This window comes from Acetobacter thailandicus, from assembly GCF_011516655.1.
In the GTDB taxonomy this organism is placed as follows: Bacteria; Pseudomonadota; Alphaproteobacteria; order Acetobacterales; family Acetobacteraceae; genus Acetobacter; species Acetobacter thailandicus.
Window position 1 is genome coordinate 1 of sequence record NZ_WOSV01000003.1, and the last position, 57,671, is coordinate 57,671.

Genomic DNA, 57,671 nt, shown 5'->3' on the forward strand with positions numbered 1-57,671 from the left:
TAAAAAGCGTCACCTGATCGAAAACATGTTCGCAAAGCTCAAAGACTGGCGACGGGTGGCAACACGATACGACCGCTGCGCTCATACCTTCATGTCCGCAATCCATATCGCTGCAAGCTTCATCTTCTATCTCAAAGAATGAGTCCTGAGCCTAGCGTGGTGGGGGTATCAGCCATACTTCATACTCTCCAACTTGCGCGTATATATTATCAAGTTAAGATAAAACTATCACATGATGGAAAAGCGAAAGATATAGCCTTTTAACTTATTAAAATTAAAATAATATAGTAAATTTTATGTAATAATTAAAGTAAAAAATTTAATTTCAATAATATATAGTGTGTTATTTAATTATAATAATATAGGATAATGATAGTTTTTACATTGTGTGTAATATATAAAAATGGCCATCTCAAAAAAAATGAGTGGCCATTTTTAAAATCAATATTTTTCTTTTAATTTTTTTAATTATTAGATCAGGGATCATGCTTAAGCAAAATGGGAGAAGATTTATCTTTCCCTAAATCCTCTGATTTATTCTCCTGAGAAGAAATCATTTCAGGCACCAGCTTAATTGAACAATCGCTTTCCCGCTCCTGCAAATGCCCTTCATGTTTGTGACGTAAAGCTTCAATATTCTCCAGTACGATCGGATATTCTTCAATCAGACGACGAAAACGAGATGCCGGGATAGCCATAAAATGTCCAAACTGCACAGCTCTGATGCTGGCAGGCACCCGCTCATTACGATAAACCTCTAAAGCACCAATAAGATCACCGGCACTATAATAAATATCACGTTCAGCGACATGAGCTTCGGCGAGACCTGCACTCACAAAATAAACCGTACGCACTTTACGGTCACGCTTACTGATCAGCTCATGAGGCGCAACAAACCGCAGTGACGTTGTCGTTGCGAGGTCATGCAACTCTGCCCCGGGAAGGCCTTTAAAAATGGCCGCACTTTTAAGGCGGCTTTCAATTCCGCTCTTAAGGTTAAAGCTCAGAGGTTTTTGCAGGCGACTACGGCGACGCTCAAGCTCTGTCACCAGTTCACGGTTCAGCTCCTCACTAATCAGGGATTCTGCGAGCAAAGAATCATACTCTTCCCCTTCAAGACGCAGAGTGATCTGCCTGAAAATTCTGCTTTCCAGCGCCTCTGAATAACCATGATAATGAAGGCGCAAAGTCTCCACCGCTTCATCAAGCATTTTGCGCTGACGTTGTAAAACCTCAGCCACAATTTCACCAACACGCGGCCCCAGAGTGGGCTCCATGCGCTCTTTCATAAAACGGGTCAGAGAAACAGATACAAAATGCGCGACCATAAGCATTTCAAAACGTTTGGCCATACATAACATTAAGGGGCGGTCGAGATGCAGCCTCTGATGAATTATCTGAGCCAGTTTAAACCGCACAGATGGGCTGAGTCTGCGACGCAAAACCCGCACATAGCCAGCACGCCCTTCAAGACGCGCACCATCAATAGCCGCTTCACTACTACGCAGAAGGGTTTCCATCACACGACGTGAAAGTCCCTGAATACGAAACAGATCCAGCAATAAGGACCGCTCCTGACTGGCTATAGTAATAAGCGCAAGGTTTACGCGCTGAATGTCAGATAAAGCTGTATCAAACTCATTCACCAGCTGCTCTTCATGCGCGCGGCGGTCAATCTGCTGTAATACAGGACGGGTTGAATCTTCTGAAAAACCAAGCTCCTGCCCCATTCTGGCAGCACGATCGCACACACGATCAAGGCCGATACTCAAAATCTGATGGCGCAAAGCTTCATCAATAGGAGACAGCTTATCCAGCTTGAGAAACAGAACCAGGGAACGAAGCGTTGTACCATTAAGCAAAAGAGTGATCAGCACAAAACCTGTCGCGATAATACCAATAAAATGGGCAACCGGAGCAGAGACGTGCTCATTTTCAGTAACCGCCAGTGCGAGGGCCAGCGTGATAGCACCACGCAGACCGCCCCACACCATTGTTATTTTAAAGGGTACGGGCACCGGAGGAGAAAGCTTGGTCATCGCCAGCACAGGGAGCAAACCAAACACCACAGCACCACGCGCAGCAAGGCCCGCAACGCTGGCAATCAGCACCAGCACACAATCCCACCAGGTAATTCCAACCAGCAGGTGCGGCACAAACATTGATGCCAGCACAAACACCAGTGAACCTGCCCAGAAAACAAGCTGCTGCCAGAGCTGGTTCATAAACAGCCAGGTCTGCGGCCTGAAGGTCGAAGGGCCATACATTGACAGTGTCAGGCCCGCCGCAGCGGTTGCCACGACACCTGAAACGCCAAGCATTTCGTCAGAGACAATGTAAGCCATATAAGGCAGAGCAACTGTCAGAGTAATTTCTGCCGCTGAAGACCCCCCTAAAATCGTAATCATCATCAGCGTCAGCTGGCCAAAGATAATACCAACGATCAGGGCCCCGACAAACGAGACGAGAAAAGAAACAACAGCCTCACCAGGATGAATGGAATGATGAAGCGTAATAGATGGCAACAGGATAGAAAAAATAGAAATAGCAGCCGCGTCATTCAGCAGGGCTTCCCCCTCAACCAGGCGGGTCAGACGTGTTGCGGCACCAATATCACGAAAAATACCTGCAACGGCTGAAGGGTCTGTGGTTGCAACGATAGATCCCAGGAGCAGACAAACAACCAGCGGCATGTCAGCAAACGGCTTAAGCGCAAACCCGATCGTCGCCGTTGAGACAACAACAGCCACAACAGCCAGCAAAAGCACTGTACCCGTTTCGTGCGCCAGACGCCGCACATCGATCGCCAGAGCCCCCTGAAACACCAGCATGGGCAGGAATATCAACAAAAAGGCTTCACTGTTAATGGGAAAGTCCAGCATCATTTCAGCCAGACCACTCAATGCTGCGAGGTGCGAATTACGCAAAATAAAATCAGCAACACTGCCGATAATAATACCAACAATAGCCAGCAATACTGTTTCAGATAATTCAAGCTTACGCGCAATTGGCTGAACAGCACTTACAACAACAAACAATACTCCAATAGCAAGCAGTACCGCAGCAAGACCAGTGACTGCCATTCTATTCCTGTCCTTTCCGTCAAAAACTATTTTTTATATTCACTACATGCCAGTTACGACATTAAAATGAAATATGGAATTTTGGTAATTTCATACTTTTTTAATTATCGTCTCAAAGAGTTGGTAAGATAAAAAATAACTATACACGATTATGCAACCATCATTCCCCGTAACGCAGCTATGTCACATCCTGTAACAAAATCACGTGACGGCAGATAACATACAGTCTGGCATTGCAGGATCATATTCCTTAAATAACATCATACAAACAAGAGCCCGGCGATCAACACAATATCAGCGGTTATCGTCTTTATTTTCTCTCTCTGGTAGTGTGCCTTCATGAAAATATTTCCTGCCCTGGCAGCTCTCACCTTCTCCATCACTCTGACAGCCTGCAGCAGCTTTCAGTCTGACAATGCATACCACCCGCACTCCCATCACGGGCGACGCACCCCGACCTGGTACCAGCCACCGGATTATGCACGCCCGTCAAACCCGACAGCTGTTACCCCTGCACCCACTCAGGCAGGTCAGAAATCATAGGGGATATATGATGGTGAATAGCGATACGTTACTGCGCGCGCCAGGAACTACACTGCGCTCAGTGACATCCCTGTTCATCTTCATTTTATTCTGCGCTGTCACGACAGCAACCAGCAGTCGGGCAGAAATTCTCTCTGATACCCCTCGGCCATACGATATCGCACACAGAGGCGGAACACTGCGATTAGCTGCCGCCGCATCAGGGGGAACGCTCGACCCTCAGATTAATTACAGCAGCCAGTACATTAATTTATTTGCTAACGTGTATGACGGGTTAACAACTTTCAAAAAAGCACAAGGACCTGATGGTAATATAGTCGTGCCTGATCTGGCAGAAAATACGCCTGTCGTACAGGATAACGGACGGACCTATATCTTTACACTCCGCCCCGGCCTTTTTTTCTCAGACGGAAAACCAGTTACAACAGCTGACGTTAAAGCATCCTTTCAACGTATTTTTAAAGTCGGGTCACCATCAGCCGGCTCTTTTTACTCAGCCATAGCCGGCGCCGATCTGTGCCTGAAAACACCAGCGACCTGTACACTCAGCGCAGGCATTACGGATGATCCTCTTCATCGCACCATTACCTTTCACCTGACGGGCCCTGACAACGAATTCCTCCAGAAACTGGCTTTTACACACGCTGTCATTCTGCCTGCCGATGCCCCTGACCATGATACCGGCAACACACCCCTGCCCTCAACCGGGCCTTACCGTATCACTGCGTACGATCCCAATAAGAGCCTTAAGCTTGAACGTAATCCATACTTCAGACAATGGAGTGCTGAGGCTCAGCCAGAAGCCTACCCTGATGCGATAGAATATAGCTTTGGCATTCCTGATGAGACTGCCGTAACGGCAGTGCAGAATGGCCAGTATGACTGGATGGCAGAGAGCATCCCTATGGATCGCCTGGGTGAACTTGGCAGCCATTATGCACAGAACACCCATGTCATGCCGCATGCCGCCATGTATTTTCTGGCCATGAACGTCAATATCCCGCCATTTAACAGCCTCAAAGCACGTCAGGCAGTAAATTATGCCGTTAACCGTAAAGCAATGGTCATTTTTTACGGGGGGCCGGGTATAGCCAGACCCATCTGCGGTATGGTGCCATCCGCACTGCCCGGTGCAACTGATTTTTGTTTTTACAGCAAAGCGGCTTCACCGGATGCACCTGTAACGGAGTGGAAAAGCCCCGACCTGGAAAAAGCACAACAGTTAGTCAGAGAGAGCGGTACCTACGGAGAAGCCGTCACGCTCATTACTGCCGATACCAGTGTTGAGATGGCAATGGGTGCCTGGATACGCGATATGCTGCAACATATTGGATACAAAGCAACCCTTCGCCCGCTTAACAGAGCCGTGGCCTCAGGCTACATGCAAAATTCAGCAAATCATGTGCAAATTGCCCTCAAAGACTGGGCGACTGACTATCCTTCTCCCTCCAATTTTCTTGATACCCTGCTGGGATGTGAAAATTTTCATCCAAACTCAGACAGCTCAATCAATATCCCCGGCTTTTGTAACCCTGACATTCAGCGACTGATCGACCAGGTCAAAACAGATTTAAACCTCACAGCAGAGGAAACTGAAACATTATGGCGCACAATCGACCGCATGGTTATGGCTCAAAGTCCCGTTTCTCCTCTTATTGAAAAAAAAACCGTTCTTATCACCTCACCAAGACTAAAGAATTTTTTTTATACACCTGTTAATCAGCTTTTATTTTCACAGGTCTGGCTACATTGAAATAAAAATACCATTTTAATTTTGTTGAGTATTTTCACTTCTTCCTGCCATGCGCTCTCTTTTGAAATTTTCAGTTTATCCACAGAATCTGTGGATGAAGTTCTGGACAATTTAAGGATAATCCCCTGAGCATCGTGAATAACTGTACGAACACTATGCAGATAAAGGAGAAAATATGCCGCGCGTCATGATCAGCCCGGAACAGCGCAAAAACCTGTCTGAAGGAAAAGAGGCCGCACCGACACTCCAGCATGCTCTGCAAATTGATTTTTCTGTACTTCTCAACACCCTGACAGACAACCGTGCCAGGCCTTTACCCGACAAAGCCGGCTTTATAGAAAAAATGCACTTATGTGCTGCCGCTCTGAATAATGATGGCGGCATACCCCTGCTAAACAGACTGAGCCACCACGTCAGCGACACTGTGCGTGGCTTTGCTGTTTTCGGGCTGATCAGTCATTATAAAAACGATACGCCCGAAACGCTCCTTGAAATTGTTCGCCCTTTTGCCGCAGACCCGCATTTTGCTGTGCGTGAATGGGCATGGATCGCGGCCCGCCCCTGCCTTGCAGCCTCACTCACTCAGTCGATTAAAGCACTGACCCCATGGACTGCGGATAACGACCTTAATATTCGCCGTTTTGCTGTTGAGGTGCTACGCCCCAGGGGCGTATGGTGCCAGCATATTCGCCCACTGCGAGAAAACCCTGAACAGGGGCTGCCTCTGCTTGAGCCCATGCGTTCTGAAACCACACGCTATGCCCAGGATTCAGTAGCAAACTGGCTAAATGACGCCGCAAAAGATCAGCCTGAGTGGGTAACGGCTCTCTGCCGGAAATGGACAGAAGAAGCCCCGGAGAATAAAGCCACCCGTCGCATTGTCAGGCGCGCCTTACGCTCCCTGGGCCCTGAAAAAGAAAAAAGCAGCACCTCAGGAGAAAAATAATCCCCCTGAGGTGCTGCCCTGTTTCAGCAGTGAAAATTTAAAGTCTCAGCGCAGAACTGCACCTGTGACTTTAGAAACCGCAGCGACAACACGTTCACTGACAGCTTCAATTTCTGCATCTGTCAGACTTTTATCGACAGGCTGCAATACAATTTCGATCCCGACTGAACGATGACCCTCGGGCACATGCGGTCCCTCATAAAGGTCAAACAGATTGACTGCGACAATCAGATTACGCTCGGCGTTACGCACTGCTTTAAGCAGGTTTTCGCATGGCACATCCCTGCTCACCACAAAGGCGAAATCACGATGAACCGGCTGAAACGCTGACAGCTTTGGTGCAGATTTTTTACGCACTTTAGGCTCTGGCAGGCGATCCATAAACACTTCAAAGGCGACAACCGGCACATCAATGCCTGCAGCCTGCAGTATGGAAGGATGCAGCTCACCAAAGCAAGCCAGTACTGTTTTAGGCCCCTGGCACAGCAAACCGGAACGCCCCGGATGATACCATGAAGGTGCATCTGCAACTGTACTAAGCGCATCAGGTGAAACACCAAGCTGTGTCAGAACATCAAGCGCATCGGCTTTTACATCCCACAAAGAGACAGCCTGACTTTCATGCCCCGGGTAACGTGGGGCATGTCCGCCACGCACACCAGCAACAACCATCTGCTGCCCCTCAGCAGAGAATGCCGGACCTGCCTCAAAAAGACCGATATCTGAACGACCACGTGCGCTGTTACGCTGCAAGGCTGCAACCAGATTAACCAGCGGGGTCGGGCGCATCTGATCAAGGTCAGATGCAATCGGGTTCAGCAGGCGCAGAGCTTCAGGCGCACCACCAAAACGCAAAGCCTCCTCATGGGATACAAACGAGAACCCAACCGTTTCAACCAGACCACGGACTGCGAGGATACGACCTGCACGGGCCAGGCGGGTTTGTTTTGGTGTTAACGCTGTCGCTGGCACAACACTCAGGGCCGGCAAAGGAACTGCGGGAATACTATCAAGCCCTTTGAGACGCAATATCTCTTCAATCAGGTCGCTCTCAGCTTCAATCTGAGCAACACCCTGAGCAGCCGCTGTAGCGAGTGCTGCATCAAGCTCCTGCCCCTGCGACAGGACCGGCTGCTGAGCAATGTCATTACGCCATGATGGTACACTGACGCGTACCTCTGTCTCATTGCGTTCCTGCACCTCGAAGCCCAGCTTTTCAAGCAGAGCAACACTCTCATCTGCCGCGACATCAAGACCACCAAGGTCACGCACCCGTGCAAAACGTAATGTTGCCTCACGCTGCCAGGCCGGAGCCTCACCCGCTGAGACAACCTCACTGGCCTCTCCGCCACACAGATCCATGATCATACGGGTTGCAGCTTCAAGTGCGGCAACCGGGAATGCAGGGTCAATACCACGCTCAAACCGGTAGCTTGAATCTGAGGAAACACCGGCTCTGCGTGCACTTAAAGCGATACGGACCGGGTCAAATAAAGCGCATTCGATAAATACATCAGTTGTTTCATCACTGACGCCCGACGCTTCTCCCCCCATAATGCCAGCCAGCGACTGCACACCGTTAATATCGGTGATAACACAGTCATCCGGTGTCACAATATAGTCCTGCCCGTCCAGCGCACGGAATGTCTCACCCGCACCCTGACAGACTTTAAGGCGGCCACCGGCAACTTTATTCACGTCAAACACATGAAGCGGGCGACCAAGGTCAAAGCAGAAATAGTTGGTAATATCGACCAGCGCAGAGACCGGACGCAGCCCGATACTTTCAAGCTTACGCTTCAGCCATTCAGGACTTGGACCGTTTTTAACATTTTTAACAGTACGCCCCAGAACGAGCGGACAGGCTGGCAGATTGGTATTTTCCCATACAACAGGTGAGGTAAATGTACCTTCCACAGCTGATGCCAGCCATGGGCGAAGTTTACCAAGACCTGCAGCGGCGAGGTCGCGTGCAACACCCCGCACACCCAGAGCATCACCCCGGTTGGGTGTAATGGCAATATCAATCACCACATCATCGAGCCCGGCAAAATCGGCATAAGACTGACCTGGCAGCGTGTCATCCGGCAGCTCGGCAATGCCGTCACTTTCTTCACCCAGACCCAGCTCACGCAGAGAGCACAGCATGCCCCCACTCGCCTGACCACGGATTTTGCCTGCCTTAATAGTGATATCAAGACCAGGAACATAAGTACCAGGTGGTGCAAAAATAACCGGCAGACCAGCGCGGGCATTAGGCGCACCACACACAACCTGCACATTTTCAAACCCTGGACCGGCATCGACACAACAGACCTGCAAACGGTCAGCATCGGGGTGACGCTCTGCCTCAAGAATGCGCGCTGTCAGAAAGGGTGCAACCGCTGCGCCACGATTTTCAACACTCTCAACCTCAAGGCCAATCTGGTTCAGTCTGGCACAAATTTCGGCAAGCGTGGCAGAAGTATCAAGATGGTCATACAACCAGGATAGCGTAAATTTCATAACTCACACGCCCTCATGCAGTAAGGCTGGCGCAAGCGGGTCTGAGCCATAATGACGCAGCCAGCGAATATCACTCTCATAAAATGAGCGCAGATCAGGAATACCGTTTTTCAGCATAGCCAGGCGTTCAATACCCATGCCGAAAGCAAAGCCCTGCCACTCACGCGGGTCAAGGCCACAGTTTGCCAGCACGCGGGCATGCACCATGCCCGACCCCAGCACCTCAAGCCAGTCTTCACCGCCGCCAATTTCACCTGTGCGACGTGACCAGCCGATATCGACTTCCATCGAAGGCTCAGTAAACGGAAAATAAGAAGAGCGAAAGCGCACAGGCAGATCAGGTTTACCAAAGAAAACCCGCAAAAATTCGATCAGGCAGCCTTTCAGGTGCCCCAGTGTAATATCTTTACCGATCACAAGCCCTTCGCACTGATGAAACATAGGCGAATGAGTCGCATCATGGTCAGCACGATACGTCCGCCCAGGGCAGATAACCCGCAGCGGAGGCTGCTGTTTTAACATTGTGCGGATCTGCACACCTGAGGTCTGCGTACGTAAAACATGCGTCACATCCAGCTCAGGTGACGGTGCAATATAAAACGTATCGTGATCAGTACGAGCCGGGTGATGATCGGGCGTATTCAGAGCGGAGAAGTTATGCCAGTCGGTTTCAATATCCGGCCCTTCTGCAACGCTAAAGCCCATTGCACCAAAAATAGCGGTCATCTCTTCAACCGCACGGGAAATGGGATGAATCGCACCACGCGGTGACGCTGGTGGCGGCTGAGAAACATCAACCCGCTCAGCAATCAGACGGGCTTCGAGTGCTGCAGCCTCAAGCTCCTGTCCGCGTGCTTCAACTGCACGGCTAAGCTCATCACGCAGGCGGTTAAGGGCAGCACCCCGGGCTTTACGTTCTTCAGGCTGCATCTTCCCCAACGCCTTGAGCAGGGTCGTCAGGCGCCCTGACTTACCAAGCACACCAACACGGACGGCATCCCATGCCTTAAGGTCTGCAGCCTCAGCCAGCTCTGACAGAACACTCTGCCGGAAAATCTCAAGATCGTCGTTCATGAAACCTCACGCGAGGAGAAAAATAGTTTACAGGGCAATATCCTCTCCGCCAGTATGAGGAAACCCCTTAAAACAAAAAAGGCCGCCTGCGGGAGGCGACCTTTCCTGAAAATCATCAGTGCTCAGCACACTTCAGGCAGCGAGAGCAGCCTGAGCTTTTTTAACGATTTCAGCAAATGTTGCTGCATCGTCAAATGCAACAGCAGCCAGAACTTTACGGTCGATTTCAATGCCGGCTTTTGCCAGACCATTGATGAAACGGCTGTAGGTCAGGCCGTGCTCGCGCACAGCTGCATTGATACGCTGGATCCACAGAGCGCGGAATTCACGTTTTTTGTTACGACGATCGCGGTATGCATACTGAAGCGACTTTTCAAGACGCTCGATAGCAATACGATAGTTCGTTGAGGACCGGCCACGAAAACCTTTTGAAAGGTCGAGGACTTTTTTGTGACGGGCGTGGCTTGTTACACCGCGTTTTACACGTGCCATATCTCAGATGCTCCTTAAACCAGCCCGTAGGGCGCCCACTGTTTAACTGTACGACCATCCTGCGGTGTCATTGTCTGAGGACCACGGTTGGTACGTTTCATTTTCTGCGGACGCTTAATCAGGCCGTGGCGTTTACCACATGGGCCAGCAAGCACCTTACCGGTTGCGGTGATTTTGAACCGCTTTTTAACCGATGACTTGGTCTTCATTTTGGGCATTTCACTACTCCATGAAAACTTGTTATCGCTGTTATATCAGCAAAAAACAGCAGAACACGGCCAGGCATGCCCACACAGGCCCGGACGCGTGTAATCTGAAGTCGCGTGCATAGCTGAGTTTAAGTTAATTTACAAGCTACCATTCAAATGAATTTATGGAGAAAATGAGCCATCAGAGAGATGCAGCCTGCCCTTCACCTGGGCAATCAGTCACACTCCTGCCCTGCTGCATCACGGCACAATGCGGACTGTCCCTGCACCTGCCGCCTTTCCCAATGGCTCTGACCTGCATCTGATGATACGCTCTCTTTTGCAGGCTTTAGACAACCAGAGATTCATGCATTCCGCAGCATGAAGCGTAACTTTATAAGCGAGGTTTGCCACTCACATGATTTCCCTGTCCAGCGCCACACTCAGCCAGCTCCCCTCACAGGTTATTACCCCTGGGTACGACCGCAAAAAGGTTGCCCCTGGCATTGCCCACCTCGCCGTTGGTAACTTTCACCGTGCGCATCAGGCATTGTATATCGACCGCGTTCTGGCCCGCCCTGGACAGGAGAACTGGGCTATTGTCGGCATAGGGCTGCGCGATAACGAACGCGAAACCCGTCGAGCCGGCATTATGGCCGGGCAGGACGGCCTTTATACACTGACGGAATTCTCAACTGACGGCAGCCACACCACCAGGGTTCTGGGCGCCATAACAGAATATGTACAGGCCGCTAAAGATCGCTCAGCTGCCATTCAGCGCCTGGCAGATCCGGCCATTAAAATTGTCAGCATGACCATTACCGAAGGCGGCTATAATATAGATGCAGACGGCAAATTTATGCTCAACACTCCTGCCATTGCCGAGGACCTGAAGCGTGAGGTGCCTCACACAGCTTTTGGCCTCGTAACTGAGGCCCTGCGCCTGCGTCGTGACAACGGCACCGGCCCTTTCACAGTGATGACATGCGACAACCTGCGTGACAACGGCAAAGTAGCCCGTGAAGCTTTTTGCGCCTATGCCACAGCAAAAGATCCGGCTTTAGGTCAATGGATCAGTGAAAACGTGACCTTTCCGTCCACCATGGTTGACCGCATTACTCCGTCCGTCTCCGGGGCAGACAAAGAACGACTGAATAAACTCAGCGGCATTGATGATCAGATGCCTCTCTTCGCAGAGGATTTTACACAGTGGGTCATTGAAGATTCCTTCTGCGCAGGTCGCCCTGAACTTGAAACCGTCGGTGTACAGTTTACAAAAAATGTTGAGCCTTATGAGCAGGTCAAGCTGCGCATGCTCAACGCATCGCATTCAATGCTGGCCCTGCCCGGCCTGCTTATGGATTACGACACAGTACCTGAGGCGATGAAAGACACAACCCTGCTCACCTTACTTGAGCAGTTTCTGACCCAGGATGCATCGCCGTTTATCACACCACCATCTGACGTCTCTCTCGCGGACTACGCCAGCCAGGTTCTTAACCGCTTCCGCAATCCGGCCGTAGGCGACCAGCTGCTGCGCATTGCCTCAGACAGCGCATCAAAGCTGCCTGTTTTCTGGACAGATACCGTAAAAGGCATTCTTGAAACGGGAAAAAACCATAAAAGGCTGGCTTTTGGCACAGCCTGTTTCCTTGAATATCTGCGGGGCACCACTGACAGTAAAAAAAGCTATAGCTTCTCTGAACCTGAGCTGACAGATGCCACCCAAAAACTGATTTTGAGCCATGATCTCAAAGCAGGTCTGACAATACCAGTTTTTTCAGGGTGGGACCTTGCCCAGTATCCGGACTTCACAAATGAAGTAATCAATCTTCGCAAGAGCATACAGTCACACGGCGCGCGCAAAACACTACTTCAGCTTGAGCACTAACACCACGCCTGACTGAAAAGTATTTTTTAAAATTTCTTAGCCATTGCCTGACTCTTAACATCCAGGTAATGGCTATTTTTATGACACTCAGTGCCACTTTTTAAATATTCATAATTTTTACTAAAAAAAGAAAAATATCATCATCTTAAATACAAAAGTTTACATCGTATTTAATTTTCCTTAAGTACCAAATAAGTCTTTTTTATCCTGTAATCATCCGCTATCTTGCGCCCCAGATTACATTTGCCCCCAGCTTTGTTTAACAATGCGAAACAACAGCACATCACAATCCCAGACTATGTCTGTGTCAGAATGTTACGGAAAACGATGCAACAGGCGTTTTCTGTGCACGCACTTATTTAATCTGATATAACAGGAGCAGGATCAGAGTGAAAAAACGTATCTTCCTGGCTGGAATAGCCGGAGCCGGTCTCCTTGGAGGACTAGGTTTTCTTGCCTATGCCTGGCATCCTGCTATCGCTGACATCACCCCTCCCGCAGCTTCAAGCTTTTCAGCTGAACAGGTTGAACGCGGCCGCATTGTCGCCGCTGAAGGCTATTGTGCGGAATGTCATACCCGCACTGACCTGGGTGGCGGCCCCGAATTTGCCGGTGACTACCAGATGAAAACCCCTTTCGGGGCTATTTATACATCTAATATTACACCCGATCCGCAGACCGGCATTGGTAAATGGTCAGAAGAGGCTTTCCGCCGGGCTATGCACCGGGGCATCAGCCGTGATGGGGGCAACCTTATTCCTGCTTTCCCATACGACCATTTCACAAAAATGACCGATCAGGACATCTCTGATCTTTATGCTTACATGATGACACGCCCCGCCGTGCATCTGACACACCGGCCAAACGAGCTGCCTTTCCCGCTTAATATCCGCCTGCTGCAGGCCGGGTGGAAACTCCTGTTCTTCAAACAGGGTGTTTATCAGCCCGACCCGACACATGACGCATTATGGAACCGGGGTGCATATCTGGCCGAAGGCGTTGCTCACTGTGGGTCATGTCATACACCACGTAACTTAATGGGCGCAGAAAAAAGCGGCTCAACTTATGATGGCGCTGTAGTGGATGGCTGGATCGCACCGCCACTTAATGCAAACAACCCGACACCCACCACATGGAACGAAGATGAGCTGTATGCTTATCTGCGCAACGGTGTCGCACCTTTGCATGGATCAGCCGGCGGGCCCATGTCACCTGTCCCTCACCGCTTCCTCTCCACAGTTCCGGAAGAGGATGTCCATGCCATAGCCCACTATTTCGCTTTTGTTGATAATGCTGCTGTACGCGCAAAGCATGATAAAGATGCGCTTGCTCTGGCTATGAATCAGTCTTCTGTCGACCTGACCCATCCGGTCGTTGACCCGGATGCCAAGCTCTACCAGGGAGCATGTGCCGGCTGTCACTATAATTCAGCCCCGACACCAGCCTCAGGCAGGCCTGAACTCGCTTTAAATAACGCCCTCTGGCTTGACGAGCCAACGAACCTTTATCAGGCCATCCTGCGTGGTTTCACTGCTGAAGAAGGCCAGGCAGGCGTTGTTATGCCAAGTTTTTACAATGCGCTCTCTGATAAAGATATGGCACGACTGGCCGCCTACCTGCGCCGCACGCGCACAACACTGCCACCATGGACAGATCTGGAAAAGAAAGCAGCTGCCGCACGTGCAACTGTTGAGACTATTCCGGTCAATTCTTCTCACTAAGGCAGTCACGGAGCGACACAATGATCAAATTCAAACTCAACGGCCAGTACGTTTCCGTCGATGTGCCTGAAGATACCCCTCTTCTGTGGGTGCTGCGTGATGAACTTAAACTGACCGGCACCAAATTCAGCTGTGGTATTGGCGAGTGCGGTGCCTGCACCGTGCATGTTGGCGGTCAGTCAACACGCTCCTGCATTACACCTGTCAGCTCCGTAATCGAAGCTGAAGTCGTCACGATTGAAGGGCTCGACCCACAGGGCCAGCACCCTGTGCAGGAAGCCTGGCGTGATATTCAGGTGCCTCAGTGCGGGTATTGCCAGTCTGGTCAGATCATGCAGGCTGCCTGCCTGTTAAAAACATATCCTGACCCAACCGATGAACAGATTGATGGCGTCATGGCTGGCAATCTGTGCCGTTGCATGACTTATCTTCGTATTCGTAAAGCAATCAAACAGGCTGCCGCTGCGGCACGTGAGGAGACACCATCTCATGGGTAAACTTGAACGTATTGCCATGCAGCAGGACCGCGCAGACGGACTCAAAGCAACGCGACGCAGCTTTTTACTGACATCTGCCGGTTCAGCTTTCTTATTTGGCTTTGCCCGTAAGGCCAGCGCCAGTCAGATCTATCCTATTGCAGATGGTGCGCCTGAAAGCGGTGCTTTTGAGCCGACTATCTGGTCTTCTGTCTCACCTGACGGCCAGATCAACATCAATATCATCCGCGCCGAAATGGGCCAGCACGTTGGCACAGCTCTTGCCCGCATCATGGCGGATGAAATGGAAGCGGACTGGAGCAAGGTACAGATCACCCAGGTTGATACAGACCCGAAATGGGGGCTGATGGTCACAGGCGGTTCGTGGTCTGTATGGATGACGTGGGATCTCTTCCGTCAGGTAGGAGCAGCAGCCCGAACCGTTCTGCTTGAAGAGGGTGCGAAGTTGCTTGGCGTATCCCCTGCTCAGTGTATCGCACGAAAAGGGCAGATTATCGCAGGTAACAAATCTATTTCCTACGGTGACATTGTTCAGAAGGCGCACCCGACACGCACCTTCACACCTGAAGAAATGGCCAAACTGCCTCTTAAGCCCGTATCAAAACAAAGCCTGATCGGCAAAGACGTTAAAGCGCTTGATATCCCGGCCAAAACCACGGGCCAGGCTATTTACGGTATTGATGCCACCCTTGAAGGGATGGTGTATGCACGCCCTAAACTGCCGCCCACCCGCTATGGCTCCAGAGTTCTGTCGGTTGATGAAAGCGATGCGAAAAAAGTTAAAGGCTACGAACGCTACATCGTTATCGAAGACCCGTCAGACACTGTACCTGGCTGGGTTGTTGTTATTGCCTCATCATACCCGGCTGCTATTCGTGCAACAGATGCACTGAAAGTTACATGGGCTCCTGGCAAAACAGCCTCTGTTTCTGAGCAGGACATTATTGATTACGGCCGTAAACAGATTGCCGACAAAAACGGCGGCGTTTATGTTTTTAATGACCCCGGCACAGATAAAGCTTTCTCTTCTGCCAGCAAGGTATTTGAGCAGACATACACCTGTGCTTCTGTCATGCATTACACCATGGAGCCCATGAATGCCCTGGCACGTCTGCACGACGGCAAATGGGAAGTTCATTGTGGCAACCAGTGGCAATCTCTTTTTCTGCCGGTCATTGCCAAAGCTCTGAGCGTGCCGGAAAAAGAAGTCGTTATGTGCAGCTACCTGCTGGGGGGCGGCTTTGGCCGGCGCCTGAATGGTGACTATGCCGTAGCCGCAGCTCTTATCTCTAAAGCTCTGAGTGGCAAAGCCGTTAAACTCATTCTGACCCGCTCAGATGACATGCAGTTTGACTCTTTTCGCTCACCTTCTGTGCAGACACTTCGTGCGGCCCTGAATGATCAGAAGGCCGTAACGAGCTGGCAGCATCATGCTTCTGCCGGCTGGCCGACAAAAGTTATGGCCCCTGCCTTTATGGAAAAAGGCGTTGATGGCAAACCCTATGATCAGTTTGCCATTGCCGGTGCCGATAACTGGTACGATGTTGGCCCCATGCAGGTACGTGCTCTGAGCAATGACCTGGCTGAAGCGACATTCCGCCCCGGCTGGCTGCGCTCGGTCAGTGCAGGCTGGACATCCTGGGCTTATGAAGCCTTTATGGATGAACTGGCACATGATGCGGGGAAAGACCCTCTTGAGTTCCGCCTGGAGCACCTCAGGGCAACTGGCCGAAATGCCGGCAGCGCTCCGAACGCAGTGGGCGGTGCTGAGCGTCAGGCCAATGTTTTGCGCCGTCTGGCAGAAAAATGTGGCTACGGTAAAACAAACCTGCCGGCTGACACGGCCCTGGGCATTGCCACGACCTTTGGTCAGGAACGCAACATGCCGACATGGACAGCCGGTGCTGTACAGGTGCATGTGGACCGCAAAACAGGTGTCGTAACCTGCCAGAAAATCTGGCTGGTGCTTGATGCTGGCACAATTGTTGACCCTGATGGTGCGGCCGCACAAACAGAAGGTGGTGCTCTGTGGGGACTGAGCATGGCTTTGTTTGAATCAACCAAAATTGTTAATGGCAACCCTCAGGCACATAACCTCGACAATTATACCCCGATACGCATTGCCGATGCGCCTGAAATTGACATTGAGTTTATAAAAAGCACTGAAAAACCAACCGGTCTTGGGGAACCAGGTGTAACGGCTATTGGTGCAGCCATTGCCAACGCCGTCTTTAATGCGGTTGGTGTACGGCTGCGCCACCAGCCTATCCGCCCAGCTGATGTTCTTGCCGGCTTACAGGCTAAAACTGCAGGCTGAATATAAGACTGTCAAAAAAGGGCCACCTCCCTCGGGAAGTGGCCCTTTTTTATATTATCATACTATAAATACAGGGTACTCAGGCAGTCTGCGCCGCAGCTGAACGAATGGCACGTGCCATAGCCTCAACACCGTTACCCCGGTTTGTTGACAATGCCTGCACAAGCCCCAGGTCACGCAAAAATTTTGGATCTGTCTCCAGAATTTCTTCACGTGAACGGCCTGAATAAACCCTGAGCAACAGGGCCACCAGGCCTGAGACAATAGCAGCATCAGAAAGCCCGGCAAAATACAGCCTGCCAGCTTCTTCTTTCGCTTCAAGCCATACCTGACTCTGACAACCAGGAACACGGTGTGCATCATTACACCATTCCTGTGGAAGAGCAGGCAGCTTGCGCCCCATTTCTATGATGAACTGATAACGCTCCATCCAGTCATCAAACAAAGCCAGCTCATCGCCTATCGCTTCAACAGCCTCAGCTGCTGTAGCCTCGGCAGGCAAAAGAAAAGGAGCATCCATCATAAAATAAACCGGCTAAGGTCACCCTTTTTAGCAAGTGGGGCAACTTTCTCTGTCACCTGAGAGGCAGGTACACTGATCTTCTCACCACTGCGGTCAGGTGCCGAGAAAGAAATCTCCTCAAGCAGTTTCTCAAGCACAGTCGCCAGACGGCGTGCTCCGATATTCTCGACACGCTCGTTAATATCTGCGGCAAGATCTGCCAGAGCGTCAACAGCACCATCTTCAAAAGTCAGGCTGATGCCTTCGGTCTGCATCAGAGCTATATATTGCTTCAGCAAAGAATGCTCAGGCTCTGTCAGAATACGGCGCAGATCTTCACGTGACAGAGGCTGCAACTCAACACGAATAGGCAGACGGCCCTGAAGTTCCGGCAAAAGATCAGACGGGTTGGCCAGGTGGAACGCACCCGAGGCAATAAACAGAATATGATCTGTTTTAACCGGGCCATATTTGGTGGAAACTGTCGTCCCCTCAATCAGTGGCAGCAGGTCACGCTGAACCCCTTCCCGAGAGACATCACCACCTCGCGAACCACCTTCTGACGAGCGGGCACAGACTTTATCAATTTCATCAATAAAAACGATGCCATTGTTCTGTGCGTGACTGACGGCTTCCTGTGTAATCGCTTCATTATCAAGAAGTTTGTCAGCTTCTTCGCGCTCAAGATAAGTTCTGGCAACAGAAATTTTCAGGCGGCGCTGCTGAGGTGAACGGTTCATAAAGCCTTTCATCATCTCGCCAAAATTGATGACATTACCTGGCATAACACCGGGCATTTCACCACCACCTGAAGGAGCGGCCTCAACAACAGAAATCTCGATTTCTTTGTCTTCAAGCTGACCATCACGCAGCATCGTGCGGAACTTGTTCTTTGTCTCTGCCGAAGCGCCCTGCCCGACCAGCGCCTCAACCAGACGATCTTCAGCAATCTGCTCTGCCTTAGCCTTCACTTCATGCCGCTTTAATTCACGAACCATGACGATCGAGGCTTCAACCAGATCTCTGATGATGCTGTCTACATCACGCCCAACATAGCCTACCTCAGTAAACTTGGTGGCTTCTATTTTAAGAAACGGCGCCTGAGCCAGTTTTGCAAGTCTGCGGGCGATCTCTGTCTTACCGCAACCGGTTGGGCCGATCATCAGAATGTTCTTAGGCACAACCTCTTCGCGCATACCTGCACTTAAACGGGAGCGTCTCCAGCGGTTACGCATAGCAATAGCAACTGCACGCTTTGCATCTGCCTGCCCTACGATAAAGCGATCAAGCTCAGAAACAATCTCTCTGGGAGAAAATGTCGGAATTTCCATAACGCTGCCTCCCTTATTCTTTTACCGGACCGGCAGAAAGTGTTTCAACACGCACGGAGTGATTTGTATAAACACAGATATCACCAGCTATTTTCATTGAGCGACGCACTATATCCTCTGCTGTCAGACCATCAACTGTCAGAAGTGCTCTGGCCGCAGACAGGGCATAATTTCCACCCGAGCCAATGGCGATGATACCGTCTTCAGGTTCAAGAACATCACCATTACCCGTCAGGGTATAAGAATGCTCATTGTCAGCCACCGCCATCATTGCTTCAAGCCGGCGCAGATAACGGTCTGTACGCCAGTCCTTTGCAAGCTCAACACAGGCACGTTCAAGCTGACCGGGATAGCGCTCAAGCTTGGCTTCAAGGCGTTCGAGCAGCGTAAAGGCATCAGCTGTAGCGCCGGCAAAACCAGCGAGAATTGTGCCTCCCGGCCCTATACGACGCACCTTGCGGGCGTTACCCTTAATAACAGTTGCACCCAGCGTTACCTGACCATCACCAGCCATGGCAACATCCTGACCACGGCGAACGCACAGAATCGTTGTTCCATGCCAGCCAACCGGATCGTATGAGGAAGAATCTGATTTAAAATTATTCATAATCATAAAAAATAGGGATTCCCTGCCAGAGCACAAGGGGGAAACTACGAGGGAAGTATTGCCTTAACTTCAGCCAGCAGTTCACTCCGCCTGTAAGGCTTATGCAGCACACGGGCATCATCAGGCAGAAGGCCCGGATCGGTATAGCCGGTCACAAAAAGAACCGGCAGACCAGGCTTCATTGCCGTCATTTTCTGTGCGGCTTCATTCCCGTTCATGCCTGGCATCATAACGTCCATAACGACCAGAGCGATCTCTTTATGCTGAGTAGCCAGAGCAAGGCCATCTGCACCATTATCAGCCTCGAGCACGGTGTACCCGACATGCCGGAGAAAACCGGCTGTAACAGCTCTGACACTCTCCTCATCATCAACGACCAGTATGGTCTGGCCATTTTTCTCAGAGGGCGATACCGGAGGAACTGTTCTTTCCCTGTTGTCAGGCACAACAGGAGCAGGAGCCGCTTCAAACTGCTTCAGGTCCTGCGTCATAACGGGCAGCCAGAGCTCTATCGAGGTCCCTCCGCCTGGCACACTGTCGACACGAATTTCACCACTGCAGTAATTGATAAAACCATAAATGACAGACAGGCTCATGCCCTTGCCGTGCCCGGTATCTTTTGTCGTAAAGAACGGATCAAAAATACGGGCCTGCGTTTCCTCGGTCATGCCCACGCCACGATCAACGACCTGAACCACAACCCATGCCTTCTCAGACGGTTGTGCTGACACACGCCCCAGCAAACGTGCTGACGTATAAACTGATACTGTAATACGCTCATCGCCTGGCTGTGCATCATGCGCATTCATACACAGATTAAAAACAGCAAGCTGAAGCTGTAAAATATCCGTCCAGACCGGAGGAAGTGGCTCAGAAGGCAAATTAAACTGTACAGACTTTAAACGCTCTGCCGCCTGCAGACTCTCTGACCCCAGCATATTACGCAGGTCATACGGCAGCGCAGAACCTTCCACAAAATCCTGCATTTCACGCAGCACACTGACAATATCGACTTTACAGCATGAAAAATGCCGCGGACGGCTGAAATCAAGCAGCTTTTGTGTCAGCACACCACCGCGTCGTGCAGCCTGTATGGCATTATCATATAATTTCGTAACCGCTGGCACTTTTGGAGGATCGAGCTCCTGCACCAGTTCGAGTGACCCCATAATTGCAGTTAGTAAGTTATTAAAATCGTGCGCAACACCACCTGCCAGCGTACCGATAGCCTGCATCTTCTGTGCCTGCTGCAGGCGCTGATCAAGGCTGAGAAGATCTGTGACATCTCTGTCAATAAAAACAGAATACTCATCAAGCTCGGGGCCGGCACCAGGAAAGGTTTCACGCGATTTCTGGCCAATTAAAATACGCGTCAGGTCATGCCAGCGTGTTTTACCATCAGCATCATTCAGCCTGATAACCTGCTGATCGCGCCCACCAGCAGCAAGCACACTCTGCGCTTCCCTCAGGCTGACAAGTCGCTCAGGGCTTACGATGTCCTCTTCCCGCTGCCCAAGAACATCTGTCAGAGAACAACCCAGCTGACTTGCCATCTGTTCATTCATACGAACAAACCGGTCCTGCTCATCTTTAAAAGCCAGACCGAAAGGCAGGTTATCAAGCAAAATACGCAGTAACGCCTGCTCGCGCCTGAGCGCTTTCTCCAGCCGGTAACGCTCTACGGCCTGTGCGACCATGGACAATAATGTCTCAGGATCCCATGGTTTATATACAAAAAATGAAATCTGCCCCTTATTCAGAGCAGATTCGACTGCCTGTATATCGGCATAGCCTGTCAGCAAAATTGCCCCGGCTGAAGACAGCCGACGCGCCTGTGTAAGAAACCCGTCTCCCGTCATACCAGGCATACGCTGATCAGAAATAATAACCGCAATATCAGACCGCTGCGAAAGAATACTCAGCCCCTCCTCGCCTGAAGCGGCCGTGAGCACATTATATTTCTCTTCAAACAGATCTGTCAGAGCGACGAGAATTTCAGACTCATCATCAACGATAAGAATAGCTGCCGGGGTAGTCTCCACCGTTTCAGGTCTCATCATAACAGCCCTTCTCCTCAGCGCTCCGATAAGGCACCCGTACAACAAAACAGGCCCCTTTACCCTGCTCTCCGCCAGTCACAGAAATACTCCCGCCATGAGCTTTAATAACCCCATAAGCAGTTGCCAGCCCGAGACCTGTTCCCGATCCTACAGGTTTTGTGGTAAAAAAGGGTTCAAATATTCGTTCTCTCAGATTTTCAGGAACCCCCGGCCCTGTATCAGTAATACGAATAACATAATCCTCCCCCTCCCGACCTTCGGTTGCCTCTTCGAGGGAGGAAAAAATATTTATCTCATCATAATTTTCTATATTATTGATTTCTTTATTATTTATTCTTTTCTCAGCGATAGCATCTGCAGAATTACTTAAAATATTCATAATAACCTGATTCACTAATGCAGCCTGACACACAAGTTCTGCCGGTGCATTCAGATGGCAAAATACTTTTATTTCCTGCCCAAATTTTGGAGCCAGAAGTGTCAGGACTATCTTCAGACTTTCAGGTACATCTACACGTGCAAACTCACCCTCTTCCAGACGTGAAAAACGACGCAGACTGGCAACAAGATCGCGCATTCTCGATAAACCAACCAGAGAAGCAGAGAGGCGCTCTTTACTCTTTGTTAATGCAAGCTCTGCCCCGTCAAAATCTGAGGTTTTTACGGCCTGAAGTGCTGTGGCTATGCCTTTCTGTACTGTACTCTCATGAGCCAGTACAAAGGCCAGGGGGTTATTAAACTCATGTGCGATACCTGCAGCCAGCTCTCCCAGAGACGCCATTTTAGCTGACTGCACAAGCTTGGCCTGCGCTTCAATCAGTTTACGATTGGCTGCTGCAAGATCTGCATTTACGCGGCGTAAAGCATCTGCCAGAGCCATACGCGCCCGCGCACTTTCGACATGAGCTTCCTCACGCCTCATCTCATCCTGCAAAATTTTGCGCCGTACCAGGCTGCCTATACGCGCCATAAGCAGATCTGTTTCGATATCAGCGCCGACAAGATCATCAACTCCGGCAGAAAAAGCCGCGACTACGTTCTCTATCGTCATCCTGTCGGGCGTTACCATGCCCAGCACTCTGGTACACTGTCCGTTAATTTCACGGGCAAAAAGCAAATTACGCGCCATTTCAAGGCCATCAAACTGAGGACTGTCCATATCAATAATCACACAGTCAGGATGCTGCTGGCTTACACTGGTCCCGATATCATCAAAACGAGCCGGGTCATCTATAAGACTCAACAAATAACCATGGCTGGTCAGACTCTCAAAAATTAACGGGCTGGTGCTATCTTGGCTTTCTGCCTTCCCGCCACGCCATGACCAGGCAACACTACCCGGCGTTGTGATAACTGTAACGGCAGGTGGTCTGAACCTGACACCTTCACTGGCTGGCATATCATCTTCATAACGACGCAAAAGCGTACAGATACGAAACACCAGCAATAACGGATCGGTATTCTGGCAAAAACAAACATCTGCACCGTTATTAAGCAGGTCACGCTCAAACTGAGTGTCTTCTCCGCTGGTAAGCACGATAACTGGCACACTTCTTGTCCCGGCTGTCAGGCGCAGTCTCTGGCAAAACTCCACAACGTTCATATCATCAAGCTGCTCAGAAACCAGCAGCAGGTCGGGCATATCCGAACCAAATCTGGCAAACGCAGACCGTCCATCCTCAAACAGGTGAAGATTCATACCGCTTTTAATCAACGCATCCTGAAACGGTTTTTTTCGTGTTTGCCCACTACTGACAAACCATAATGTACCGGAACGGGAATTCATGACCTGCTTAACCTTAAAGGTGGTTTTTTAAGGCAGATTAACCGCCAGAGCTCAATCCGTCATACATGCGCATATCGCCCGTTTTGGCGAATAAAATAAATGTGCTCACAGAAAACCTGTACAGTCAGGCCTGCCGCTGCAAAGCATCAGGAAAATGCAACAGTGTTCTTCATGCGGATTGTTTCGTATACTAACAGGAATTTCTGCTCAACTACCTGAACAGCATACCAGATCCAACTGACATGCCCATGCTGCCTTAAGGAAAGCCCAGACCATGAATTCGCGCTCTGACGATAAACTTTCTCACGCCTCAGCACCTTCCTCTTTCGCTCAAAAGTTTTTCTCTGCAACTTTTGCCATACACGTCTTACGAACAGGCATATGGGCTGTATGTTATTTTATTTTTTACTTTGTGCAGCAGATTGCAGAACTTCTGGCCCCTTTCCTGTTTATTGCCGGCCTGGTATGGAAAATTATCCCCATAGCTGTCAGCTCTCTCAACCATGCAACAGCGTCGCTGGATCAGCAGGCTAAAGATATAATCAGCTCTGCAACATCAGCCATACCTTCACATATCGACATTGCAGGACATGTGCTCACTCCGGATGGCCTCATTCGTGATGGTATTATGCTTATGCTCCTTGCTGCAGCGGGTGCAACACTGGCAACACTGGCAGGAAAATACATGTAAAAATCAACAGGATATCTGAGCTACAAACATAAAAAAACCTGCTGAAAAGCAGGTTTTTCAAAGCGGCCTTAATAAGGCTGATATATTCTTCCCGCCGGTGGCCAGAAGTAAACAATATCATCCCACCAGAACCAGAGCGCACATAACACACAAAACGCAAGGAAAAGGCTGGCGCTCCAGGCGACACGCCAGAAACCACCATTCAGAGACAATGCACGTAAATGTGCAACAAAATCTGACCGTTTTTCTTTGGACGGAAAAAATTTTCCGGAAAACACCCCGCGCAAAAACGCGATAAGCAGCGATACAATACCCTGTATTTTCTGCCCTATACCAGAAACCTCAGGCAGAGTGCCCGTCTGAGCAGACATTGCTGACGCACCATAAGCCTTCTCAGCCGGAGAAACCGGTTGTTTCAGCTCCCCCGTAAACTGATACTCATACTGCTGTACATGAGGTTCTGAAGCATCAGAAGACCACGACGTATCTGCCGGAGCATACGCGACATCCTCTCCTGCTTTCGTCGCATCGGCCGATACAGAAGAGGTATCCTGGTACGGCTCCTGCTCTGCCGGAGATGGCGCCGCTTCTCTTATCCTTATCTCGGCATGGACAGAATGAGGTGTTCTCTCTGTCTCTGCCTCAACAGAAGCAGGCGCCTCAGGAGCCGGGGCTGCTACAACAGAAGCAGCAACCTCAGGAGCCGGGACCACCTCAACAGGAGCAGCAACCTCAGGAGCCGGGGCAACCGCAACAGGAGCAGCAACCTCAGGAGCCGGGGCCGCCTCAACAGAAGCAGCAACCTCAGGAGCCGGGGCCGCCTCAACAGAAGCAGCAACCTCAGGAGCCGGGGCAACCGCAACAGGAGCAGCAACCTCAGGAGCCGGGGCCGCCTCAACAGAAGCAGCTACCTCAGGGGCCGGGGCTGCCACAACAGAAGCAGCTACCTCAGGAGCCGGGGCTGCTACAACAGAAGCCGCAACCTCAGGAGCCGGGGCTGCCGCAACAGGAGCAGCTACCTCAGGAGCCGAGGCCGCCTCAACAGGAGCAGGCGCCTCAGGAGCCGGGGCTGCTACAACAGAAGCAGGCGCCTCAGGAGCCGGAGCCACTTCGGTCGAAGACTGATGAATATGCCAGCGGAAACCACACGCTGAACACCTCAGTGTCTGGCGTTTTACAAGAAGCTCTTCAGGTACCCGATATGCAAGTCCACAGGAAGGGCAGACAATTCTCATCAGCACGCTCTGGAACACCCCATCACAATAACATCAGACCAAAAAATAACCATTCAAACTCCAAAGAGGAGCCCGCAGCGCACCATACCCTGTTTTCATAAAAAGATCATACCCTCTTCCTTTATAAAATAAATAAAGGCTACAAGGTACTATTGTGAATTAATTCTCTTTCCTCAGAAAACCTGCCCGGCATGGCAGAAGATAACCTGAAAAACTGACAAACAACGTCTCAGCCATTGTCTTCTCGGTTTAATACGCCATAACTTAAAATCCGATGGCATAATTTTCTGTCCCTTTAACTTTACGGAGCCTGCTGCTCCCGGGCGTATTTTCTGTTATGCTGACTGCCCATTCATTATGATGAATAGCTATTACGAACGGTGCACATGATCTGTCTGCAGAATGTTTACTGGCAACGAGAACGCAGACGCGGGCACTCTGTTCTGCATAATATTACGTTTACGATCAGACAAGGCGGGTTTCGATGGCTGCTTGGCCCCTCTGGCGCAGGAAAAAGCAGCCTGCTTGCGCTGCTCAACCTCGAGAGCCTGCCTCTGACAGGGCAGATGAATATACTGGGTAAGTCTGTCAGCAACACGACACCACGCTCTGCTCTGGTCCGGCTGCGCCACAGAATCGGCATGGTACATCAGGATTATAACCTCATCCATGACCTCTCTGTTTTTGACAATGTTGCCCTCCCTCTCCGCCTGCAAAAACGTCCCGAAGATGAAATCAGTGAGGAAGTAAAGGCCATTCTCAGCTGGGTCGGACTTGGCGCGCATACAGGCATGCCATCTGCCAGTCTTTCAGGTGGAGAGCAGCAACGCACAGCGCTCGCCCGGGCCATCGTGCATCGCCCTGAAATCATACTGGCTGACGAACCGACAAATGCTCTCGAAGAATCTCAGGCCTACAGACTTCTTGACCTGTTTGATGAGCTGAATACCATGGGTACGACTGTCATTATCGCCACGCATAATGAAGCTCTGGTCAGACGTATGCCACGCCCTTCCCTTTACCTGGAAAATGGTCATCTGACCTGTGAAGGCGGAGAATAATGCTCTCTTTTCTTCTGCCCGGCCGTCATGATGGTCTTTCCCTTTCAAAAGCTTTACCAGACCGGACATTATTCTTCCTGGTAACTATGATCAGCTTTCTCGCCGCTCTGACCCTCACTGGCGCAAATGGAGCACGGAGCCTCTCGGAGCGCTGGCAAAATGGTGCGGCTCAGCTGCTGACCATTCAGGTTCCCGAGCCAGATCAGTCCGTAAATAATAAACTCTCCACTTCACGTGCGGATACTGTTGTCGCAGCTTTATCAAAAGCTTTACCTGGCAGCATTGTTCACCGGCTGACACAGGCCGAGCTCAACCACCTGCTGACCCCATGGCTGGGAGACATCAAAGATAATGCCCTGCCCCTGCCCGGCGTCATTGAAGTGAGGCTTCCCGATGGCAGCAGCCCTCCGGACGACCTGAGTAAAACTCTGAACGATCTCGTTGCGGGAACCTCGGTCGAACGCAACACAGAATGGAGTGAAAGACTTAAAATACTGGCCGAGAACCTGCTAACATGCGCCACTCTGGCTCTTGTCGCCGTTACAGGGGTTGCCACCATGATTATCGCCCTGACAACACGAACCGGGCTTTCAAGCCGGCGTAACATTATCCGGATCTTACATAGCCTCGGGGCAACAGATAATTATATTGCAGGCCGTTTTGCGAGCAGAACCGGCCTGCTCGCACTTGCTGGCGGTATTTCCGGCACGCTGCTCTCCCTTATACCTCTCACCATTCTTTTTCGTATGGCAGCACCTTTCACGGCACCTTCTGCCACAATCACCGACCTGCCCGAGTGGTATGAGCTCACGGCAATGTTTCCTTCAGACCTGCTGACTGCACTCGCGGCGCTACCATTCGTTGCTGCGCTTATTGGCTGGTTCACAACACAGACCATTGTTCGCCTCTGGCTGCTGCGTATGCCATGACGCAGGCTTATGGTAACCAGCACTCTCGCCGGACGTCACTTCTGAAAAGATTTTTTTTGCTCCTCGCCTTACCTCTCCTCGGTCTGATTATTCTGTTTGGCTGGTTTTTTGTTACGGCGTTAACTCCGCCTCCGCAGGCATATCTCCTGCCACATACCGACGGTATTGTTGCCCTGACAGGGGGGCAGAAACGCATAGAGACCTCTCTGAAGCTACTATTACAGAATCGGGGAGATAAACTTCTGATCTCAGGGGTAAGCTATCAGACTGCGGATAAAGACCTTCTGCCTCCCCTGCCTGACACAATAAAAACACGTATCACTCTGGGTTATCAGGCACGTTCAACTATTGGTAATGCCACAGAAACAGCTACATGGGTCGCTGACAACCATATTCACAGCCTGATTATCGTAACAGCCGGGTACCATATGCGGCGCGCCATGCTTGAACTGGAGCGCACTTTACCCGGTGTGACTCTTTATGCTTATCCGGTTACACCTCCGGCACTCACGCACCCCCTTACACTGACGACATTGCGCCTGCTTCTGACCGAATATTTCAAATGGATTGGTGCTCTGGCCGGTATAACGCAGAACCCCTCAAAAACAGTCATGACAGCACTGAGACACTAGCAGCCTGACAGAAAACAGATTTGGTGATTTCAATGGGTTGTTCTTCACTTTATTTTATGAAGAGAAGAAAAAGTGATAGTGCCCTGGACTGAAATCACCCGTAGTCAGTATCGTCTTGCTGACCTGAAATATACAAAGTGAGCTTTGCCTGACCCGGACGATGCAGATGGCTCAGCAAAGATGTCTAAGAGACACCACAGACATGCGCAATTTTTATAACTTTATTTACCTGTCATCCTGGAAAAAATTACTAATAGAAATTTTAGTATCTGTCTGGCAATTTTCAATATTCATTTTTTCTTTTTAGTTAATTTCGAAAAATATAGCATATCTTCTTCAATTTGCCTTTTTTCTTCTTCAGTCTGAGGCTTTGGAATATAACCACCACTCAATGCTATATCATACATAGTATCGACCTGCTCATTATACTGCTGTGCAATACACGCTTTATCATCTTTACATTTATTTCGTTCAATAAGCCATTTTTTTTGAAAATTTATAATATCATTTACCTGCGATGCACTTAATTGAAAATGATCAACCTCATTATCCGCTTCAGGAGTTCCTCTGATTGCTTTTTGCAGTGCCTCCAGCATCGAGCGGTCCCATCCACCCAAAACATTACTGTCGCATATCGCTTTTTCAGTTTCTGTATTATTTTGACTGCATTTAAACGATGGTAAAATTTTTTCCCCTGGTTTTATTTTTCTTAAAATAAGTAAAACGCCATCGCCTTTCCATGTCAGAAGGAGTTTTTTATTCGGTAATATGACCTGTCTGGCACCATAAGCCCATTTCTCCTCAGGATCATCACAATTGTAACTTAATGAGGAAACAAGAGTTTTTTTGCTGTAAGGCACATTAAAATCTGCGGGATCACGAACCGGAAAATTATCGCTTGAATGAAACATATGAGCCGGGAATGTCGTGGCAAGCCATTTACCTAACGTGATGTTTTTAGAATTCTTTTTTCTGCAAACACCTGTCGCCGTATCACTTGTAAGCTGTGAAACGTTGATAAAAAAAACTCTGTTTTTTAACCTTGGATCGTCCTGCATATATATATGCTGTGTATTATAGAGCGTTGGATCGATACTCACACTTTCAACAAAATATTCAGCGCTGGTATCCTCCTGCGCATAAGCGCAGAGAGGAAATAATAACGGGTATACTGCAAAAAAGACTTTCTTCATTCAGATATCTTTAATTTCTGGCTTTAAAACGTGTAAAAGACATTTCTCAAAAGCCCGCGCTATGCGCGCAATATTATCAGCTTTATCACAGCCGTTAACTATCTGCCTTGCTGCGATATAGTTTGTGTAAGATCCACAAAAATAATGTATTAACATATGGCCATTGGCAAAAATTGTCCCGTTTCTCATCCCTTCAGACATAATTTCATATGATATTTCACGGGTTAATACCAAATCAGGTGATGTCAGAAGATCAAAATTATTTTTCAGTCTAAGGCTGGCCTCAGCATAACTGCGCCACCATGTGAGTTGTACATAGCCACGCCCATAATAAATATTTTCCACACCATCAAAGTCTTTATAAGATACTTTATTTCCTGCAAAAATTTTTAAACGATTAAATGGTGATTTAGCAGCCTTTGATTTCTCCATTATATATTTTGGTATAATATAGAGTTTATTTGTATGTGATTCCATCACTGCAGCATCACCATTTGGTCGCTCAGCAACCTTTACAGGATATGCATACACCTTCTTTCCCCCTTTACCACTTTCTTGTATCGGAAAAAATGTCTGAGTTGTTGTGTAATTACCTTTTCGCGGTGCCGGACGAGTAATATTTGTTGTAACTACAGACGCGCTCTCCCAGTAAGTTGTAGCCAGCATATAAGCCATCCAGCGAATATCATACACATCCGGATCGTTAAAAATACGTGTCAGAACATCACGAAGATTAGGAATACAGTAAGAAAAAGAAAGGGGAGCATCATATTTAGCATGAAGATCTTTTTTGTCATGGTCGCGGTCAACGCCATTTAAAAACTGATAAATAATCCTCTCTATATCAGGGAAAGGTCCCCTATAGTAATATTTCATACTATCGTTACCATCAGGATAATTTTTAATATCATCTAAAAAATTTTCTGACATATTTAATATAGCATTTATTTTATAAATTACATTAATATATAATAAAAAAATATTACTCACACAAGTAGTTGAAATTTAATTTTATATTATAAAACAATATTTTTCCAAAATACTTCTAAAAATAAATTTGGTAATTTCGTATATTTAAAAGGCACTTATTCTCACAATAAGACCATATAAGCTGTTCTGTCTTGCTAATTGCAATCTATAGTCATTCAGCTGGAGACAACACACTTAAAGCTTCATAAAATCTGATCAGAGCGGTGCGAAGTTTTCGGTCCAAAATCACTCAGGCCGCTTTTTGACGCAGGCTCTAAGGCCTGCCACTGCCCTCTGCGGCCCTCCGCAAAAAACAATCCTTTCTGCAGAAATTGACCTTTTATAGTTTTAGTCTGTAGAACTTTATACAGAAATGCAGATTGCTATCTCCTTCCAGAACAAACAAAACCAGACGGAGACATACTGAATGATCATCGACCAGCGGGTAGGTTTACGCATTGTTGCCCGGGAAATTTTCGGGACACTTTTACTAATGATGGCCTGGGATTTTGTCGTGGTCATTCTGTTTCAGATATTCCACCAGGAATGGATGGAACAACCCAGCCTCCCTGTTTCTCTGATTGGCTCCGCACTGGCGTTATTTATGGGTTTTCGCAACAACAGCGCTTATGCCCGCTGGTGGGAGGCCCGCACATTATGGGGTTCCATTACAAACAACTGCCGCTCTTTCGGTCGTCAGGCCGGCACCCTGCTTAAAGACCGGCCTGACCTTATGTTTGGCATTGCGGCATACCCACATGCTTTGCGTGGCGCACTGGGAAATATTGATGTCTCAGCAGATGTTAACCGCCTTCTGCCACCAGAAATGGCACAGGCCATTGTCGGCTGGCGTAACCAGCCTAACGCTATTCTCTATCAGCTTGGCCTTGGCGTAAGCGATGAGGTTGCCAAAAAGAACATCGACGGAGCCGTCCATGGGCAGATTGACCGTATTTTATCTGACCTAGCCAATGCACAGGGAGGCCTGGAACGTATTCGCAATACGCCGCTTCCCATGCAGTTTTCTTCCCTGCCGCGTGCACTCGTCAATATTTTCTGCATCGTTTTACCACTTTCAATGGTGCAGACACTTGAGTGGATCACACCCCTGGGCTCGACCCTTGTAGGTCTGCTCTTTGTCGTTCTTGATAAAAGTGCCAGTGACCTCCAGGCCCCCTTCTCAAGCACACCGCATTCTCTGCCGATGGCAACAATGGCGCGAAACATCGAAATTGACGTTGTACAACCAACAGGACAACTCTCTCCGCCCCCCCTGGGTACCGTCAACGGGATCCAGTACTGACGTATATGTAGCTATTCGCCGGTTGTTTAGCGATAATCAAAGACATACTTCCTCTTCTGTGGTAAAAGCCAGAGCTATGAATACTTTCAGAGCTACCTCTAAAAATGGCGTGACAGACGCCATGGCACGTACGGCCGCAGCAACTACTGCAGCCGAGGCTAAAATTCGTGTTAAAGACGATGATCCCTTCCAGGAAGGAGATGCTATCGTCTACGCAGCCCACGGTGTGGGACGTGTTGACCGTATTGGCGTTGATGAAATTGCCGGTACAAAGATCGAAGTCATTCAGATTTCCTTTCCTGGCAATCAGATGACTTTGCGCATTCCTTTGTCCAAAGCACGCAAGTCAGGACTGAGGAAGATCGTCTCACGCGAGATCGTTGATAAAGCTATGGCGATCATCAAAGGCAAACCTCATGTCAGTAAGGGCATGTGGGCTCGTCGCGCTGTTGCCTATCAGGAAAAAATCAACTCAGGCGACCTGGTTCAGATTGCTGAAGTCCTGCGCGACCTGCGTCGTAATGTTGACAGTCTCGATGGCAGCTTTAGCGAACGCAAACTCTTTGAGGCTGCACAGGAACGCTTTGTCGCCGAGGTCGCTATTCTTGAAAAGAAAGATCCGGCAGATGTACTTACAACACTGACCGAAGTGATGAAGGCAGCCTGATTTTTTAATATCATAGCGCCCCGCATAAAAGACCCGGAAGATGCAACATCTTGCCGGGTCTTTTTACATGCAGTTACACTGACCATTATTAGCTTAGTTAAGCAATATCTGCCCTGAGGCAGACACCATAAACAGCGGACCTGATTTTATGCATAATAATTTAAGCACAAGCGATGAGACAACTTTACGTCGGGCGCTTAACGAAATTAAATCCGGCCGCTATGAAGCCACGCTTCCTGCCCTTGAGACACTATCCAACCCCGACAGTACAGAAGCGCTGACATTGAAAAGCTTCTGCCTGGCAGGAATGGGCAAAACTGAAGCAGCCGCCAGTCTTCTGTGCCAGGTTGCAGCTCTGACCCCTCTGGCAAAACACCCTCTGGAACAGCTGGTTGATATAATGATCAGCCAGGAACGACGCGATGACAGCCTGCCCGTCTGCCGTGCTGTTATAAAGCGTACCCCACAGGATGCCCGGGTCTATGATATTATGGGGCATGTGCTCACACAAATGGGGGAACTGACAGAAGCGGTTGATATTATTCGACAGGCCTCTGATCTGCGCCCTGACTGTATTCTTTCAAAAAATACTCTGGCAATGGCACTCGCTGAAAAAGGCGATATGGAAGAAGCTTTAGCTATTCTGCAGAATACCCTGAAGCAACATCCTGATAACGCAGCCACTTTATCAAATGCGGCTATTATTCTGGCCAATACAGGGCGCTTTGACGAATCTCTTGATCTGTACCACAGGTCTATTTACCTGCGCCCTGACCATGCTCAGATACGCCTTAACCACTCTATCGCCCTGTTAAAAGCTGGACGTTTCACACAAGGGTGGACAGAGCATGAATGGCGGCTTGATTTACCTGGACATACAAGTCTGCCACGAGAAACGCTTCTTCCAACTCTCACTCCGGATACTGATATCAGCGGCAAGCGCATTCTCATTACGCAGGAAGAAGGCCTTGGAGATACACTTATGTATCTGCGCTATATTGAACCGCTGGCAAAACGTGGTGCTATTCCTCATCTGTGGGTACCGGGCACTCTGGAGGAGCTGTGCAAACGCGTAAAAGGAGCAGCACATGTGCAGGTCGGCGGCTCAGTGCCTGAATTTGACTGGCACTGCCCTTTTATCAGCCTGCCACGGGTTTTTGCTGCCACAGAGGAGAAATGGGGCAGCCCTGTGCCATTCCTCTCCGCTGATCCGGTAAAAGTAAAAAAATTTACTGATCTTATGCCTGATAATGGCAAACTTAATGTGGGCATTATATGGGGTGGTTCGCCGCGCCCTACACTGGTCGGAGCACACCTTGTAGACCGTCGGCGCTCAATGCACCTCGACACACTGGCTCCGCTCGGCAAGCTGCGTCATGTTAATCTGATCAGCGTGCAAAAAGGCCCCTATGCCGGGCAGACAGAAAATCTGCCCGAAGGAATGACACTTTATGACCCGACAGATGACCTTAATTCTATGGATGATACAGCAGCCCTGATTATGGCTCTGGATGTCCTGGTCTCTGTTGATACATCGTGCGTTCACCTGGCCGGCGGTTTAGGCAAGCCCGTGATCATGATGGATCGTTACGATAATTGCTGGCGGTGGCTGCACAAAACAAGCACAAGCCACTGGTACCCCTCCCTGCAGATTGTAAGGCAGGAAGTACCGCGCCAGTGGAAACCTGTTGTTGAAAATGTCTGTGCCATTCTGCGTAAAATGGCCCGTGAAAAAAGCAAATGACCTCTGCTGCTGCAAAGGCCAGAAGCAGGAAACACCTAGCCTGAAATACCAGTCTTAACAGCAGATGGAGCAATCAGTTTAGCCGGACTGCCGTTACCAATCACTTCGAATACACCAAGGTCACGGCGGGTCCGTCCGTTAGGTAATAAGGTAATCGGGCCATCAACGCCGTTAAACCCTTCTGAACGAGTCAGAATATTCACCGGATAACCTGATGGAGCGATTTGAGAAACTGTCTTCGCAATATTCGCAGCATCGTAAGATAAATCAGCAAGCGGCCGTGGCATATGGTGATTTCTGGCCATAAACTGATTAACAAAACCCTGACGGGAGGCCGGGTCGGGTGCTGCGTACCAAGCGCCTCGCAGCGCTCCCAGCTTTGTCGCGAAAGCTGACCATAAACCAGGACCAAGGATACGCACGGAAGGAGCTGCGACCTGTGTCTCGTTCAGAGCATCTATAACCATCCTGAGACCGGCTCCGGTATCTCCCAGAAGCAAAGCATCAAACGGTGGTGCTGGCAGTTGCAGCTTCTGCTCCGCTGGCGTTGCCTCAGCATCCGGCCTGAGTGCTGCGGCAAGATCTGCAGGCAGCGAGCTGTTATTTTCCCCTGCAGAATCTGTCACGGCGGGCTCGGCCTGAACAGGAGCCGTCTCGCCTGCTCCTCCCTGTGCCTGAGCCAGCCGCGAATCATAAGCAGTCAGCTCATGCGCGGTCATCTTAATGCTTGCTGCGCTGGCGATATGGTACACGACAACAGGTGAAGGTAACCCCTGCTCAAGACAAGCTGCTTTCAGACCTGCTCCCATAGCGCGACCCAGGGGGTTGTCGGGCAGTAAGGCTGCAAAACGCGTGCGCCCCTCCTGGTGAGCAAGAAACACCAGCCTCTGAACCTGATCCTCAGGCGTAATACCCATAACCCACACGCCAGGATGTGCCTGCGAAATATCACTGGTAAATGCCAGGACAGGAACGCCGGCAGACAATGCACCAGGGGCCGCTGCGGCTGTATCACCTGCTGTAAGAGGGCCGAGAAGCAGAGTATCACCCGCGCTGATTGCCGCTGCAGCGGCAGCAGCCGCACCACCAGAGCCGGCGGTGTCTCTTACATCCATTTGAGGAACAGCTACGCCCTGCGCCGAAGACGTGGCAGATAAAGCCAGCTGTGCACCTGCAAGTAACTCGTGCCCAAGAGATGCATTAGGCCCGGACAACGGCAGTAAAACACCGACTTTATGACCTGCTTCTGTCGCCTCTGGCTTAGTCGTTTCGTGCGCACAACCGGCAAGCAAAAAACCTGCCATACCAAAAACAGCCAGTCCGGTCTTGCGTATCATCTTATTTACCGTCACATCCCGATACAATACCCTGGCAGTCGTCACACCAGAAAAGAAAGAGCAGGCTCGTGCCATCATCCAGTTTATCTCCCGAAAGCAACCGGCCTGATATAGAACACGGCGGGCCTCTTTCGTCCAATAATAATAATAATCAGCACACTACAGATCGTATGTCCCGTACATTTGCTCTGACGCTGGTCGCAACACCTATCGGTAACCTCAGTGACTTCAGCCCGCGGGCCATACAGGCCTTAAAACATGCTGACCTCGTTTTGTGCGAAGATACACGTACAACAGCCAGATTACTGAGCGAATATAATATTTCAGTCAGAACTGAAGCACTTCATGAACATAATGAGGAGCAAAGAGTTCCGGGTCTGATAAGCAAATTAGAGCAGGGTTTACAGATCGCTCTGGTCTCAGATGCCGGTATGCCTCTGCTGTCTGACCCGGGATATCGCCTGGTACGGGCTGCCATTGATGCTGATATTCCGCTCACTGTCATTCCCGGCCCCAATGCTGCACTAACGGGCCTTGTTTTGTCAGGGCTGCCGCCACATCCGTTTATGTTTATTGGCTTCCCTCCTCCACGCTCTTCAGCGCGCAAAGAAGCCTTTGCAAAACTTCATGCGGCAGAACATGCAGGTCTGGCAGCCACCTTAATATGGCACGAATCCCCTCACCGTCTGAGCGAAACACTGGTGGATATGGAAGCCATATTTGGCCCGTCACGCCAGGGAGCTGTCGCACGTGAGCTGACCAAGCGCTTTGAAGAAGTCAGGCGGGGGACGCTGAGCCAGCTGGCAGAATATTATGCAGCCAATACACCCCGCGGAGAAATTACCGTGCTTCTTGGCCCGCCGTCAGAAACACAGGAAACAAGCCAGCGCTCGCTCGACGATACACTGCGCTCGTTGCTTGAAACACACTCTGTCAAGGATGCTGCAACTCTGGCTGCAACAGCCGCAGGCCTGCCACGCCGAACCGTTTATGCACGGGCACTGGAGCTGACAACGAAAGGAAAAAACTAAAAACGCAGCCTGAAGTCAGCAGACGATAAAAATGCTGACTATCCCTCTTCAGCCAGTGCCATGCCTGCGGCATGTCCGCTGGCCCAGGCCCAGTGAAAATTGTAACCGCCCAGCCAGCCGGTAACATCTGCAGCTTCGCCAATGACATACAGGCCAGGCACTTTTTCAGCCTGCATCGTGCGCGATGAGAGTGAGCGGGTATCGATCCCACCCAGTGTCACCTCAGCTTTGGCAAAGCCCTCCGTGCCTGTCGGATGCACATCCATACGATGACAGGACTGCGCAATATGACGCACAGCTTTATCAGACCATTCAACCAGCGGACGGTCAGGGGCATACTGCCCGGCCATCTCATGCGCCAGACGCTGCGGCAACCAGCGGCTTAAGGCTGCGGGGCCACGCATCTTGCCTTTAGCCTTTTTAATGTCTCCCAGCAGCTGTTCAAAATTCTGACCAGGCAGCAAATCAATACGTATCGCCTCACCAGGTTGCCAGTATGACGAAATCTGCAGCAATGCCGGGCCTGAAAGCCCGCGATGAGTAAACAGAAGTGCCTCCTCAAACACACGCTTGCCGCATGATACTCTGACCGGCAGAGAAATACCGGCAAGTGTGTGCACCCACCGATCCGACTCTGCGCCAAAAACCAGCGGCACAAGCCCGGGGGTGGGCTGTATTACGGAAAGACCGAACTGACGGGCAATGTCATAGGCAAACCCGGTAGCGCCTGTTTTAGGTACAGACAAACCGCCCGTTGCCAGCACAACAGCACGGGCAGAGAAATTACCTGCGGATGTTTCTACGCTAAACTGATCAGAGCGCCTGACAGATGTTACTTTTACATCCGTCATCACACGCACATGAGCCTGTGCGCATTCTGCAAGCAGCATCGTCACGATATCGCGTGCTGAATTATCACAAAAAAGCTGTCCCAGCTTTTTCTCATGCCAGGGAATATGATGCTTTTTAAGAAGTTCAAGAAAATCAGCCGGTTTATATCGGCTTAGCGCCGAATAAGGAAAGCGCCTGTTCTGCGACAGGTAGCATTCAGGCCGGATATCGAGGTTAGTAAAATTGCAGCGCCCACCCCCTGAAATAAGGATCTTACGTCCCACTTCGGCATTGTGATCAAGCACAACAACCTGGCGTCCGCCACGGGCAGCCGTGATGGCAGCCATAAGACCCGCTGCACCACCACCAATAACAATAACATCGGCAGAGCGTGCCGTCCGTTCACGTATCGTCACAATAATTCAGAACTCAGAAATCAAGATTAGCGTAATGACCGGGCGGCGTAATGCCCGACACACGATCAGACAGTAATGGCCGGAAACACGGACGTGACTTCATACGGGCATACCAGTCACGCAGTGCCGGAACGCGGGACCAGTCAATGTCACCAATAAAATCGAGACATGACAGATGCGCTGCAGCTGAAAAATCAGCAAGCGACAGAAACGACCCGGCAAGCCAGTTTCGATTCTCTGCCAGTCCGTTGATATATTTCAGCCTGGGCTTCATCGCGTTATAGCCCTCGCGCAGAATCGAACCATCAGGATTCCCCTGTCCGCTCAAACGCTTAAACACACGCTCTGTAATAAAGCGATCCGTCACATCACGGGCAAAATGCCCGCCAAACCATGCAACCAGGCGCCTGACCTCAACACGCTCTGCCAGGGTACGCCCCAGCAATGGTGTGCCGGAATATGCCTCTTCCAGATATTCACAGATCACTCTGGAGTCAGGCACAACCAGCCCGTTATCCTCACAAAGGACCGGGACCTCACCCGCCGGGTTAAGCGCCAGAAATTCCGGGCGTTTTTCCCACACAGGCTCAATTACCGTATCGAACGGCAGACGTTTCTCACCCAGAACAAGACGCACATTGCGGCAATAGGGAGACATGGGATGATGAAAAAGGGTACGCATAGAAATAAGATTTATGACATTGTCTGCTGTCTTGCCAGAGGCTAAATGAAAATGAAGTAAACTTTAAAATGTCGCACCAGATTATACAGACACAACGTAGCCTTCCCTGATAGTCAGGCACCCTATCCTTTATGATTTTTCCTCCAAGAGGTATTTTCTTTGTCCGGCACGCCTTCCTCTCCCCGTATTCGTTTGTCTGGCCGCTCTTTTCTGGCACTGACCCTCACACCTGAAGCCCCGCTTGTGGACTGGCTGCAGGCACTGGATGCACAGATCAGCCGCTCAGCAGGCTTCTTCTCAGGGAAACCCATCATTCTTGATCTGGCGTGCCTGGCAGAAAATACGCCCCACCTTGCAGATCTCAAATCTGCTCTCGAAGAGCGCGGCATTAATATTATTGCTATTGAGAACGGGAATCGGGAGTGGGCGTCTGTCGCCGACTGGGGATGGCCGGAAAGTCTCGTCGGCGGACGCTCATCAGGTGAAGTGAAAATTCCTGATGAAACAACACCCCCTCCTCCCCCGCAGGCTGTGGCTTCCAGCCTGCTCATTGAAGACCCTGTCAGGTCAGGTCAGCATATTGTCTGGCCAGATGGTGATGTCATTATTCTTGGTGCGGTTGCCTCAGGGGCTGAAATTTCAGCAGGCGGATCAATTCATATTTACGGCGCATTACGTGGCCGTGCGATTGCAGGCCTTGGTGGCCACCCCGAAGCGCGAATCTACGCCCGTGTTCTTGAGGCTGAACTTGTGGCGATCGACGGATTTTATGCCACAGCCGAAGAAATGGAAACCGCCCCGGCTGGCAAGCCAACGCAGGTGCTGCTTGAGGGAGAAACCCTTGTTTTCCGCGCGATAACCTGATTTTCTGCTTACCCGATTACAAAAAAGAAAGTTTCCGTCACATTCTGCATTTCTTTATTTCTGTGCAAACTGTATCTTACACTTTCTATATTGTCTTTGTGCGTTTTTACGAACGCCGGGGGCTACAGATTACAGGGCGCAGAGAGGATAAGGCGGATGTCAAAGGTTCTGGTTGTTACGTCGGGCAAAGGCGGGGTAGGTAAAACCACGACGTCCGCAGCGCTGGGTGCAGCGCTGGCTAAAGCGGGGGAAAAGGTCGTCCTGGTCGACTTTGATGTGGGCCTGCGTAACCTCGACCTGATTATGGGTGCCGAACGACGGGTTGTTTTCGACCTCATCAACGTCATTCAGGGAGACGCCAGCCTTAATCAGGCATTAATCAAAGATAAACGAGTCGATACACTTTACCTGCTGCCCGCCTCGCAAACGCGGGACAAAGATGCCCTGACATCTGAAGGCGTAAAAAAAGTTATCAACGAACTCCGCTCAAAATTCGACTGGGTTGTCTGTGACAGCCCTGCCGGTATCGAGCGCGGTGCACAGATGGCCATGTATCACGCTGACATGGCTGTTATTGTCACCAACCCTGAAGTCTCATCGGTCAGAGATAGTGACCGTATTATCGGTATGCTCGACAGCACGACCGAGCGTGCAAAAAAAGGAAAGAAAATCGATAAACACCTGCTGATCACCCGTTATGATCCGCAGCGTGCCGCACGGGGCGATATGCTTGCCACCGACGATATGCTCGATATTCTTTCTATTCCTTTGCTTGGCATCATCCCTGAGAGCACAGATGTGCTGCGCGCCTCAAACCTGGGCGCACCGGTAACACTTGCTGAGCCGGAAAGCCCGCCCGCCCGTGCTTATATCGATGCTGTTCGCCGCCTGAAAGGTGAAACAGTGGAAATGACCGTTCCGTCAGGTCGTCGGACCCTGCTGGACTGGCTCTTCAGACGGAGGGTAGCATGAGTTCTTTTCTGAGTGCTCTTTTTAAAAAACGTTCATCAGCGCCTGTTGCCCGCGACAGACTGCAAATTCTGCTTGCCCATGAACGTATTTCAGGCAGCGACGATAAAAATGACCTGATCACACAGCTGCATCGTGAGATCATGGAAGTTATCAAACGCTATGTCGCTGTTGATCAGGACAAAGTGCAGATCAAGCTTGATCGTGGCGCACACTGCTCAATGCTTGAAATTGATGTTGAAGTTCCTGGCCTTTCAAACAGTAAGCCTGCATCAGATAAAGCTGCAACGCCCGGACCTGCTCCGGAAAAAAAGCCTGCCTCGCAGGATGCATCAGCGCCGGCTAAAAAGTAACAGGAAGAGCAATTATGTTAAAAAAAGACTGGCATTTTCTGCCGGTCCTTTTTTAACAGCTCAGCCTGAGAAAATATCCTTATATTTTTGATAAATATCCCAAACAAAGCTTGCATTGATCATAAAAGCCTGCTTGCTCTTTATCCTATGCAGCCCACATCTCCCAAAACCGGATGGTTCCCCATTGTTTTGCGCATGGAAGACGCCCATGTGCTCGTTATCGGAGGCGGAAACGTCGCTGCCAACAAAGTGCAGCTACTTGTCCAGACCGGAGCGCGTATCGAGGTTCTGTCTTCTGATTTATGCGATGAGCTGCGCATACTTGCTGAAAAAAAAGAAATTGCGCACCAGGCCCTGGATGTAACGGCTGCTGACGTCAGGGTGCGGCTGCCGCACTGCCGGCTGGTTTATATTGCCACAAATGACAAAGCGCTGAACCGTTCGCTGGCTACCCTGTGCCTTGAGGCTAATGTGCCTGTCTGCTCAGTCGATGATCCGGGTTTTTCAAGTTTTATTACGCCTGCCCTGTCTATTCGCGGGGAAGTGCAGATTGCGGTTTCCACCGGAGGTGCAGCCCCCGTTCTGGCGCGACGACTGCGGGCACGCATTGAAGAGCTCCTCCCGGCTGGTCTGAATAAGCTTGCAGCCTTTATGCAAAACGCCCGCCTGCCCCTGCGTGACAAGCTCCCTGATCCATCTGAACGCCGTAGGGTGTGGGAAAGTTTTCTCGATGGCAAAGGTCAGAAACTGGCTCTGGAAGGGAAAACCGAACAGGCCACCCAGGAACTTAACCGCCTGACGGAAGGACACCGCCAGCAGGGTGAAGTCTGGCTTGTTGGTGCCGGACCAGGAGACCCGGATTTATTGACCCTTGCCGCTCTGCGCCTGATGCAGGACGCTGATACAGTTCTGTATGATAATCTTGTCTCGCCAGATATTCTTAATTATGTCCGCCGCGACGCTGAGCGTGTTTTCGTTGGCAAACAACGCAACCACCATACCCTGCCTCAGCAGGACATTAATGCCGAACTCATTCGCCGTGCAAAAGCCGGGGAACGTGTGCTCCGCCTGAAAGGTGGTGACCCCTTCATCTTTGGCCGGGGCGGTGAAGAAATGGAAGCTCTGGTTGATGCAGGCGTTTCTTTTCGCATTATTCCAGGCATTTCAGCCGCTAATGGCTGTGCAGCCTATGCCGGCATTCCCCTGACACACCGTGACTGTGCACAGGCCTGCCTTTTTCTGACAGGGCATGCCCGTGCAGATGGTACGCTCGAACTGGCATGGGAAAAAATTGCTCTGCATGGCCAGACAATTGTTATTTATATGGGGTTAAATGCCCTTCCATCTTTATGTCAGCAGTTACAGGCTCATGGTTTACCCGCAGACTGGCCAGCAGCTCTGATTGAGCACGGTACAACACCACGCCAGCGTGTTTTCACCGGCACACTCAGCTCTCTTCCTGAAACTTCCGTAACACACAAGGTAACCAGCCCGGCCCTTGTAATAATTGGTGAGGTTGTCCGCCACAGAGTGGTTCCATTGCACCCCTGACTTTGACGACAAATATATTTTTCATATCGTCGGAATGGTAACGTGCTATCTTTTTTTCAGATATCGACTATAATTTCAGAAGAACGAAACACAGAACTCTTTCATATTTCATAAATCAAAGAAAATATTGCTCTTCCCGGTGGAGGCGGTAGATACAACATATGACACCTGCTTCATTGCTGCTCTGGCTGAGAAACAGCATTCCCACACTGGACCGCTATATTTTTCACCAGCTTTTTGTCGCATTGCTTGCAACAACCGGTGGGCTGGCAGCATTAATATGGCTTATGCAGTCACTGCACTTTGTGTCTCTGGTTGTTGACCGTGGGCTCTCTCTGGGGGTTTTTATCAAGCTGACAAGCCTGCTTGTTCCCTCATTTGTCGCTGTTATTCTGCCTATTACGACATTTGTCGTCAGCCTGTTTGTGTATCAGAGGCTGGCAGGAGACAGAGAGCTGACTGTTATGCGCGCTGCTGGCCTTTCGCCTTTTGCGACTGCCAAGCCAGGGGTAAGCTGCGCCATCATGGCAACCATTTGCGGTTTTTTGCTCAATTTATGGATTGTACCGCATTCTTATCATGCATTCAGAGCTTACGAATTTCAGATCCGAAATAAAATGGCTGCCTTTATGTTGCAGGAAGGCGTTTTTACCAAAGTCTCAGATGTAATGACTGTCTATATCCGTTCACGCAGTCACGATGGCACACTACACGGTATTATGGTTGAGGATGATCGTCAGCCTGACCGCCATGCAACTATTCTGGCCAACCACGGCACACTGGTTGTGGTGGATGATGTGCCGCGGGTCATTTTATACGATGGCTCGCGTCAGGTGATTAACAAACAGACCGGCCGCCTGGATATGCTTGTTTTTAAAGAAGACACTATGGACCTTACGTCTCAGAAACAGGCAGAATCACGCAGTACAGACGCAGCCGAAATGTCTCTTTCTATGCTGCTTCATCCTGATCCGGAGCTTGTGTCAGAGCGTGATACAGGCAAATTTAAAGTGGAAGGATGGAGACGGCTGACCTCACCCCTCACCTGCTTCTCTTTTGCTATGGTCGGGCTGTTTGCTGTTCTGCGCGGTATCTTTTCACGCCATGGCAATATCAAGCGTCCCCTGGGTGCCATTCTTGCCGTCGTTGGCCTGCTTGCATGTAACCTGGTCCTGCAAAACCTCGCGAGCCGCAATACCTCTCTTATTCCTCTCATTCCTGTTCTGGCCCTGCTGCCAGGTCTGATTTGTTCTGCTATTCTGTTCGGCCCCGAACGCGCGAAAAGCACCAAAGCAGAAATGACCTCCTGAAGAGAGAGAGATAAACACAACCATGTTCGCCTCTCCGACATTCTCTTTTTATATCGCACGGCAGTTTGTCTTTTGCGTTCTGGCTATGATTGCGTCTTTGACAGGCATCGTCTGCCTGTTCGATTTTATTGACCTGTTGCGTCGCGTTGCAACAAAACCAAACGTATCAACAAATGTGGTTACTGAAATCGCAGCGTTGCATGTGCCTCATTTTTCAATTCAGATTTTACCATTTGGTGTACTGCTTGGCGGCATTATCTGTTTCTGGCGTCTGACGCGCTCATCCGAACTTATTGTCGCCCGTGCAGCGGGCATTTCGGCGTGGCAGTTCCTTACTGCCCCTCTGGCCTGCGCCATAACAATAGGCCTGCTGACAACCATGGTGCTCTCTCCCATGGCATCCTCCCTCTACCGCAAGGCTGAAGAGCTGGATCAGCAATATTTACGCACAGAAGGCGGGCCACTCACCTTAACGGGGGGCTCTCTCTGGCTGCGACAGTCAGACACCCGGTTTGACCCGCATGGTGTCGCACTCATTCATGTAGGCAGCGTGAAAATGTGGAGCAATGCTTCACTTCATGTGAAAGATATCTCCGTTCTGCGCCTTGACCATGAAGATGGTCTGATTGAACGCATCGAATCACCTGAGGGATACCTGTCACATCAGAAATGGATTCTGAATAACAGCTACACAGCCAGACCTTATCAGATTTTACAGCCTGCAGGACAATTCGTGCTTCCGACTGATTTAACACTGAACCGGGTGCAGGATAGTTTTGCCTCTCCTGAAACTCTTTCCATCTGGACATTACCAGGCTTTATTCATCTTCTTGATACATCAGGCTTTTCATCTGTCAGGCATCGTATTCATTTCCAGTCACTACTTGCTATTCCTGTGCTTGCCGGCACAATGACCCTGGTCGCAGCAGGCTTTTCTATGCGGCCTATCCGCCGTGGTGGTGTTGCCCGTATGATTGGCTCTGGTGTTGCTGCTGGTTTTCTGCTCTTCACTGTGTCAAAAGTTGCTGAGCAGTTCGGTAATTCCGGTGCACTCCCGCCAGTCATGGCTGCATGGGCACCTGCAGTTGCAGGGCTTTGCCTGGCACTCTCACTACTTCTCCACCTTGAGGATGGCTGACTTAAAACAATGCATTATAAGCCACCGTCACGATACAGGTTAACGCGCCGCAAACATGCTATGGCAGCAGCCACCGCCCTGAGCACGCTTGCATCAGGCCTGGGCCTGGCAATGCCAGAAACTGCTATGGCTCAGTTTCGTCCATCTCCGATGCATCTGACACCGACCAAAAATAATTCAACTGATCAGCCAGCAACCTTTCAGGCTGACAAAGTTGATTATAATGACGTCGAGCATACCATCACCTGGACGGGGAACGTACAGCTCTGGCAGGGCGATAACGTCATGCACGCTGACAAAATCGTTTATGACAGAGACACGGGCGTTGTCGCAGCGCATGGCAATGTTGCTTCTATACAGCCTGATGGAACAGTCATTCACGCGCAATATGCCGAACTCACCGGCGGTATGCGCGATGGGATTATGATGCATGTCGGCACAACTCTGCCTGAAAATGCACGAATGGCCGCCAATGGTATGCGCCGTACAGGCGGAAAAGTTAACGACATGAGCCGTGCTGTCTACACAGCCTGTGAAATTTGTAAAAAAGACAAAAAACGAGCACCGTTCTGGCAATTCCGTGCCTACGACGCGACACAGGACCTCGAACATCAGGAAATTATTTTCAGAGACACCTATCTCGATATTCTGGGAATTCCGGTCCTGTATATGCCCTTCTTTTCTATGACCGACCCTTCTGCCAAACGACACAGCGGCTTTCTGATGCCTGGGGTTACCCCCCATGACCGCTACCTTGGTACCTATTTTACAATCCCCTATTACTGGGTGATTGATAATCAATCCGACATGACTGTGCAGGCACTGTTTTCAACCAAAACAAACCCTCAGCTAAGCGCACAGTATCGTCGTCGCTTTAACTTCGGCATGGTCAAAGTGCAGGGCGGCATAACTGACAGCTCTATGCGCTCCAAAGCCTATACCAACGATTTTGGTAACGATGTTTCAGGCGGTAATGGGCACGGTTTTCAGGGCTATCTGTTCCTGAATGCTAATTTCTCACTCAACAAATACTGGCGTGCAGGTGTAAACGTTAACCTGGCAACATCAGCTGACTACATGCGTAACTACCGTGTTACCGGTTATGGTAACGATACCCTTAACTCTAATGTTTATCTTGAAGGGTTCGGTACAGGCTCATATTCACGTATCGACGCCCAGTATTATCAGGGGCTGAACCAGGGTGTTATTCGTAACACGGACCTGCCTTTTGTTTTGCCCCGTTACACATACAGCTTCCTGGGGCAGCCTGATGCACTTGGCGGACGCTTTGGCATGTCTACAACCGACTTTAATGTCAGGCGTGACAACGGGACTTCTGATATCAGAGGGCAGGTTGCACTCAACTGGGACCGTCCTTTTCAGAACAAGCTGGGACAAAAATACCTGCTGACGCTGCATCTTGATTCAACACTCTATAGTGCTTCTCATCTTGACCAGCAGCCCAACTATTATAACCGCCACGGCGCTGCAACTTCAGGGCAGGTACTCCCGACCATCGCTCTGAAAACCAGCTGGCCTTTTGTCCGGGCATTTGAAAAGGGACACGGCTCTCAGATTCTCGAGCCCATCGTCCAGCTTATCTATGCACCCAATACAGGGTATAGCAGAAATAATATGCCGAACGAAGACAGTATGTCCTATGAGTTCACCGATTCAACTTTGTTTTCGCTTAACCGCTATCAGGGCACGGACAGACTGGACGGCGGGTTGCGTGCCAATGTCGGTTTGCACGCAAACTGGACATGGGACGGACATGAGGTTGACCTGCTGGGAGGAGAAAGCTTTCAGGAGCATATCAACCACGATCAGCTCCCATATTCCGGACTTGAGCACCACGCCTCTGATATCGTCATGCGGGCGCGCGTGGTCCCTAATCAGTATTTCGATTTTAACGGACGCATGCGTCTCGATCCCTACACCAAGCACGTAAATTTTGGTGATGCATTATTCAGCGTTGGTGTTCCTCACTTCCGCGTTCGTGGTGGCTATGTTTATGAACCGGTTACACCTTACTATTATTATGCCACAGACTATCGTTCATCAGGGCCCTCTTCACTCTATTACGTCAAAACCAACGAACTGAGTGGTGGTTTCTCCTCAGACTGGGGCGCATGGCACTTGTCTGCTTTTGCACGCCGCAGCCTGTCACGAAAAGAATTTGTATCACTGGGTGGAGACCTTGGTTACAGCAACGACTGCTTTGGAATAGATGTATTATATATGAAACAATACACAACCATTGGCGGGCAGCAGCGTAACTCGACTGTGCTTTTCACAGTCAGCCTTAAAACCCTTGGCTCTTTCGGCCTGAAGTAAGAACTACTTCAAAAACCTTGCCGATTCCGCTATCAGCAATGATACGCTTCTTCTGTCAGAAAGCTGAAAGACCGCTCTGTATGCTTCTACGCTCTCCTGCTCTCATGTGCTCTCTCGCTGCGCTGACCGTTTTTTCTCTTTCCTGTGCACCAGCTATGGCCGCCAGCCATACAACAATTAAGGCGGTCACCCCGGCCGGGCACACAGGCAACGCTGCACCGGCAACCCCTGAGCCGGATGATATGATTCTGGCTATTATTAACAATATTCCGCTGACCAAACGTGATGTTGATAACAGAGGAAAATTATTTGCCCTGTCAACAGGCTTACAAATCAGCCCGGAACTGATGGAGCGCATGCGCTCGCAAATTATCCGTCAGATGATTGATGAGCGTCTGCGCACCCAGGAAATCTACTCCCGGCATATCAACATCTCTCCTGAGCAGATTGCCGCAGCCATTGCCAATATTGAAAAACGCAATGGCATGGCGCCTAACGCTTTGCGGGACCGCCTTGCCTCTGATGGCGTCTCTCTGACCACCCTGATCGATCAGATTCGCGTGCAAATTGGCTGGATCCAGGTTTTGCGGCAGGATCTGGGGGCACACGGGCGTGTAACCGCAAAGGAAATCGCACAGCGTGAAGAAGCGTTGCGCCGTGAGGATGGACGCCCGGAATATAATCTGAGCGAAATTTTTGTAAAAGTTGACGACCCCCGGCATGCAGAGGAAGAGCTGGCTTTTACGAACACCGTTATTCAGGAATTGCGTAAAGGCGCCCCTTTCCCGATTGTTGCTGCACAGTTTTCACAAAGTCAGACCGCATTGCAGGGTGGCTCAATGGGCTGGGTACAGGAAGATGAACTCGATCCGGCCGTCGTTAATATTATCAGGCAGATCCCTGTTGGGGTAAACGCCATTTCAAATCCCATTAAAGTTCCCGGTGGGTTTGTCATTATTACAGTCAATGGCAAACGCATTATCGGGCATCAGCCTGGTCATGTTGTCACTGTGCGTCAGGCTTTCCTGCCATTTAGTACCCCTCTCAACCCACAGCATCCAACAGCACAGCAGGAACAGGTACTGCAAAAAGCAGTACATTATGGGCAGACCGTTAATACCTGCCAGCAGGTAGAAGATATCAATAAAGAATCTGGTGAGAAACGCCCCAGTGACCCGGGTGAATTACCGCTTGAGAGCATGAATCCTCAGATGCAGGAAGTTATTGCACCTCTGCCACTCAATAAACTTTCCCGTCCTCTGATTACCCCTGATGGCATTTCCCTGATTATGGTCTGCTCGAAGAAAGAGAAAAATTTCGCTTCACGGTCACCAAGTGAAATTGCTGACCAGCTGATGAGCGAGCGCGTTGAGCAAACAGCACGCCAGCTTGATAATGACCTGCACCGTCGGGCTATTATCAATAAACGTATTAAAATTAAGGGAGTATAAGTTCTGTCTGCTTCTACTGACAGTCTTAGCGACGTTATCAAACGCCATGGTCTGGATGCCCGTAAAGCTCTGGGGCAGCATTTTTTACTCGACCCTGCTATCACAGGGCGTATTGCAGCTCTCGCCGGCTCTCTTGACGGACGACACATCATTGAAGTCGGACCTGGACCGGGAGGGCTGACCCGCTCCCTTCTGGCAACACCGGCAGTCAGTGTCACTGCCGTAGAGGTCGATACCCGTGCTGTCGCTGTTATTAGCGAGCTGGCACAAAGCCACCCTGCACGTCTGCGCGTAATTGAAGCCGATGCCCTCAAAGAAGATCTGAGCAGTCTCACTCCCGCCCCGCGGCAGATTATCGCTAATCTGCCTTATAACGTCGCAACCCCTATGCTAATCGGGTGGCTGCACCAGGGCAAAGCCTGGGAGCGCTTAACGCTGATGTTTCAGCTCGAAGTTGCTGAACGTATCTGCGCTACACCGGGCAGTACGCATTATGGCAGGCTGGCTGTGATCTCGCAGTGGTGCGCTGACTGCGCGGTGGTTATGAAGCTACCTCCCGGCGCTTTTTCTCCTCCACCTGCTGTATGGTCAGCAGTCGTCAGTATTATCCCTAAAGCAGAGCAGCCATCTCCCGCGTTATTTAAAGCCATGGAGCAGGTAACCGCAGCAGCTTTTGGCCAGAGACGAAAAATGCTCCGTGGCGCTCTGAAATCTGTCGGTGGTGAAAAACTACTCGCCACAACAGGTATAGATGGTACTCGCCGGGCGGAAACACTTAGTATTGAAGAGTTTGACCTGCTGGCAAAAGCACATCTTAACCGCTGAGACGGTACGGGGCGGTCCCCTCTCCTTTAAAAGGCCTGCCTCCCCTCTGTACCCGGTAAGGTAATAAAGGCTGCCAGCTGTTTAATTTCTGCCGGCAGACCTTACGTTACCCTACTCAGGCAAAGCTACTTCTTTGCTTCAGCCTCAGACATATAATCACGGGTAAGAGGCACAGTATCAATCCCCCGGGAGAGCTGGATCTGAAAATTCATATGACCCTGCACCCGAAAAGATAACTCTGCTGCGTCAAGGTAGAACTCAAACATACGGGCAAAGCGCTCGTCATAAAGCGCAACCGCTTTTGCTCTGTTTGCAGCAAAACGCTCTCTCCAGACAGCTATGGTTTTTGCATAATGCAGGCGTAAAATCTCACAGTCAGTGACCCACAGACCAGATTTTTCAACCGCTGTAAAAACTTCACTCAGAGCCGGAGAATAACCACCAGGGAAGATATATTTATCAAGCCACGGGTTTGTCGTACCAGGCCGGTCATTACGTCCTATGGAATGAATAAGAGCGATACCATCGTCTTTAAGACTATTTTTTACGGTCTCAAAAAACTGTTCGTAATGGCTCACGCCAACATGCTCAAACATACCAACGGACACAATACGATCAAAACGACATTGCAGGTTACGGTAATCGAGCATTTCAAACCGTACCTGCCCCTGTAATCCTTCGTCCAGAGCGCGCTGACGGGCAACATCAAGCTGCTCCTGCGACAGGGTTATACCTGTAACAATGGCACCGTAATCCCGCGCCAGAGTCAGCGCCATACCGCCCCACCCACACCCGATATCAAGCACTTCAAGGCCTGGCCTATTAAGTAAAAGCTTGGATGCAATATGGTGTTTTTTTGCTTCCTGCGCCTCATCCAGTGTTTCATCGCCACGGCGAAAATAAGCACAGGAATATTGCCGGTCTTTATCAAGAAACAACTGATATAAACGACTGTCGAGATCATAATGATGCGCGACATTGCGCCGTGAACGTTTAACAGGGTTAAACTGGATCCATTTTCGACAAACGTAACGAAAACCTTCTGCAATCTGAGCTGGCAAATGTCCCGGAGACATTGAGTTAAGCATCAGCAGGTCAAGAAGCTGATACAAACTGCACCCAAGGGGAGTAATCGCACCATCCATATAGCCTTCACCAAAGGCCAGGCCTGGATTAAGAGCCAGAGCAGCTTCAATCTGATGGTTTGACAAGGCCATGCCAGCCGATGGCCCTGACACAGCCCCCTTATAAACACTCTGGCTGCCATCTGCCCATGTTACAGACAACTGCCCTGCTGAAATAAAGCTTTTCAAAATACGATCGAGAAGTCGGTTCATAGTTTTTCATCCCTGTCACGGACATAAAAAAAAGCCCGAAACAAAGTTTCGGGCTTTTTCTCAGCTTATATCAAGAGTGTTGTCACTCAGGCTTCTGCCTGAACTTCAACTTCTTCTGCTACGATCTCGCCCTCAAGAACAACATCGTCGCCGATTTCGGCTTCTTCTTTAACAACAGTTGCATCGCCCTGTGCCTGACGTTCTGCTTCTTCAGCTGAACGGGCAACGTTAACGATAACCGGCACAACAACTTCAGGATGCAGAGCAACCTTGATTTCATACAGACCAAGAGATTTGATCGGATGAGCAAGAGAAACCTGCTGACGAGAAACTATAAAACCAGCTTCTGTTACAGCCTGAGCCACATCACGTGGAGACACAGAACCATACAGGCTGCCGCTGTCACCTGCCTGACGGATCAGAACAACTGACAGGCCATCCATACGCTCAGAAAGACGCTCTGCTTCTTCACGGTTTTTGATGTTCTGTGCTTCCAGCTGAGCGCGTTCACGGTCAAAGCGTGAACGGTTGGCTTCGTTTGCACGAATAGCCTTGCCCTGTGGCAGCAGGAAATTACGGGCATAGCCCGGACGAACTTTCACCACATCGCCCATCTGACCCAGATGTGCAACGCGCTGAAGCAGGATTACTTCTGTTACAGCCATAATTGCCCCCTATCAGCTCATAACGTAGGGAAGCAGAGCCAGAAAGCGAGCACGCTTAATAGCCTGTGCCAGCTCACGCTGCTTCTTTGCGGAAACCGCGGTGATCCGGCTAGGGACGATCTTACCGCGCTCTGACAGGAAGCGGCTCAGAAGACGAACGTCCTTATAGTCGATTTTCGGTGCATTTGCGCCAGAAAAAGGACAGGATTTACGACGGCGATAGAACGGACGACGAGCACCTACGGCTGGACGACGTGCTGCTGGGTTGATTTCATTCGTATCAGACATTCTGATCACTCCCCATCATTCTCAGCCAGATCGGCTGGTTTGTCGTCACGTGCACGATATTCTTCACGATCTTCGGAAGAACGACGGCCACGGCCGCTCTCAAAGCGTCCTGCTGGCTTTGGACCACGGAAGCTGCGCTCACCACGGTCTTCACCCTTACGAGACAGAGTCGGAGAAGGAGTGTCATCAATCTCTTCAACGCGCAGTGTCAGAAGACGCAGAACATCTTCATTGATCATCAGCTGGCGTTCGATTTCTTTGAGCATCTCAGACTTTGTGTCCAGACCCAGGAGCACATAATGCCCTTTGCGGTTCTTCTTGATGCGATATGCCAGGGTACGCAGACCCCAGTATTCACGCTTCTTGACACTACCACCGTCTGTTTCGATCTGAGCAACGATACCATCAACAATGGCATCAACCTGCTGCTGAGAAATGTCGTTACGTGCAATAAGCACGGTTTCATAAAGCGGCATATTGTCTCCCTTCGGATAAAATCAACCCGACTGAGCCAGACCATTCTGACAATCAGCTGTTTTTGTGCAAAACAACGGGTATAGCCGGCATGATGCCACACACCGGCAGGGAAGACGGCCTAACAATCATAATACGCAAAAAAACGCAAGATTTTTAAATACGAAAGCGCTCAGGAATAATCAGTCCCAGGCGTTGCGGTACGGGCCATACCTCTTCCAGCTCGCGAAACACCTCAAAGCCGGCATCCCGGTAAAGCGGCAAAGCACGTGGATGATCCGCTGAACAGGTATTAACCTGCAACATAACCGGATAATATGACCAGGCGAGACGTATAACCGCATCAAGGAAGCGACGCCCGACACCCGCACCAATAACCTCCGGGAAAAGCCCGAAATAATTCAGATTAATAAACTGAATATTCGACAGGTCTAATTCAAAAAAACCGCGAACTGCACCATTTTTAAGCAAATAGCCTATCTGCAGGTTACCCGAAGCAAGCAGTCGCTCAAGAGCTGCATCTGGCTGCGCCTGGCGCATCCACCAGCAATACTCAGCCCCAACGCGATGATGCAGTCTGCGATACTCAGCCACACTGACGCTGACTGAAGGGACAATCTCCCAGCCATCAGGCAACACAGGCGCCTGGCCAGACGGAGCTTTCAGCATACGCATGAAGGTCACAACGACCTTCATGCATGTTACCGGCTCAGCAGGAGAAATTAACGGCTCAGTTGTCATCCAGGAAGGACCGAAGCTTACGACTCCGGCTGGGATGCTTCAGTTTACGCAGGGCCTTCGCCTCAATCTGACGAATACGCTCACGGGTTACGTTAAACTGCTGCCCGACTTCCTCAAGGGTGTGGTCGGTGTTCATACCGATACCAAAACGCATACGCAGCACACGCTCTTCACGCGGCGTCAGTGACGCCAGAACGCGGGTGGTTGCTTCACGCAGGTTGGTCTGAATAGCAGCATCAAGCGGAATAATGGCTGTTTTGTCTTCAATGAAGTCGCCAAGGTGACTGTCTTCCTCATCACCAATCGGCGTTTCAAGAGAGATGGGCTCTTTGGCGATTTTGAGCACCTTACGCACTTTTTCAAGCGGCATACCCAGCTTTTCTGCCAGCTCTTCCGGGGCAGGCTCACGACCAATCTCATGCAGCATCTGACGCGACGTACGCACCAGCTTATTGATCGTCTCGATCATATGTACCGGGATACGAATGGTACGGGCCTGATCAGCAATAGAGCGGGTAATAGCCTGACGGATCCACCATGTTGCATAAGTCGAGAACTTATAGCCACGGCGGTATTCAAATTTATCCACCGCTTTCATGAGCCCAATATTCCCTTCCTGAATCAGATCGAGGAACTGAAGGCCACGGTTGGTATATTTTTTTGCAATCGAGATAACGAGACGCAGGTTAGCCTCAATCATCTCTTTCTTGGCACGTGCTGAGTCACGCTCACCACGTGCTACTGTGGCATACACACGACGGAACTCACCGATAGGCAGCCCGGTCTCCTGCGCCAGGCGAGCAACCTGATTACGCAGATCAACAACTGTTTCAGCATGCTTGGCGACAAAGTTCTTCCAGGACTTACCAGGAAGAGCTGAGACCATATCCATCCATGCCGGATCAAGCTCACGGCCACGATATTTCAGCAGAAAGTCCTCACGGGTAACCCGGCAGCTCTCAGCAAGGCGCAGCATGCGGCCTTCAAGGGCATTGAGGCTACGGAACATTTCTTTAAGCTGAAGGACCAGATCTTCAATACGATTATTATGCAGGCAGACCAGCTCGACTTTACCGACCAGCTCATCGCGCAAAGCAACATAAGTTTCTTCAAACTGGCTCTGCACCTCTTCACCGGCGGTCAGAGATTCAATGCGCTGAACCTGGATAGAGCGCAGCTTTTCGTAAAGCGGCTCGATATCTTCAAAATGAGCAAGAATTTCCGGCTTAAGCTTCTCTTCAAGGGCGGAGAGTGAAAGACCACTGCCTTCACCTTCGATATCGCCTTCGGTATCTTCAGCCTCTTCTTCGCCCTCAGCGGCCTCTTCGTTTTCTTCGAAGCCTTCCTCGGGCGGATTACCACCTGACTGCATAGCCTCAAGATCAACGATATCGCGCAGCAGCATTTCGTTGTTACGAATCATTTCATGCCAGGAAATGATGGCGCGGAATGTCAGGGGGCTTTCACACAGCCCGCCAATCATTTCATCACGACCCGCTTCGATACGCTTGGCAATTGCGATCTCACCCTCGCGTGACAACAGCTCAACTGTTCCCATTTCACGCAGGTAAATACGCACGGGGTCATCTGTACGACCCAGATTTTCGTTTACATTGCCGGCCGGGGTCTCTGTTTCTTCGGCCTCTTCCTCCGACTCTTCACCGTCTTCAGATTTAGCGTCCTTGGAAGTCTCAGAATCGTCGCCTTCTTCATTCTCGACAACCTGAATACCCATTTCAGACAGCATAGCCATAATGTCTTCGATCTGCTCAGAAGACATTTTATCCTGCGGCAATACAGCATTCAGCTCGTCAAACGTGATACAACCGTTTTCACGACCTTTGGCAATCAGCTTTTTGACCGCAGCAGACTGCGTATCAAGAGTAGCGGTATCGCCGTCTTCTGCCTGTGTTACGCTACCTGATGCTGTTTTTGTTGCCATTGCCAGACCTGTGCCTCCCCGTTCGCGTTCCGAAAAAATAAAAATCGCAGTGCTTGTTCAAAACAAACACTGTTGAATCTTCCCGGAGCGGGCAGGACGTGGGATATCCCTCGCCATAAGTCAAGAGGTGTCTTATGATAGTAAAGAAAATTCCGGTTATTTCTCTCCCTCTGTTTCACCGCTTTTCAGACGGGTCAGAGCTTCAAGACGGGGCTGTAAACGCCTCCATTCGGCCTCATCCCCTCCCTCAGCGGCAAAACGGGCAACTTCCTGATCGACTTCCTGCTTAAACTGAGAAAAATTCAGGAAACCATAGAAATGCCACCACTGTGTTCTGGCCGCAACAGCGAGCGAAACATCCTCCCTGCCAGAAAACAGCGGTAAAACACCATCTGACAAAATATATTCCTGCAAAACGGCACGGTCAGACTCTTCAAGCTTTTCAAGCAAATCCTCACTGGTTTGCGGCACCTCACCTGCTATCGACAGATCCAGCAAAACATCTCTGACCTGCTGTAATCCGGCTGACAACGACAGGCGGCAAAGTGCCTCCTCAACCTCCGGGATAATTTCAGGGTAACGCACCAGCAAACCCAGTAACTTACGCTGCCTTTCATAATCAGCATCAACACCGGCTCCGGCAAGCTCAATATTGACCGCACGACTCTTCTGAAAATCTGACCTGCCACTGGTTTTCTTTTTACGAAAAACTTCAAAAAAACGATCAAGCAGTGTCGAACGATACTCTGATGCCAGAGCTTTATCGGGAATCTGCCCAGCCGCCTCGACAAGCTTATGGCGCAGGGCGGCACGCTCTTCCGGCCCCGGATTCTCAACACGCCCGACCAGCAGCTCAAACAAAACATCTGACAGCGGGCGGGCAGCCGCAAACATCTCTGCCACAACCTGCTCTCCACGGGCACGCACGAGACTGTCCGGATCTTCCCCTTCAGGAAGCAGGCAAAAACGCAGAGTATAACCAGCCTTCATCAGCGGCAGCGTCAGCTCTGCCGCACGCTTTGCTGCCCTGCGACCAGCAATATCACCATCAAAACATAAAATCGGCTGAGAGTTCATCTGCCAGAGCACTTCAAGCTGCTCCTGCGTCAGTGCCGTACCCAGAGGGGCCACGGCACCACAAAACCCGGCCTGATGCAGCGCAATAACATCCATATACCCCTCAACCACAATCAGATCGGGGGCTGCCGCACCTGGCGGCCGGGGCGCCCTGAGGGCTGTACGCGCACGATCAAGACCAAAAAGCAGTCGTCGCTTAGAAAACAGAGCCGTCTCCGGCCCGTTCAGATATTTAGGCTGACCATCACCCAGCATACGCCCGCCAAAGGAGACAATCTGCCCCTTTCGGTCACGAATAGGAAATGTCACACGCTCCCAGAACAGCTCACCTTTAGGGCCACCACGCTCATCCAGGCGCATCAGCCCGGCATCAGCCATCATCTGCGGCGTAATACGCTGTGAAGCCAGTGCCTGGGTCAGGCTGTCACGCCCGCCAGACGCCCAGCCCAGCCCAAATTTTTCTATCGTCTCACGCGTCAGCCCGCGTTTTTCGAGATACGCAAGACCCGCCCGCCCCTCAGGAGCATAAAGTGCACGCGACCAGACAAGCTGCGTCTGCTCAAGCACATCACTGAGAGACTGCGCACGGGCAACCTCCTCTCGCGAGCGCTGCGTCTCTTTAGGCACTTCCATGCCTGCAGAGGCCGCCAGCTCCTCAACAGCCTCGGGAAAGCTTTTACCCTCGCTTTGCATGACGAAAGAAATAACATCGCCATGCACACCGCAGCCAAAACAGTGAAAATGATCATCATAAACGTAGAAGGACGGGGTCTTCTCACCATGAAAAGGGCAGCACCCCTTCCAGTTACGCCCTGAGCGCGCCAGCCTGACCCGCCGGCCAATAACAGAGGCCAGCGGCGTACGCGCACGCAGCTCTTCAAGAAAACCAGGCTCTATCGCCATAAAAAATCATATCCTGTTTCTGAACGCATTATTCTTAGCTTAACTGCGCCTTAACCACGGCATTAGCACGGGACATATCAAGGTTACTGCCAAATTTCGCCTTCAGCGCACCCATAACTTTACCCATATCTTTCATGCTTTGGGCACCTGTTGCCGCAACAGCTTCGCTTACAGCCGCGACCAGAGCAGCCTCATCCATTTCAGCAGGCAGATAGGTACGGATAACCGCAATTTCAGCTTCTTCTTTCTCTGCCAGCTCAGGGCGGGCTGCATCACGGTACATTGTGGCAGATTCAGTGCGTGACTTTACCATACCACGCAGAGCTGAGACCGCTTCGTCCTCATCAAGCCCTTCGCCCCCTTTTGCACGGGCAGCAATTTCAACATCTTTAATTTTTGCCATAATCATACGGATAGTCGCAACACGTGCGCTCTCTCCGGCTTTCATTGCACCCTTAAGGTCTGCCATCAGACTTTCACGTAAAGACATCTTCGCTCCTGTTGTTTTCTGTGCATCTCAACCGCATATGAACCAAAGAGAGAGAACTTTCCAGTTTGGGAAGTTTTTTCCCTCACAGGAAATAAAAACCATGAGTGGGAAATTTCTTCCCACTGCGTGGAAAAACTGGTAAGAGAGCGGCATCGCGAGGAGTAACACGCGCCATGTCCATGTCTATCGATAGCATCATCGCTCGCCTGGGTGGCCCGGAGGCCACTGCCCGCCTGACAGGCGTTGGTACCGAAGCCATTCGTAAATGGCGGCAGGCTCAGTCTATTCCCTCCCGCCACTGGCCTGTTATTGCGCAGGCCACGGGGCTTTCTCTGACAGACCTTCAGCCCGCAACATCAGCCTCAGACCTTTCTGCGGCCATGCCTGCAGGCACCAGCTCAACAGGATCCTCCATGCCTCATGCCCGCCCCGACGGCGCCACAGCCGTTCTTGTTCTTGCAGACGGAACCCTCCTCTGGGGCAAAGGGTTTGGCGCCTTCTCCGATACCCCTGCTGTGGGTGAAATCTGCTTCTCAACAGGTATGACAGGCTATCAGGAAACCCTGACTGACCCATCCTTCGCCGGGCAGATCATTACCTTCACCTTCCCGCATATCGGCAATGTCGGCATCAATGATGAAGATGCTGAAGCTAATAAGATTTTTGCACGTGGCCTGGTCATTAAAGAAGACGTGACGGAGCCTGCAAACTGGCGCGCCACAGCACCGCTGCAAAACTGGCTGAAAACGCAGAACATTACAGGCATTGCCGGTGTTGACACACGGGCCCTCACCCTGAAAATTCGCGATAAAGGTCCGCAGAACGCAGCTTTGTTCTTCCCTGAAAACGGGCAGTTCGACCATGAAGCTCTCCTGGCTGCGACAAAAGCCTGGCCCGGCCTTGAAGGCATGGACCTGGCAAAGGATGTCACCTGCAAAA

49 protein-coding genes and 1 pseudogene (1 of these 50 running past the window's edge) are annotated in these 57,671 nt (G+C 50.5%); 26 read left to right on the plus strand and 24 right to left on the minus strand.

The annotated features are described in order from the left end of the window. Positions 1–142 (plus strand): annotated as a pseudogene (locus tag GOB58_RS05120) (IS5/IS1182 family transposase); the annotation flags it as partial. A 334-nt stretch (positions 143–476) separates the two neighbouring features. Here GOB58_RS05120 and GOB58_RS05125 read toward each other — a convergent pair. After that, positions 477–3,083: a cation:proton antiporter gene (locus tag GOB58_RS05125; RefSeq protein ID WP_086555433.1), complete on the minus strand. Its 2,607-nt coding sequence runs from the start codon at positions 3,081–3,083 to the stop codon at positions 477–479. 339 nt (positions 3,084–3,422) lie between these two features. Here GOB58_RS05125 and GOB58_RS05130 point away from each other — a divergent pair, with 339 nt between their 5' ends. The 3 genes from GOB58_RS05130 (at position 3,423) to GOB58_RS05140 (ending at position 6,325) form a co-directional block, all read left to right on the plus strand. Further along, complete coding sequence (locus GOB58_RS05130; RefSeq protein WP_086555434.1) at positions 3,423–3,626, plus strand: hypothetical protein; 204 nt, start codon at positions 3,423–3,425, stop codon at positions 3,624–3,626. 7 nt (positions 3,627–3,633) lie between these two features. Beyond that, positions 3,634–5,379 carry an ABC transporter substrate-binding protein gene (locus tag GOB58_RS05135; protein ID WP_242005233.1) on the plus strand — a complete coding sequence of 582 codons (1,746 nt, stop codon included), beginning with the start codon at positions 3,634–3,636 and terminating at the stop codon, positions 5,377–5,379. Positions 5,380–5,554: 175 nt separating this feature from the next. Then, the gene (locus GOB58_RS05140) at positions 5,555–6,325 is read left to right on the plus strand and encodes a DNA alkylation repair protein (protein WP_173559536.1); all 771 of its coding nucleotides are present in this window, start codon (positions 5,555–5,557) and stop codon (positions 6,323–6,325) included. A 45-nt stretch (positions 6,326–6,370) separates the two neighbouring features. On the opposite strand, the gene pheT is transcribed toward GOB58_RS05140, so the two are convergent. The 4 genes from pheT to rpmI form a co-directional block, all read right to left on the minus strand. Continuing rightward, positions 6,371–8,830 (minus strand): phenylalanine--tRNA ligase subunit beta, encoded by a 2,460-nt coding sequence (pheT, locus tag GOB58_RS05145; protein WP_173559537.1) that lies wholly within the window; start codon positions 8,828–8,830, stop codon positions 6,371–6,373. Between the two features lie 3 nt (positions 8,831–8,833). Beyond that, positions 8,834–9,904: a phenylalanine--tRNA ligase subunit alpha gene (pheS, locus tag GOB58_RS05150; RefSeq protein WP_173559538.1), complete on the minus strand. Its 1,071-nt coding sequence runs from the start codon at positions 9,902–9,904 to the stop codon at positions 8,834–8,836. Between the two features lie 132 nt (positions 9,905–10,036). Next, positions 10,037–10,396 (minus strand): 50S ribosomal protein L20, encoded by a 360-nt coding sequence (gene rplT / locus GOB58_RS05155; protein ID WP_086555438.1) that lies wholly within the window; start codon positions 10,394–10,396, stop codon positions 10,037–10,039. Between the two features lie 14 nt (positions 10,397–10,410). After that, complete coding sequence (gene rpmI / locus GOB58_RS05160) at positions 10,411–10,614, minus strand: 50S ribosomal protein L35 (protein WP_086555439.1); 204 nt, start codon at positions 10,612–10,614, stop codon at positions 10,411–10,413. A 388-nt stretch (positions 10,615–11,002) separates the two neighbouring features. Here rpmI and GOB58_RS05165 point away from each other — a divergent pair, with 388 nt between their 5' ends. From GOB58_RS05165 to GOB58_RS05180, 4 genes are all read left to right on the plus strand, one after another. Beyond that, on the plus strand, positions 11,003–12,475 hold the full coding sequence (locus GOB58_RS05165) for a mannitol dehydrogenase family protein (RefSeq protein ID WP_173559539.1): 1,473 nt from the start codon (positions 11,003–11,005) through the stop codon (positions 12,473–12,475). A 389-nt stretch (positions 12,476–12,864) separates the two neighbouring features. After that, positions 12,865–14,196: a c-type cytochrome gene (locus GOB58_RS05170; protein WP_086555441.1), complete on the plus strand. Its 1,332-nt coding sequence runs from the start codon at positions 12,865–12,867 to the stop codon at positions 14,194–14,196. 20 nt (positions 14,197–14,216) lie between these two features. Continuing rightward, entirely contained in the window at positions 14,217–14,693 is a 477-nt protein-coding gene (locus GOB58_RS05175) for a (2Fe-2S)-binding protein (RefSeq protein WP_086555442.1), read from the plus strand. Then, a complete protein-coding gene (locus GOB58_RS05180) occupies positions 14,686–17,010 on the plus strand; it encodes a xanthine dehydrogenase family protein molybdopterin-binding subunit (RefSeq protein ID WP_173559540.1) in 2,325 nt (774 codons plus the stop codon). Before GOB58_RS05175 ends, GOB58_RS05180 begins: the two co-directional genes overlap by 8 nt. A 79-nt stretch (positions 17,011–17,089) precedes the next feature. Here the strand turns inward: GOB58_RS05180 and GOB58_RS05185 are convergent, their stop codons facing one another. Genes GOB58_RS05185 through GOB58_RS05205 form a run of 5 tightly spaced genes read right to left on the minus strand, consistent with a single transcriptional unit; the run spans position 17,090 to position 23,296 of the window. Continuing rightward, the gene (locus tag GOB58_RS05185; RefSeq protein ID WP_173559694.1) at positions 17,090–17,530 is read right to left on the minus strand and encodes a SufE family protein; all 441 of its coding nucleotides are present in this window, start codon (positions 17,528–17,530) and stop codon (positions 17,090–17,092) included. Next, a complete protein-coding gene (hslU, locus tag GOB58_RS05190) occupies positions 17,530–18,843 on the minus strand; it encodes an ATP-dependent protease ATPase subunit HslU (protein ID WP_173559541.1) in 1,314 nt (437 codons plus the stop codon). Before hslU ends, GOB58_RS05185 begins: the two co-directional genes overlap by 1 nt. 13 nt (positions 18,844–18,856) lie before the next feature. Then, positions 18,857–19,450: an ATP-dependent protease subunit HslV gene (hslV, locus tag GOB58_RS05195; RefSeq protein ID WP_086555448.1), complete on the minus strand. Its 594-nt coding sequence runs from the start codon at positions 19,448–19,450 to the stop codon at positions 18,857–18,859. Between the two features lie 44 nt (positions 19,451–19,494). Beyond that, the gene (locus GOB58_RS05200) at positions 19,495–21,510 is read right to left on the minus strand and encodes a response regulator (RefSeq protein WP_242005234.1); all 2,016 of its coding nucleotides are present in this window, start codon (positions 21,508–21,510) and stop codon (positions 19,495–19,497) included. Beyond that, the gene (locus GOB58_RS05205; RefSeq protein WP_086555446.1) at positions 21,497–23,296 is read right to left on the minus strand and encodes an ATP-binding protein; all 1,800 of its coding nucleotides are present in this window, start codon (positions 23,294–23,296) and stop codon (positions 21,497–21,499) included. The genes GOB58_RS05200 and GOB58_RS05205 overlap by 14 nt, the downstream gene beginning before the upstream one ends. Before the next feature lie 274 nt (positions 23,297–23,570). Between GOB58_RS05205 and GOB58_RS05210 the strand changes: the two genes are divergently transcribed. Next, a complete protein-coding gene (locus GOB58_RS05210; protein ID WP_086636067.1) occupies positions 23,571–23,987 on the plus strand; it encodes a hypothetical protein in 417 nt (138 codons plus the stop codon). A gap of 68 nt (positions 23,988–24,055) precedes the next feature. Here the strand turns inward: GOB58_RS05210 and GOB58_RS05215 are convergent, their stop codons facing one another. Continuing rightward, a complete protein-coding gene (locus GOB58_RS05215) occupies positions 24,056–25,222 on the minus strand; it encodes a zinc-ribbon domain-containing protein (RefSeq protein WP_173559543.1) in 1,167 nt (388 codons plus the stop codon). Positions 25,223–25,608: 386 nt separating this feature from the next. Between GOB58_RS05215 and GOB58_RS05220 the strand changes: the two genes are divergently transcribed. The 3 genes from GOB58_RS05220 to GOB58_RS05230 are packed head-to-tail and all read left to right on the plus strand — an operon-like array spanning position 25,609 to position 27,844. Next, positions 25,609–26,283, plus strand: coding sequence for a cell division ATP-binding protein FtsE (locus GOB58_RS05220; protein WP_173559544.1), 675 nt, complete (start codon positions 25,609–25,611; stop codon positions 26,281–26,283). Further along, positions 26,283–27,212: a cell division protein FtsX gene (locus tag GOB58_RS05225; RefSeq protein ID WP_194299644.1), complete on the plus strand. Its 930-nt coding sequence runs from the start codon at positions 26,283–26,285 to the stop codon at positions 27,210–27,212. The genes GOB58_RS05220 and GOB58_RS05225 overlap by 1 nt, the downstream gene beginning before the upstream one ends. Then, complete coding sequence (locus tag GOB58_RS05230; protein ID WP_086554330.1) at positions 27,209–27,844, plus strand: YdcF family protein; 636 nt, start codon at positions 27,209–27,211, stop codon at positions 27,842–27,844. Before GOB58_RS05225 ends, GOB58_RS05230 begins: the two co-directional genes overlap by 4 nt. Before the next feature lie 290 nt (positions 27,845–28,134). Here GOB58_RS05230 and GOB58_RS05235 read toward each other — a convergent pair whose 3' ends face one another. Then, complete coding sequence (locus GOB58_RS05235) at positions 28,135–29,037, minus strand: lysozyme inhibitor LprI family protein (protein WP_173559545.1); 903 nt, start codon at positions 29,035–29,037, stop codon at positions 28,135–28,137. Beyond that, positions 29,038–30,027 (minus strand): hypothetical protein, encoded by a 990-nt coding sequence (locus GOB58_RS05240; protein ID WP_173559546.1) that lies wholly within the window; start codon positions 30,025–30,027, stop codon positions 29,038–29,040. It abuts the gene before it with no gap. A gap of 406 nt (positions 30,028–30,433) precedes the next feature. On the opposite strand from GOB58_RS05240, the gene GOB58_RS05245 reads away from it, so the two are divergent. The 3 genes from GOB58_RS05245 to GOB58_RS05255 all read left to right on the plus strand — a co-directional run bounded on the left by GOB58_RS05245 (position 30,434) and on the right by GOB58_RS05255 (position 33,720). Beyond that, positions 30,434–31,309, plus strand: a complete 876-nt coding sequence (locus GOB58_RS05245; protein ID WP_086554332.1) for a bestrophin family protein — start codon at positions 30,434–30,436, stop codon at positions 31,307–31,309. 76 nt (positions 31,310–31,385) lie between these two features. Continuing rightward, a complete protein-coding gene (locus tag GOB58_RS05250) occupies positions 31,386–31,976 on the plus strand; it encodes a CarD family transcriptional regulator (RefSeq protein WP_086554492.1) in 591 nt (196 codons plus the stop codon). 148 nt (positions 31,977–32,124) lie between these two features. Continuing rightward, positions 32,125–33,720 (plus strand): tetratricopeptide repeat protein, encoded by a 1,596-nt coding sequence (locus tag GOB58_RS05255; protein ID WP_173559547.1) that lies wholly within the window; start codon positions 32,125–32,127, stop codon positions 33,718–33,720. A 35-nt stretch (positions 33,721–33,755) separates the two neighbouring features. On the opposite strand, the gene GOB58_RS05260 is transcribed toward GOB58_RS05255, so the two are convergent. Then, complete coding sequence (locus tag GOB58_RS05260) at positions 33,756–35,132, minus strand: penicillin-binding protein activator (RefSeq protein WP_173559696.1); 1,377 nt, start codon at positions 35,130–35,132, stop codon at positions 33,756–33,758. On the opposite strand from GOB58_RS05260, the gene rsmI reads away from it, so the two are divergent. Then, positions 35,126–36,088, plus strand: coding sequence for a 16S rRNA (cytidine(1402)-2'-O)-methyltransferase (rsmI, locus tag GOB58_RS05265; RefSeq protein WP_407651733.1), 963 nt, complete (start codon positions 35,126–35,128; stop codon positions 36,086–36,088). The two genes, GOB58_RS05260 and rsmI, sit on opposite strands and share 7 nt — an antisense overlap. Positions 36,089–36,126: 38 nt before the next feature. Here rsmI and GOB58_RS05270 read toward each other — a convergent pair whose 3' ends face one another. Both GOB58_RS05270 and GOB58_RS05275 read right to left on the minus strand, forming a co-directional pair. Beyond that, positions 36,127–37,329 carry a BaiN/RdsA family NAD(P)/FAD-dependent oxidoreductase gene (locus GOB58_RS05270; protein ID WP_173559697.1) on the minus strand — a complete coding sequence of 401 codons (1,203 nt, stop codon included), beginning with the start codon at positions 37,327–37,329 and terminating at the stop codon, positions 36,127–36,129. A 19-nt stretch (positions 37,330–37,348) separates the two neighbouring features. Beyond that, positions 37,349–38,017 (minus strand): glutathione S-transferase family protein, encoded by a 669-nt coding sequence (locus tag GOB58_RS05275; RefSeq protein ID WP_086554335.1) that lies wholly within the window; start codon positions 38,015–38,017, stop codon positions 37,349–37,351. A gap of 159 nt (positions 38,018–38,176) precedes the next feature. On the opposite strand from GOB58_RS05275, the gene minC reads away from it, so the two are divergent. The 9 genes from minC (at position 38,177) to rsmA (ending at position 48,815) form a co-directional block, all read left to right on the plus strand. Continuing rightward, the gene (gene minC, locus GOB58_RS05280) at positions 38,177–38,881 is read left to right on the plus strand and encodes a septum site-determining protein MinC (protein ID WP_173559548.1); all 705 of its coding nucleotides are present in this window, start codon (positions 38,177–38,179) and stop codon (positions 38,879–38,881) included. A gap of 156 nt (positions 38,882–39,037) precedes the next feature. Further along, positions 39,038–39,853 carry a septum site-determining protein MinD gene (minD, locus tag GOB58_RS05285; RefSeq protein WP_086554337.1) on the plus strand — a complete coding sequence of 272 codons (816 nt, stop codon included), beginning with the start codon at positions 39,038–39,040 and terminating at the stop codon, positions 39,851–39,853. Further along, positions 39,850–40,203 (plus strand): cell division topological specificity factor MinE, encoded by a 354-nt coding sequence (gene minE, locus GOB58_RS05290; RefSeq protein ID WP_086636022.1) that lies wholly within the window; start codon positions 39,850–39,852, stop codon positions 40,201–40,203. The genes minD and minE overlap by 4 nt, the downstream gene beginning before the upstream one ends. Positions 40,204–40,350: 147 nt before the next feature. Then, entirely contained in the window at positions 40,351–41,754 is a 1,404-nt protein-coding gene (cysG, locus tag GOB58_RS05295; protein WP_173559549.1) for a siroheme synthase CysG, read from the plus strand. Positions 41,755–41,915: 161 nt separating this feature from the next. Then, the gene (gene lptF / locus GOB58_RS05300; protein ID WP_173559550.1) at positions 41,916–43,064 is read left to right on the plus strand and encodes an LPS export ABC transporter permease LptF; all 1,149 of its coding nucleotides are present in this window, start codon (positions 41,916–41,918) and stop codon (positions 43,062–43,064) included. Between the two features lie 22 nt (positions 43,065–43,086). Next, complete coding sequence (lptG, locus tag GOB58_RS05305) at positions 43,087–44,202, plus strand: LPS export ABC transporter permease LptG (RefSeq protein WP_173559551.1); 1,116 nt, start codon at positions 43,087–43,089, stop codon at positions 44,200–44,202. Between the two features lie 9 nt (positions 44,203–44,211). Beyond that, positions 44,212–46,539: an LPS-assembly protein LptD gene (locus GOB58_RS05310; protein ID WP_173559552.1), complete on the plus strand. Its 2,328-nt coding sequence runs from the start codon at positions 44,212–44,214 to the stop codon at positions 46,537–46,539. An 80-nt stretch (positions 46,540–46,619) separates the two neighbouring features. Continuing rightward, entirely contained in the window at positions 46,620–47,990 is a 1,371-nt protein-coding gene (locus GOB58_RS05315) for a peptidylprolyl isomerase (protein ID WP_173559553.1), read from the plus strand. Between the two features lie 3 nt (positions 47,991–47,993). Next, entirely contained in the window at positions 47,994–48,815 is an 822-nt protein-coding gene (gene rsmA, locus GOB58_RS05320; RefSeq protein ID WP_086554343.1) for a 16S rRNA (adenine(1518)-N(6)/adenine(1519)-N(6))-dimethyltransferase RsmA, read from the plus strand. Positions 48,816–48,940: 125 nt separating this feature from the next. On the opposite strand, the gene GOB58_RS05325 is transcribed toward rsmA, so the two are convergent. The 8 genes from GOB58_RS05325 to GOB58_RS05360 all read right to left on the minus strand — a co-directional run bounded on the left by GOB58_RS05325 (position 48,941) and on the right by GOB58_RS05360 (position 56,732). Next, positions 48,941–50,152, minus strand: coding sequence for an SAM-dependent methyltransferase (locus tag GOB58_RS05325; protein WP_086554344.1), 1,212 nt, complete (start codon positions 50,150–50,152; stop codon positions 48,941–48,943). Positions 50,153–50,238: 86 nt separating this feature from the next. Next, positions 50,239–50,817, minus strand: a complete 579-nt coding sequence (gene rplI, locus GOB58_RS05330; protein ID WP_173559554.1) for a 50S ribosomal protein L9 — start codon at positions 50,815–50,817, stop codon at positions 50,239–50,241. 12 nt (positions 50,818–50,829) lie between these two features. Then, positions 50,830–51,105 (minus strand): 30S ribosomal protein S18, encoded by a 276-nt coding sequence (gene rpsR / locus GOB58_RS05335; protein ID WP_086554496.1) that lies wholly within the window; start codon positions 51,103–51,105, stop codon positions 50,830–50,832. A 5-nt stretch (positions 51,106–51,110) separates the two neighbouring features. Next, complete coding sequence (gene rpsF, locus GOB58_RS05340) at positions 51,111–51,581, minus strand: 30S ribosomal protein S6 (protein WP_086554346.1); 471 nt, start codon at positions 51,579–51,581, stop codon at positions 51,111–51,113. Between the two features lie 154 nt (positions 51,582–51,735). Next, entirely contained in the window at positions 51,736–52,275 is a 540-nt protein-coding gene (locus tag GOB58_RS05345; RefSeq protein WP_233133332.1) for a GNAT family N-acetyltransferase, read from the minus strand. A gap of 34 nt (positions 52,276–52,309) precedes the next feature. Beyond that, positions 52,310–54,262: an RNA polymerase sigma factor RpoD gene (gene rpoD, locus GOB58_RS05350; protein ID WP_086554348.1), complete on the minus strand. Its 1,953-nt coding sequence runs from the start codon at positions 54,260–54,262 to the stop codon at positions 52,310–52,312. A gap of 156 nt (positions 54,263–54,418) precedes the next feature. Next, a complete protein-coding gene (gene dnaG, locus GOB58_RS05355; protein WP_173559555.1) occupies positions 54,419–56,242 on the minus strand; it encodes a DNA primase in 1,824 nt (607 codons plus the stop codon). A 34-nt stretch (positions 56,243–56,276) separates the two neighbouring features. Further along, entirely contained in the window at positions 56,277–56,732 is a 456-nt protein-coding gene (locus GOB58_RS05360) for a GatB/YqeY domain-containing protein (RefSeq protein ID WP_086554350.1), read from the minus strand. Positions 56,733–56,905: 173 nt separating this feature from the next. Here GOB58_RS05360 and carA point away from each other — a divergent pair, with 173 nt between their 5' ends. Then, positions 56,906–57,671 carry the 5' portion of a glutamine-hydrolyzing carbamoyl-phosphate synthase small subunit gene (carA, locus tag GOB58_RS05365; protein WP_173559556.1) on the plus strand. It continues 644 nt past the right edge of the window, so 766 of the gene's 1,410 nt are visible here — the first part of the coding sequence; it begins with the start codon at positions 56,906–56,908; its stop codon lies off the right edge, out of view.

Excerpts from the sequence above, each read along its gene's own strand:
- lptF (WP_173559550.1), top strand. The coding sequence starts at position 41,916 with ATGACACCTGCTTCATTGCTGCTCTGGCTGAGAAACAGCATTCCCACA.
- GOB58_RS05125 (WP_086555433.1), bottom strand. The coding sequence starts at position 3,083 with ATGGCAGTCACTGGTCTTGCTGCGGTACTGCTTGCTATTGGAGTATTG.
- GOB58_RS05325 (WP_086554344.1), bottom strand. The coding sequence starts at position 50,152 with ATGAACCGACTTCTCGATCGTATTTTGAAAAGCTTTATTTCAGCAGGG.
- GOB58_RS05175 (WP_086555442.1), top strand. The coding sequence starts at position 14,217 with ATGATCAAATTCAAACTCAACGGCCAGTACGTTTCCGTCGATGTGCCT.
- minE (WP_086636022.1), top strand. The coding sequence starts at position 39,850 with ATGAGTTCTTTTCTGAGTGCTCTTTTTAAAAAACGTTCATCAGCGCCT.
- GOB58_RS05180 (WP_173559540.1), top strand. The coding sequence starts at position 14,686 with ATGGGTAAACTTGAACGTATTGCCATGCAGCAGGACCGCGCAGACGGA.
- rpoD (WP_086554348.1), bottom strand. The coding sequence starts at position 54,262 with ATGGCAACAAAAACAGCATCAGGTAGCGTAACACAGGCAGAAGACGGC.
- GOB58_RS05360 (WP_086554350.1), bottom strand. The coding sequence starts at position 56,732 with ATGTCTTTACGTGAAAGTCTGATGGCAGACCTTAAGGGTGCAATGAAA.
- rplI (WP_173559554.1), bottom strand. The coding sequence starts at position 50,817 with ATGGCTGTAACAGAAGTAATCCTGCTTCAGCGCGTTGCACATCTGGGT.
- lptG (WP_173559551.1), top strand. The coding sequence starts at position 43,087 with ATGTTCGCCTCTCCGACATTCTCTTTTTATATCGCACGGCAGTTTGTC.
- hslU (WP_173559541.1), bottom strand. The coding sequence starts at position 18,843 with ATGGAAATTCCGACATTTTCTCCCAGAGAGATTGTTTCTGAGCTTGAT.
- GOB58_RS05210 (WP_086636067.1), top strand. The coding sequence starts at position 23,571 with ATGAATTCGCGCTCTGACGATAAACTTTCTCACGCCTCAGCACCTTCC.
- GOB58_RS05200 (WP_242005234.1), bottom strand. The coding sequence starts at position 21,510 with ATGATGAGACCTGAAACGGTGGAGACTACCCCGGCAGCTATTCTTATC.
- GOB58_RS05255 (WP_173559547.1), top strand. The coding sequence starts at position 32,125 with ATGCATAATAATTTAAGCACAAGCGATGAGACAACTTTACGTCGGGCG.
- cysG (WP_173559549.1), top strand. The coding sequence starts at position 40,351 with ATGCAGCCCACATCTCCCAAAACCGGATGGTTCCCCATTGTTTTGCGC.
- GOB58_RS05130 (WP_086555434.1), top strand. The coding sequence starts at position 3,423 with ATGAAAATATTTCCTGCCCTGGCAGCTCTCACCTTCTCCATCACTCTG.
- hslV (WP_086555448.1), bottom strand. The coding sequence starts at position 19,450 with ATGAATAATTTTAAATCAGATTCTTCCTCATACGATCCGGTTGGCTGG.
- pheS (WP_173559538.1), bottom strand. The coding sequence starts at position 9,904 with ATGAACGACGATCTTGAGATTTTCCGGCAGAGTGTTCTGTCAGAGCTG.
- GOB58_RS05140 (WP_173559536.1), top strand. The coding sequence starts at position 5,555 with ATGCCGCGCGTCATGATCAGCCCGGAACAGCGCAAAAACCTGTCTGAA.
- GOB58_RS05230 (WP_086554330.1), top strand. The coding sequence starts at position 27,209 with ATGACGCAGGCTTATGGTAACCAGCACTCTCGCCGGACGTCACTTCTG.
- GOB58_RS05310 (WP_173559552.1), top strand. The coding sequence starts at position 44,212 with ATGCATTATAAGCCACCGTCACGATACAGGTTAACGCGCCGCAAACAT.
- rpsF (WP_086554346.1), bottom strand. The coding sequence starts at position 51,581 with ATGCCGCTTTATGAAACCGTGCTTATTGCACGTAACGACATTTCTCAG.
- GOB58_RS05315 (WP_173559553.1), top strand. The coding sequence starts at position 46,620 with ATGCTTCTACGCTCTCCTGCTCTCATGTGCTCTCTCGCTGCGCTGACC.
- rpmI (WP_086555439.1), bottom strand. The coding sequence starts at position 10,614 with ATGCCCAAAATGAAGACCAAGTCATCGGTTAAAAAGCGGTTCAAAATC.
- GOB58_RS05245 (WP_086554332.1), top strand. The coding sequence starts at position 30,434 with ATGATCATCGACCAGCGGGTAGGTTTACGCATTGTTGCCCGGGAAATT.
- pheT (WP_173559537.1), bottom strand. The coding sequence starts at position 8,830 with ATGAAATTTACGCTATCCTGGTTGTATGACCATCTTGATACTTCTGCC.
- minD (WP_086554337.1), top strand. The coding sequence starts at position 39,038 with ATGTCAAAGGTTCTGGTTGTTACGTCGGGCAAAGGCGGGGTAGGTAAA.
- GOB58_RS05260 (WP_173559696.1), bottom strand. The coding sequence starts at position 35,132 with ATGGCACGAGCCTGCTCTTTCTTTTCTGGTGTGACGACTGCCAGGGTA.
- GOB58_RS05235 (WP_173559545.1), bottom strand. The coding sequence starts at position 29,037 with ATGAAGAAAGTCTTTTTTGCAGTATACCCGTTATTATTTCCTCTCTGC.
- GOB58_RS05220 (WP_173559544.1), top strand. The coding sequence starts at position 25,609 with ATGATCTGTCTGCAGAATGTTTACTGGCAACGAGAACGCAGACGCGGG.
- GOB58_RS05215 (WP_173559543.1), bottom strand. The coding sequence starts at position 25,222 with ATGAGAATTGTCTGCCCTTCCTGTGGACTTGCATATCGGGTACCTGAA.
- GOB58_RS05165 (WP_173559539.1), top strand. The coding sequence starts at position 11,003 with ATGATTTCCCTGTCCAGCGCCACACTCAGCCAGCTCCCCTCACAGGTT.
- dnaG (WP_173559555.1), bottom strand. The coding sequence starts at position 56,242 with ATGGCGATAGAGCCTGGTTTTCTTGAAGAGCTGCGTGCGCGTACGCCG.
- GOB58_RS05250 (WP_086554492.1), top strand. The coding sequence starts at position 31,386 with ATGAATACTTTCAGAGCTACCTCTAAAAATGGCGTGACAGACGCCATG.
- GOB58_RS05205 (WP_086555446.1), bottom strand. The coding sequence starts at position 23,296 with ATGAATTCCCGTTCCGGTACATTATGGTTTGTCAGTAGTGGGCAAACA.
- GOB58_RS05275 (WP_086554335.1), bottom strand. The coding sequence starts at position 38,017 with ATGCGTACCCTTTTTCATCATCCCATGTCTCCCTATTGCCGCAATGTG.
- GOB58_RS05135 (WP_242005233.1), top strand. The coding sequence starts at position 3,634 with ATGATGGTGAATAGCGATACGTTACTGCGCGCGCCAGGAACTACACTG.
- rpsR (WP_086554496.1), bottom strand. The coding sequence starts at position 51,105 with ATGTCTGATACGAATGAAATCAACCCAGCAGCACGTCGTCCAGCCGTA.
- GOB58_RS05345 (WP_233133332.1), bottom strand. The coding sequence starts at position 52,275 with ATGAAGGTCGTTGTGACCTTCATGCGTATGCTGAAAGCTCCGTCTGGC.
- GOB58_RS05225 (WP_194299644.1), top strand. The coding sequence starts at position 26,283 with ATGCTCTCTTTTCTTCTGCCCGGCCGTCATGATGGTCTTTCCCTTTCA.
- GOB58_RS05185 (WP_173559694.1), bottom strand. The coding sequence starts at position 17,530 with ATGGATGCTCCTTTTCTTTTGCCTGCCGAGGCTACAGCAGCTGAGGCT.
- rplT (WP_086555438.1), bottom strand. The coding sequence starts at position 10,396 with ATGGCACGTGTAAAACGCGGTGTAACAAGCCACGCCCGTCACAAAAAA.